We start from the raw sequence: 50,661 nt of genomic DNA, 5'->3' as shown, positions 1-50,661 counted from the left end.
TCGTTACGCACGCCTTCGAGGGTGGCACGCTGGAAGATCTCGCCTTCGGCCAGGCCCGACTGCTTCAGGCCCTTCATCAGGTCTTCGGTGCTGATCGCCTTGTTGCCTTCGATCTCGATGCTCGACAGCGACGGGCGCTCGACCACGTTGATGATCAGTACATCGCCGTCACGGTTGAGCTGGATGTCCTGGAAGAAGCCGGTCTTAAACAGCGAGCGGGTCGACTCCACCAGGCGGCGGTCGTCGGCCTGGTCGCCGACGTTCAGCGGCAGGGCGCCGAACACGCTGCCGGCGGACACCCGCTGCAGGCCATTGACGCGGATGTCGGCGATCCTGAACGGCGCGGCCTGGGCCACGGAGGCATTGAGCAGCAGGATGGAGAGCAACAGTCGCGGGTAGTTCATCGGGGGTTCCAGGCGGGCGTAGATGGAGCAGCGCGGCGGCTGCCAGGAAGCGGGCGATGAGCATACGGGCGGGCTGTGTTCGGCGCGGTTAACCGAGGGTAAAGATGTGTAAAGTTCGCCCACGCCCTGGCGTGCAGGGGCGATCATGATGGCTTTGCAGAACCTGGCACCCTACCTACCATGATTCCCGTACTGCTGGTCGACGACGACCGCGAACTCACCGAAATGCTTGCCCTGTACCTGGCCCGCGAAGGCTTCCAGGCCACCGCCGTGGCCACCGGCACCGAGGGTGAGAGCCAGGCGCTGAGTGGCCTGTTCCATATCGTGGTGCTCGATGTGATGCTCCCGGACCTCTCGGGAATCGAAGTGCTGCGGCGCATTCGCGCACGCAGCCAGGTGCCGGTGCTGCTGCTGACCGCGCGGGGCGACAACATCGACCGCATTGCCGGGCTTGAGCTGGGCGCCGACGACTACGTGCCCAAGCCCAGTTCCCCCGGTGAGCTGGTGGCGCGCCTGCGTGCCATCCTGCGCCGGGTGCAGCCGCAGGCGCTGGCCGAAAGCCAAGGGGCGGTGTCCATCGGCCGCGGCGCCCTGACCCTGTGGCCGGGCCAGCGCAAGGCGCAGTGGGGCGCCGCCCCGCTGGAGCTGACCGGCACCGAGTTCAGCCTGCTCGAAGCCCTGGCCCGCCAAGCGGGGCAACTGGTGAGCAAGCAGGACTTGTCGCTCAATGCCCTGGGCCGGCCATTGACCCGCTACGACCGGCGTATCGACGTGCACATCAGCAGCATCCGCCACAAGCTTGGCCCACGCGGCGATGGCAGCAGCTGGATCCAGAGCGTGCGGGGCATGGGCTACATGCTGATCGTCGAATGAGGCGCCAACGGCTGTTCTGGAAGCTGTTTCTGGCCTTCTGGCTGGCCAATACCCTAACCTTCCTGGTCGGTGCCGGCACCTTCATGCTCAATGAGTTGCGCGGTGACACCCCGGGCCTGCATTCGATGCTGACCACCGAGTTGAACCTGCTGCACCGCTATGGCGAACAGGCCGGGCGGCAATTTCTGCAGGTGTCGCCGCAGCCGCCGGACGTGCAGGTGGGGCTGTACGACGGCACGGGCCACTTGCTGGCCGGCCGCGCCGTGGAAACCCCGCGCTTCGAGCGTGCGCTGCTCGATGAGGGCGGCCAGGCGCTGGTGCTGCGGGCGTCGGTGCCGGCCCAGCTGGACGAAGCACCACGCCCACGCGGCATGGGGCCGCTGCTCACCGGTACGCTGATGAGCGCGCTGTTTGCCTTTCTGTGCAGCCTGTACCTGACCCGGCCATTGGCCTGGCTGCGCGAAGCCATGGGCCAGGTGGCCCAGGGCCGTTTCGACGTGCGCGTGCGGCCACGGTTGGGCAAGCGCCGCGACGAGATCGTCGAGCTGGCCGACGATTGCGACCGCATGGCCGGCCAGCTCAAGGCGCTGGTCGAGGCCCAGCAGCAACTGCTGCACGACATCTCCCACGAGCTGCGCTCGCCACTGACCCGCCTGCACGTGGCCATCGGCCTGCTGCGCCAGCAGCCAGACCGCGAGGCGATGCTGGGGCGCATCGAGCGCGAATCACGGCGCATGGACGACCTGATCGAGCAGTTGCTGACCCTGGCGCGGGTCCAGTCGCAGCAGAGCCATGCCGAGCATGGCGAGCTCGATGCGGTGGAGATACTGGCGCAAATCGTTGAGGACGCCCGCTTCGAAGCGGGCATGAAGCAGGCCGAGGTGACCCTGCACGGCGCCGGCACCTTCGTTACCCGCGGCCACGAGGAGCTGTTGTACCGCGCTTTCGAGAACGTGGTGCGCAACGCCGTGCGCTACACCGCGCCCGGCACCGAGGTGCGGGTGGAAGCCGTGCTGGCCGGTGGGGGTGAGCGGCTGCAGGTGCATATCACCGACCAGGGCCCAGGCGTGGAGCCGAGCCGCCTGCAAAGCATCTTCGAGCCCTTCGACCGCGGCGGGCAGGGCGGCGTGGATGGCTTCGGCCTGGGCCTGGCAATCGCCCGGCGGGCCATCGGTTTGCACCAGGGCGGTATCAGTGCCCAGGCGGCTGACGGTGGTGGGCTGTGGGTGAGTATCGAATTGCCACGCTTGGCGTAACGCACCGGAATGGGCAGCGCCTGCGCGAATCGCGAGCAGCGCTCGCTCCTACCAGGTATACACAGCCCCTCGTAGGAGCGAGCACAGCTCGCGATTGCCACAGGCGCCACCCCTCACATGCCATGCCCCATATCCTCCCCAATCGCCCTGCCAAGCCGTTGCGCCTGCCCGCGCAGCACCTGCATCAAGTGCAACGCAGCCTGCGACGGCGGCTCGAAGCGTGAATAGACAAAGCTGATATCGAAGGTAATCTCGTCCGCCAGCGGCACCACGGCCAGCCCGCTGTCCTGGGCGACGAACTCGTCGATCACACTGATGCCCATGCCCTGCTTGACCAGCGCCACCGCCTCGTTGGCATTGGTGAACGACAACAGCGACTCCAACTGCAACCCACGGCGCTGGATATGTTCGGCCAGCAGTTGGCCAAACGGCATGTCCGGGCGGAACAGCAGCAGGGCCTGCCCCTGCAACTGCTGCAAGCTCAGCGACGGCTGCTGGGCCAGCGGGTGCCCAGGCTGCAGCACCACCACCATGCGCCCGCGCATGAAGGCCTGGGAGTGCAGGTGGTCGTGCACCACCGGCAATGCCGCAATCGACAGGTCGACGGTTTTCGACAGGATCTGGTTGGGCATCGTGTGCATCAGCGAGGTTTGCCACTCGATCTGCAGCGAAGGCGCTTCGCGCTTGAGCTGGGCCAGGGCGATCGGGATCACCACCGTCGACAGCGAGGCGCTGCAGGATATGCGCAGCTTGCGGTGCCCGCCGCTGGCCAGCGACAACGCGCATTCGTTGACCTGCAACGCCGCCTGGTACACCCGCTCGACCTCGCGGTACAGCACCTGCGCCTCGGCGGTGGGCACCAGGCGGTTGTTGATGCGCTCGAACAACCGGTAGGTCAGACGCCCCTCGATATAGCCGATCAGCTTGCTCACCGCCGGTTGCGACACATACAGCAGCTTCGCCGCCGCGCTGATGGAGCCGGTGAGCATCACCGCGCGAAACACCTCCATGTGCCGCAACTTGAACAGCATGGCGCTGCCGTCTGCGCTTTCCTGGCTGGGGAGCATGGGTATTACCTTCGGTTATGGTCTTGGTTATCTGTGTATGAGCGCAACGGGCACGCCCGCAGTATCGTGAGCCCAGGCCCATCGCCCTGGCGGCGAACAATAACAAGATCTGCAGGCAGGCGCAGTGGCGCTTGCAAGGAACCGCGCTTGAATATCTACGACGAACCAAAGATCGACTGCCATAACCATTTGTTTGACCCTGCACACTTCCCCTACCACCCGCAGGCCCCTTATGCCCCCTCTGGCCAGGAGGTCGCTACCCTGGCGCAGTTCAACCAGGTCATGGACGCCTATGGCGTGCGCCACGCCTTGCTGGTGCAGCCCAACAGCGGCTACCACACCGACAACCGCCTGCTGCTGCAAGCCCTGGCCGGCGGCCAAGGCCGCTTCAAGGGCGTGGCGGTGGTCGAGCGGCAGATCAGCCTTGAGCAACTGGCGGCCTTGCGCGAACAGGGCGTGGTGGGCGTGGCATTCAACCCCGCGCTGTACGGCGTGAAGACCCTGCACGATGCCGGGCCGCTGTTCGGCAAGCTGGCCGAGCTTGGCATGTTCGCCCAGGTGCAGGTCTGCGAGGACCAACTGCTGGACCTGCAATGGTTGATCCAGGGCAGTTCGGCACGCCTGCTGATCGACCACTGTGGCCGCCCCGATGCCACCGCCGGCCTGCAGCAATCCGGCTTCCAGGCCCTGTTGCGCCTGGCCCGCAGTGGCGCTGCCTGCGTCAAGCTGTCCGGCATGCAGAAGTTCGCCGACGCCGAGGGCCTGTACCAGCAAAGCCATGCCTACGTGGCCGCGCTGCTCGATGCCTTTGGCCCGGATGCCTGCGTGTGGGGCTCGGATTGGCCGTTCATTCGCCAGCACGCACGGGTGGACTACGGCCCATTGTTGAAACTGGCCGAGTACCTGATGCCCGACGCCCAGGTGCGGCGCAAAGTGATGTGGGACACCCCGCGACGGCTGTTCGGTTTTGCCTGATTACCCGCATTTGCCATTCCAATAACAACAGAGCAATCGCCATGAACACAGAGCAGAACCTCGGCGTGGGGGTGTTCGACACCCCGGCGCGCGCGCAACAACGAACCCGTACCCGTTTCATGATCCTGGCGCTGATTTCCGGCGGCACCATGATCAACTACCTCGACCGCAGCGTAATGGGCATCGCCGCCCCGAGCATCAGCGCCGACCTTGGGCTGAACGCGGCGATGATGGGGCTGATCTTCTCGGCGTTCTCCTGGACGTACGCCGCCGCGCAGATTCCTGGCGGCATCCTGATCGACCGCCTTGGCACCAAACTCACCTACTGGCTGGCATTGACCTTGTGGTCGCTGTTCACCGGCCTGCAGGGCCTGGCCCAGGGCTTTCTGTCGCTGCTGGGCATGCGCTTTCTGGTGGGCATGACCGAGGCCCCATGCTTCCCCACCAACAGCCGCGTGGTAGCCACCTGGTTCCCGCAGAGCGAACGGGCCAGGGCCACGGGCATCTACACCTTCGCCGAGTACACCGGGCTGGCATTCCTCACCCCGTTGCTGTTCTGGGTGCTGCACGCCTATGGCTGGCGCTTCCTGCTGATGGCCGTGGGCCTGCTGGGCATCCTCTATGGCCTGGTGTGGTGGCGCAAATACCATGAGCCGCACCAGTCGACATCGGCCAACCAGGCCGAGCTGGACTACATCGCGGCCGGTGGCGGGGTGGTCGATGGCGGGCAGAAGGCCACGGTGTTCCGCTGGTCGCAGATCCCGGCCCTGCTCAAGCACCGCAACATGCTCGGCATCTGCCTGGGGCAGTTCGCCTGCAACTCGACCAACGTGTTCTTCCTGACCTGGTTCCCCACCTACCTGGTCACCGAGCGGCACATGCCCTGGCTCAAGGTTGGCTGGGTGGCGGTGCTGCCGTTCATTGCCGCATCGCTGGGCACCCTGGTTGGCGGCTGGCTTTCCGATGCGCTGCTGCGCCGGGGCTATTCGCTGAACGTGGCGCGCAAGCTGCCGGTGATTGCTGGCCTGCTGACCGCATCGATCATCGTGCTGGCCAACTACGTCGAGTCCGATGTGTTGGTGATTACCATCCTGTGCATCGCCTATTTCGCCCAGGGCATGTCGGCGCTGGCCTGGATGATCGTCTCCGACATCGCGCCCAAGGGGTTGCTGGGCCTGAGCGGCGGCTTGTTCAACCTGTTCGCCAATGCCGCCGGCATCGTCACGCCGCTGACCATCGGCCTGATCGTCAGCGCCACCGGTTCGTTCGTCTGGGCGTTGGCCTTCGTATCGATGATCACCGCGCTGGGTGCGCTGTGCTACCTGTTCATGGTGCGCGACCTGCGTCGCCTGCCGGATATTCCTTCTGTTGATAATGGAGCAAGACAATGAGCCAATCCCTGCAAGGGCAAACTGCAATCGTCACCGGCGGCATGCGCGGCATTGGCCTGGCCATTGCCCAGCGCCTGCACCAGGCCGGGGCCCAGGTGGTGATCTGGGACCTGGCGGTCGAGGGTTGGAACACGGCGGAAAACGGCTTTGAGCCGGTGCTGCGCCAGGCGGTCGACGTGGCCTCGCTGGCCTCGGTGCAAGCGGCCTTTGCCCAGGCGCTGGAGCAGGTTGGGCAGGTTGAGATCCTGGTCAACAATGCCGGCATCAACGGCCCGGTGGTGGCGTCCTGGGAATACCCGCCCGAGGCCTGGGACAAGGTGATCGCCATCGACCTCAACGGCGTGTTCTATTGCTGCCGCACCGCCATCCCGCACATGCGCGAGCGCGGTTATGGGCGCATCGTCAACGTCGCCTCGATGGCCGGTAAGGACGGTGTGCAGTACATCTCGGCGTACTCCGCTGCCAAGGCTGGGGTCATTGCCTTCACCAAGGCCGCGGCCAAGGAGCTGGCCCAGGATGGCGTGCTGCTCAATTGCATCGCCCCGGCCATGGTCGAAACCCCACTGATGGCCGAAATGACTCCCGAGCACATTGCCGCCAGCAAGGCCAAGATCCCCATGGGGCGCTTCCTCAAGGCCGAGGAAATCGCCCATATGGTGACCTGGATCGCCGGCCCTGAGTGCAGCTTCACCACCGGCTTCGTGTTCGACCTCAGTGGTGGGAGGGCGACCTATTGAGGGCGCTGGGCGTTGCCCACCTCACCGCGCTGGACCTGGCGCCGGTCACGCTGGTGCGTGAGGCGGCGCGGGCGGGGTTCGGCGCAGTGGGGCTGCGCTTGCACCCGGTCATGCCCGGTGCCCAGGCCTACCCGCAGCCGGTGGGAAGCCCCGCTGCCCAGGAGCTGCAACGGGTGCTGGTAGGCGAGGGGGTGCGGGTGAGCGATATCGAATTCGTGTCGCTGACCCCGCACCTGCAGGTAGCCGAGTGCGAGGCGTTGTTGGCGGCAGGCGCGGAGCTTGGCGCGGACAGCCTTACGGTTTCTGGCGATGACCACGACTTCGCCAGGCTTTCGCAGACGTTCGCCTCACTGTGCGAGCTGGCCAGCGGCTATGGCCTGCGCGTGGACCTTGAGTTCATGCGCTGGCGCGCGGTTGCGAACCTGCAACAGGCGGTGGCCGTGGTGGCGGCGGCAGGGCAAGGCAATGCCGGGGTGCTGGTGGATGCGCTGCACCTGTTTCGTTCAGGTGGCGATGCGCAGGCGATTGCCCAGGTGCCGCCAACGTACCTGCGCGCGGTGCAGTTGTGCGATGCACCGCTGCTGGCGCCGCCTGAAGGGTTGATTATCCCGGAAGCCAGGGAAGGCCGGCTGCTGCCGGGCCAGGGGGAGTTGCCGTTGGTGGCGCTGCTTGATGCGCTGCCTGCCGATGTGGCGGTGAGTGTGGAAACGCCTTCAGCGTTGCTGGCCAGTGCTGATCGCCTACCCGCAGCCTATTGGGCCGCGTCTTCGTTTCTTTGATCGCCGGGCATTATTGCAGCAACATCCTGTAGGAGATAACCCAGCCCTAACCCTGGGCTGCCGATCAAGCGCCCATCTCCAGGCCAGCGCCACCCCCGGTAGGAGCGAGCGCAGCTCGCGATGGGGCGCGCAGCGGCCCCAGGGTTTCAGTCTCGCGGCTCATAGTGCTGGGGCTGCTTTGCAGCCCATCGCGAGCTGCGCTCGCTCCTACCGGGTCCCGTGGGAGCAGGCTTGTCGAGGCGTCGAACCGCCGCGAACACCGGCAAAGCCGGTGCCATGTTCCCAGCCCTGTAGGCGCGAACGGGCCGCTAGATCACCCGGGCATCGTGCAACGCCTCCAGCGCCTGGCTGCGTAAACGCGCCAGGCGCTCGTCCGTTCGCTCCCGTGGATACCCCAACCCCACCCGCAACGCCCGGCAAACGGTGCCAGGCCGGTTGCCGATCACCAGCACGCGGTCACTCAAGTAAAGCGCCTCGTCCACATCGTGGGTCACCACCAGCAAGGCGATGCCGTGCTTGCGGGCCAGGGCCAGCAACAGGTCCTGCAACTTGAAACGGGTGAAGGCGTCCACCGCACTGAACGGCTCGTCCAGCAACAGCAACTGCGGCTGGCCATACAGGCCGCGGGCGATGGCCACGCGCTGGGCCATACCGCCGGACAACGCCTTGGGCAGTGCCTCGGCGAAGCCGCCGAGGCCAACTTCCTCGATCAGCGCGGCGACCCGTGCGCGGTCGTAGCGCCGGTCTTCGCTAAAACCGATATTGTCGGCCACGTTCAGCCAGGGCATCAGCCTGGGTTCCTGGAAAATGAAACCAACCTGCTCGGGGCAGCGCTGGAGGCGCCCGGTGAAGTGCGTGTCCAACTGCGCGACCAGGCGCAGCAGGGTGCTTTTGCCACAGCCGCTGGGGCCGAGCAGGCTGACCACCTCGCCGGGTTGCAGTTGCAGGTCGATCGGCCCCAGTACCGGTGTATCACCGAAGGCCTTGGCCTGCACCTGCAGGTCAAGCAGCGGGGCGATGGGGGGGGTGCGCAAGGGTTGGTTCATCGGTTCAGGCCTTGGTGTCGGTGCCATCGAAAGTGTCACGCCAGGCCAGCCAGCGCCGCTCCAGGGTGGCCAGCAGGCCGTCGGTGAGCTTGCCGAGCAGCGCCAGCACGATGATCGCCGCCAGCACCAGGTCGGGCCGCGACGTTTCCCGGCCGTCGCTGAGCAGGTAGCCAAGGCCGCGCGTTGCAGCGATCAGTTCGGCGGCCACGAGGAACATCCAGCTCAGGCTCAGGGCGCTGCGCAGCCCGGTGAACACGCCGGGAATGGCCGCAGGTAGCAGCACCCGGCGGGCCAGGCGCAGGGGGCCGAAGCCGTACATGCGCGCCACCTCGACCAGCTTGCGGTCGATGTTGCGGATCGCCGCCACGCCATTGAGGTACACCGGGAAGAACGCGCCAATGGCGATCAGGGTGACCTTGGAGGTTTCGCCGATGCCCAGCCACAGCAGCAACAGCGGCACCCAGGCCAGGCTCGGGATCGCCCGCAAGCTGGCGAAGGTGGGCTCCAGCCAGGCTTCGGCCTCGCGGCTCAGCCCAACCCAGGCGGCAAACAGCAGGCCGAGCAGGGCGCCGATGGCAAAGCCGGCCAGCACCCGGGTCAGGCTGGCGCCGATGTGTTTCCACAGGGCGCCATCAGCCAGTTGCAGCAAGGTCTGGAACACCTCGGTGGGCGCGGGCATCTGGTAGGCGGCGATCCAGCCCAGGCGCACCACGGCTTCCAGCAACACGATCAGCGCCAGGGGCAGGGCCAGGCCCTTGAGCCGCCGTGGCCATTGGCGCGGCCTGCGTGCCGGCAGGGCGCTGGCGGTCATTCGGCACTGGCCTTGGCGAAGGAGGGGTCGATCAATTGGTCGATCACCTGGTTGACGTCGACACCCCGCTTGACCAGCTCCTCAGACACCAGGATCGGCGCGGCGGACTTCGACGCCGCCACATCCTCGGCACTCAACTGCGGCGTGCTCAGGTCGGTGCGCGACAGCTGCAGCTTGGCCACGTCCAGCGGCAGCTTGGATTCCTCGGCCAGCAACTTGGCGAATTCATCGGGGTGGGCGATGGCCCAGTGGCGGGCCTTTTCATAGGCCTTGATGACCGTGGCGATGGTTTGCGGGTGCTGCTTGGCAAAGGTTTCAGTCACGCTGACCACGCCGTAGCTGTTGAACGCCTTGTTGCGGTACAGCAGGCGCGAGCCGGCCTGCAGTTCGCTGGCGGCCATGTGCGGGTCCAGCCCGGCCCAGGCGTCCACATCGCCTTTTTCCAGCGCCGTGCGTCCATCTGGGTGCTGCAAGTGCAACAGTTCCACGTCGTTCTTGCTCAGGCCGGCCTGCTCCAGCGCGCGCAGGGTGAACAGGTAAGGGTCGGTGCCTTTGGTGGCGGCGATTTTTTTGCCCTTGAGGTCGGCCAGGGTGTTCAGCGCCGAGCCCTTGGCCACCACCAGCGCCGTCCATTCGGCGCGGCTGTAGACGTACACCGACTTGATCGGGCTGCCGTTGGCGCGGGCCAGCACGGCCGAGAGACTGGCCGATGAGCCGAAGTCGGCGCCGCCGCTGTTGAGGTATTCCAGCGAACGGTTGCTGCCCTGGCTGAACACCCAGCTGACCTTGGATTCAGGCAAGGCCTGCTCCAGCCAGCCGAAGTGCTTGAGCACCAGGCTGACGGGTGAGTAGTAGGCGTAGTCCAGGCGCACTTCCTTGGGGGCGGTTTCGGCGTGGGCCAGCGAGGTGAAGGCCAGGGCGAGCAGGCCGGTGGTGAGTGTGGTCAGGCGCATTGCAGGGTCCAGTCGAATGAGGGGATGACCCTTCGATTGCAGGTGGCATGCCATTTCGCCAGCTTGCGCACCGTCGGTTGGCGCGAGCCCCGTGGGTGCGGGCCTTGCGGCAACGGCGCCATTACCCGGGCGTGCGTCAACCAGTGCCAAGGAGGCGGGTGGATGCTGTAGGGTTTGCGCACAGTCTGTTGGTCGGCTGTTGCCTGGCGGGCAGCAGCCGAATGGCGCACGGCACTAGGGCGGCGGCCTTGATTGTGGTATACAAGGCTCCATACCCACGCCATTTTTGCCTGGCACCTGGATGCGTTCAGGCGTGGCGGGTTTTTCCCTGCACCTGCTCCTTTTACCGTGAAACGGAGATTCGAAGATGACCGCCACCGACCGTCTGAGCCTGCTGCAGTACGAGCACCTGGGCCTGGACGATGTTGCCGCCGCCGAGTTCAAGATTGCCCTCGAAGCGCTGCGCAAACTGGCTCTGGAAGACCGCTATGAACACCCGGCGGCCTTGCACCTGGGCGATATCGCCGACAGCGAGAACCGCCAGCAACTGGCCGAAACCAAGGGCTGGGGCATTGGCTTCCTGCAGGGGCTGACCTGCGCCAAGGCACTCACGCCCGACCAACTGGAGGCCCTGCGCCAGGTCTTCCAGGGGGCGGCAGAGCGCGCCATCAAGCGGATGTGCCGGTGAGCTGAGGCTGCCCGCCGCCCGCCGCCCGCTGCCGGTTTGCCAAGGCCGGGGCCGACCTTCCAGCGTCGCGCCCCGGCCTTCGTGTTTCCGGCGCCCAGGGCCGCAGCAGATGAAAAACCTGGCGGCTGGCCGATCCTGGTCCAGACTGTTCAATGCACGCGGCTACCGCTGCCGCTGATAGCAATGGATTGTGAGGGGTGTAGATGATCGAGCGCTGTCGTTGCCGGTCCCTGCTGTCGCTCTTGCTGATGCTGCTGCCGAGCCTGGCGCTGGCGGATGAGGCGTGCCGTCAGCTGACGGCGACCGGTAACCCCGAGTACCCCCCGTACCTGTGGCGCGACCCGCAGAACCCCCAGCAGCTGATCGGCGCCAACGCCGATTTGCTCAAGCAGGTGGGCGCAGCGCTGGGCGTGGAGGTGACGGTGGTCTACGCCGGGCCCTGGTCGCGGGCCCAGGAGGAAGTGCGCACCGGCCGTATCGACCTGATGGCGGGCTACTTCATGACCCAGGAACGCCAACAGCAGATGGATTTCGTCAGCCCGCCGTTCCTGCACACCCCAAGTGTGGTCTGGGTGCGTGAGGATGCGCCCTTCGCCTACCACGGCTGGGCAGACCTCAAGGGGCACACCGGCGGCACCCTGGTGAGCAATAGCCATGGCCAACAGTTCGATGACTTCGCCAGGGCCCACCTGCGGCTCGAAGCGGTGCCAAGCGCCAAGCAGGCGTTCGAAAAACTGCTGCTCAAGCGCAATGACTATGTGATCTACGAGCAGTACCCAGGCATGGCCCTGGCGCGCACCCAGGGTTGGGAGCCGCAATTGAAGGTGCTCGACCCGCCGGTGTCCAGCGAGGGCCTGTACCTGGCGCTGTCCCATGGATCGCCGTGCAACCAGCCGGCCCTGCGCGAGCAGTTGGCGAACAAGATGAAGGAACTGGTGGCCGGCCCGCTACCGGAGCAGCTGGTGAAGAATAACCTGGAGCGCTGGAAGCAGCAGCATGCAAGCGCGCAACCTTGAGCCGCGACTGTCAGCTTGCCGCCTGTGGCTGCTCCAGCGCGCGCTTGGCTTTGCTGACATTCACCTCTCCCGGCAAGGCGACGCCGTTCTTCACCGCCAACATTTCCGCCATCACGCTGACGGCGATTTCCGCCGGGGTCTTGCTGCCGATATAGATGCCGATCGGGCCATGCAAGCGCTGCAGGGAGGCCTCGCTTTCGCCGAAGTGCACCCGTAGCCGCTCGCGGCGTAACTGGCTGTTGCGCCGTGAACCGATGACGCCGATGTAGAACGCCGGGCTGTGCAGGGCTTCGAGCAGCGCCAGGTCGTCCAGCTTGGGGTCGTGGCTCAGGCCGATCACAGCGCTGCGCACATCGGGGGCGAAGGCGCGCACGCCATCGTCCGGCATGGCAACGAGCTTCTCCACCCCCGCGACGTTCCAGGCGCCCATGTACTCGGGCCGGGGGTCGCACACCGCCACCTTGAAACCGTTGAACAGGGCCATGCTGGCCAGGTATTCGGCGAGCACGCCAGCGCCGATCAGCAACAGCCGATAACCAGGGCCCAGGGGGTTGCGCAGGTGGCTGCCGTCGAAAACGAACGGTGCGGGGGCGAGGGTGGCAGTGAGGGTTGCCTGGCCGCTGGCCAGGTGCAGTTCGCGTTGCACCAGCTTGCCAGCATCCAGCAGCGCCAGCAGCTGCACCAGGCTGGCCAGGGCCGGGGTGAATTCCAGCACCAGCTCCAGGGTGCCCCCGCAGGGCAGGCCAAAGCGGTGCGCTTCGTCGGCGCTGACGCCGTAACGCGCCAGCTGCGGCAGGCCTTGCGGCATGCCGCTGCCCTGGTAGGCAGTGGTGTAGCGGTGGATCAGGTCGTCCTCGATGCAGCCGCCGGAAACGCTGCCGATCACCCGGCCATCGCCGCGCAGGGCCATCATCGAGCCCACCGGGCGCGGTGATGAGCCCCAGGTACGGGTCACGGTGGCCAGCATGACGCGCTCTCCAGCCTGGAGCCAGTCGTGGGCGGTGCGCAGTACCAACAGGTCGATGCTTTCCATGGAAAGTCCTTGGTCACGTTTTTACCCGTGCCGACCTCTCCCTTGTAGGAGCGGGCTTGCCCCGCGAAGAGGCCAGCACAGGCGACACCACTCAACGCATGTGCAAGATGATCGGGCTGCTGCTGGCCGGGTCGGTGCGTGCCCGCAACGCGCCAACTGCCTGCGCATCCACCGCACCGCCATGGTTACCCCAAGTGCTGCGCACAAAACTCAGCACGTCGGCTATTTCCTGGTCGCTCAACTGCTCACGGAACGCTGGCATGCGGTAGGCATCCGGTATGCCCGCCGCAACGATGCGTTGCGATCCGTTGAGGGTGATGTTGACCGCCGAGGCGTGCTCAGCGGCCAGGGCCGAGGTCGCCCCCGCCAACGGCGGCATCCATTCGCGCTGGCCCTTGCCGTCCAGGCCATGGCACGAGGCGCAGCGGTTGACGTACACCTGCGCCCCGGCGCTGCCCAGGCGGGCGGTGGCGAAGGCGCTCTGGTACTGCCAGGGTGGGCCGTCGCGCTGCGGGTCGCCGGGCAGCGACTTGAGGTAACGGGCGATTGCCTTGAGGTCGTCGTCGGCCATGAACTGGGTGGAGTTGTTGAACGCCTCGGTCATCGACCCGTACACCACGGCGTGCTGGTTGCGCCCGGTCTTGAGGAAGCTGACGATGTCCGCCTCGTTCCAGCGGCCTAGGCCGGTGTTGGGGTCGCTGCGCAGGCTGGGCGCGTACCAGCCATCGAGCAAGGCGCCCGCCAGGAACGGCGCCCCGGCTTCGTCCAGGGCTTTTTCGTTGAACGCCAGGCCGCGCGGGGTATGGCAGCTGCCGCAGTGGCCCGGGCCCTGGACGATATAGGCGCCGCGGTTCCACAGTGGGTCTTGCCCGGGCTTGCTGGCGTAAGGGCTGTCGGCGGCGAACAGGCCGTTCCACAGGGCGATGGGCCAGCGCAGGTTCAGCGGCCAGGGAATGTCGCTCTTGAGGTTCGCTTGCTGCACCGGCTGCACACCTTTCATGAAAAAGGCATACAAGGCGCGCACATCGTCATCGCTGAGCTTGGCGTAGGACGGGTAGGGCATGGCCGGGTACAGCCGCCGGCCACCGGGCGCGACGCCGTGGCGTACGGCACGGTCGAAGTTGGCGAGGCTGTAGCGGCCAATGCCGGTGTCGCGGTCGGGGGTGATGTTGGTGGCATGGATCGCGCCCAGTGGCGTGGCCATTTCCAGCCCACCGGCGAACGGCTTGGCATCGGGCAGGCTGTGGCAGGCCACGCAGTCGCTCAGCCGCGCCACGTATTCGCCGCGGCTGACCAGCTCCGGGTCCAGGCGCACGTCCGGCTCCACGGAAAACGGCGTGGCCGGTTCCCGGGTGACGTACCAGGCCAGTACCCCGGCCGCGACCAGGCATGGCAGGGTCAGCCAGCCAAGGGTCCTTGCAATACGACGCTGGGTCATGGGGATATCCCTGTCAGCTGAAGGTGTGGCGGCTCATGGGCAGGCTACGCACGCGCTGGCCGGTCAGTTGCGCCACCGCATTGGCCACGGCAGGCGCCACTGCCGGCAGCGGCGGTTCGCCAATGCCGCCCATCTTCGCCCCGCTTTCGACGATGCGCACATGCACCCGGGCCATGCGCGAGGGCGGCAGAATCGGGTACAGGTCGTAATTGCGTGCGCGTGGCTTGCCGTCGATGATCACCGCCTCTTCCACCAGGGTTTGCGACAGGCCCAGGGCCACGGCGCCGTTCACCTGATGTTCGATGATCGCCGGGTTGACGATGCTGCCGGGGTCGATGGCCTCCCAGATGTCGTGCACCTTCACCTGGCCATTTTCGATCGACACCTCAGCAATGGCCGCCGCTTGCGAACCAAACGGCGAGGCCATGGCGATGCCACGGGCGCGCCGGGTGCCGTCCTCGGCGGTGAACGGCCCGCGTTTCCAGCCACCGGCCAGGTCAGCCACTGCGTGCAGCAGGTTGGTCAACCGCGCGTTGCCCTGCAGCAGGTGCAGGCGCAATTCGAAGGGGTCCTTGCCGCCTTTGTCGGCCAGCTCGTCGAGGAACGATTCATAGAAGAAGTCGTTCAGCGAGTTACCCACCGAACGCCAGTAGCCGAGCATGGCCGGGCCCTTGACGTAAATTTGCGCGGTGCGCTTGTTGGGGATGTTGTAAGCCTTGCCCGATAAACCCTCGACGGCAGTCGGGTCCACCTTGTCGCCTTGCTTGCCGGCCAGGGCCTCGGTCGGCCCTTCCGTGGCGCTTACGGCCTCGATGGCCACCGGCAGGCCGTCGGCGTCGAGCCCTGCACGGAACTTGACCACCGCCACCGGGCGCAGCACATCGCGCAGGAATTCCTCTTCACGGCTCCAGATCAGCTTCACCGGGCGGCCCACCGCCTTGGCCAGGGCGATGGCCTGGGGGTAGGGGTTGGCCGAGTCGTAGAGGAAGTGCCGGCCAAAGAAACCGCCCAGCAGGGGTGAATGCAGGGTGACCTGCTCGATGGCCAGGCCGGTGCGCTTGGCAATGTCGTCGCGGAACATGTCTGGCGCCTGGTTGGGCAGCCATACCTCCAGTGTGCCATCGGGGTTGAAGCGGGCGAGGGCGGACGGCGGCTCCAGCTGGGCGTGGTTGAGGTACTGGTTGTGGTAGCTGGCCTCGACCCGGGTCTTGGCGTTGGCCAGGGCAGTGGCGATATCGCCTTCGTTTTCCTCATCGCGCGAAGGCCCTTCAACCTTGGCCAGGTGTTCGCGCCACCCATCGCTGGAAAAGTCTGCCGGCATTGCCCTTAGCGGGGTGCCTGCTGGCGCTTCCTGCCAGTCGACCTGGATGGCCTCGACCGCGCGCTTGGCATGCCACCAGCGCTGCGCGACCACCGCCACGGCGCCGGGCAGCTGATGCACCGAGTGCACCCCCGGCATGGCCTTGACCTGGTCTTCGTTGCGCAGGCTGGCAACCGTCATGCCCAGGCGCGGGGCATGCTGAACGGCGGCATGGAGCATGCCGTCGACCTTGATGTCGATGCAGTACACGGCCCTGCCGGTGGACTTGTCGTAAGCGTCCAGGCGCCGCACCGGCTTGCCGATCCAGCGGAACTGGCTGGGGTCGCGCAGCTTGATGCTGGCCGGGTCCGGCACCGGCAGGTCCATGGCGCGGCCGGCCAGTTCGCCATAGGCCAGCGAGCGGCCCGAGGCGCCATGCAGCACCTTGCCAGGTTCGGTACTTAGTTCGGCGAGCGGCACGCCCCACTGCTCGGCGGCTGCCTGCAGCAGCATGGCCCGGGCCAGGGCGCCCAGGCGGCGCATGGTCGGGTAGCTCATGCGCACCGACATGCTGCCGCCGGTGATGCGCATGCCATTCTCCATCACCACGTAGGCTTCACCGGGCGGGGCGCTGTCGACCACGAACTGGGCCGGGTCGACGTCCAGCTCCTCGCCAACGATCTGCGCCATGGCGGTGAACGGGCCTTGGCCACCCTCCATGAATGGGCTGAGCAGGCGTACCGTGCCGTCCGGGCGTATTTCCAGGAAGGCCGGCACCTGGGTGCCGCGTTCCACCGTGGCGGTGGCGGCTGCCTGCACCCGGGACGCCCCCAGCGGCAGGCCGAAGCCCAGCACCAGGGCGCCCGCAGCGGTGCCGACCAGGAAGCGCCGGCGCGACAGGTTGACGGTTTCACCGCGCTGCAGCCTGAGCAGTTCGGCGGGGGTATCGACGGGCGTGTTCATCAGGCCTGCTCCCCTTGTGCCAGTGCGTGCACGGCGGCATGGATGGCGTTGTAGGTGCCACAGCGGCACAGGTTGACCATCGCCGCGCTGATCTGCTCGTCGCTGGGCTTGGGGGTGTGCTTGAGCAGCGCCGTGGCCGCCATCACCTGGCCAGACTGGCAATAGCCGCACTGCGCCACCTGGTGTTCCACCCAGGCCGCCACCACGCGCTTGCCGACCGCGTCGGCCTCGACCGCCTCGATGGTGGTCACATCGCGCCCGACCACGCCGGCCACCGGGGTGACGCAGGCGCGCACCACATTGCCGTCCACCAGTACCGAGCAGGCGCCGCACTGGGCCAGGCCGCAGCCATACTTGGTGCCGGTCATGCCCAGGTCGTCACGCAGTACCCACAGCAGGGGCGTGTCGGCCTCGGCGTCGACCTGGTAGGTCTTCTGGTTGATTCGAAGTTCCATGGCTCACCTGCTGATCATCGGTTGAAGGCGTTTGCTGTCTGCAGGGGAATACGTTGTTCCCCAATGCAGAAACGCTAGCACAGGGGCTTGCGCCGAAGATGAGGGCCGACCGCAGGTGCGCAGGATCAGGCAAGCAATTCGGTGGAATGCGCAAAGGGTGAGGGCGGGGAGGACTTCCAGGCGGAAAACCCGGATAATGCCGACCAATTTCGTTTTGCACGCTTAAATCACGGTAATTCCCGCATGGAAATCAAGGTCAATTTTCTCGACAACCTTCGTCTTGAAGCCAAGTTCGACGACTTCACGGTGATCGCCGACCAGCCGATCCGCTACAAGGGCGACGGTTCGGCCCCGGGCCCGTTCGACTATTTCCTGGCCTCGTCGGCCCTGTGCGCGGCGTATTTCGTCAAGCTGTACTGCCAGACCCGCGATATCCCCACCGAGAATATCCGCCTGTCGCAGAACAACATCGTCGACCCGGAGAACCGCTACAACCAGATCTTCAAGATCCAGGTCGAGCTGCCCGAGGACATCTCCGAGAAGGACCGCCAGGGCATCCTGCGCTCGATCGACCGCTGCACCGTGAAAAAGGTGGTGCAGACCGGCCCCGAGTTCATCATCGAGGAAGTCGACAACCTCGACGCCGATGCCCAGGGCTTGCTGATGCCGGTGGCCGACACCACCACCTACATTCCTGGCAAGGACCTGCCGCTGGAGCAGACCATCGCCAACATGTCGGCCATTCTCGCGGGCCTGGGCATGAAGATCGAAATCGCTTCGTGGCGCAACATCGTGCCCAACGTGTGGTCGCTGCACGTGCGCGATGCCCAGTCGCCGATGTGCTTCACCAACGGCAAGGGCGCCACTAAGGAGGCTGCGTTGGCCTCGGCGCTGGGCGAGTTCATCGAGCGGCTGAACTGCAACTTCTTCTACAACGACCAGTTCTGGGGCGAAGACATCGCCAATGCGCCGTTCGTGCACTACCCGAACGAGCAGTGGTTCAAGCCAGGCCCCAAGGATGCGCTGCCGGAAGAAATCCTCGACGAACACTGCCTGGAAATCTACAACCCCGACGGCGAACTGCGTGGCTCGCACCTGTACGACACCAACTCGGGCAACACCGCCCGCGGCATCTGCTCGCTGCCGTTCGTGCGCCAGTCGGATGAACAGGTGGTGTACTTCCCGTCCAACCTGATCGAAAACCTGTTCCTGAGCAACGGCATGAGCGCTGGCAACACCCTGGCCGAAGCCCAGGTGCAGTGCCTGTCGGAAATCTTCGAGCGGGCGGTGAAACGCGAAATTCTGGAAGGCGAACTGGCCCTGCCGGACGTGCCGCACGCGGTGTTGGCCAAGTACCCGGGCATTCTCGCCGGCATCCAGGGCCTGGAAGAGCAGGGCTTCCCGGTGCTGGTCAAGGACGCTTCGCTGGGCGGTGAATTCCCGGTGATGTGCGTGACCTTGATGAACCCGCGTACCGGCGGCGTGTTCGCCTCGTTCGGCGCCCACCCAAGCCTGGAGGTGGCGCTGGAGCGCAGCCTCACCGAACTGCTCCAGGGCCGCAGCTTCGAGGGCTTGAACGACCTGCCGCAGCCAACCTTCGAAAGCCATGCGCTGACCGAGCCGAACAACTTCGTCGAGCACTTCATCGACTCCAGTGGCGTGGTGTCGTGGCGTTTCTTCAGCGCCAAGGCCGACTTCGACTTCGTCGAGTGGGATTTCTCCGGCCATGGCGAAGACTCCAACGCCCAGGAAGCCGCTACCCTGTTCGGCATCCTCGAAGGCCTGGGCAAGGAAGTGTACATGGCCGTGTACGACAACCTTGGCGCCACTGCCTGCCGGATTCTGGTGCCGGGGTACTCGGAAATCTACCCGGTCGAGGACCTGATCTGGGACAACACCAACCGTGCCCTGGGCTTCCGTGCCGATATCCTCAACCTGCACAGCCTCGACGACCGCGCCCTGCGCGCGCTGCGCCGGCGCCTGGAAAACTGCGAGGTGGACGACTACACCACCATCACCACGTTGATTGGCGTTGAGTTCGACGACAACACGGTGTGGGGGCAGTTGACCATCCTGGAGCTCAAACTGCTGATCTGCCTGGCGCTCAAGCGCTTCGAAGACGCCAAGGAACTGGTCGAGGCGTTCCTGCAGTTCAACGACAACACCGTAGAGCGCGGCCTGTTCTACCAGGCGTTGAACGTGGCGCTGGAAGTGCAGCTGGACGATGAGCTGGAGATGCAGGACTACGAGGTGAACTTCCGTCGCATGTTCGGCAACCCACGGATGGATGCGGTGTTGGGCTCGCTTGATGGCAGCGTGCGCTTCCACGGGTTGACCCCAACCAGCATGAAGCTCGAAGGGCTGGACCGTCACCTGCGCCTGATCGAAAGCTACAAGAAGCTGCACGCAGCGCGGGCCAAGTTCGCCTGACCCGGCGCCGCTTCGCGAGCTTCGCTCGCTCCTACCAGGCTTGCACAGGCCCCTCGTAGGAGCGAGCAAAGCTCGCGATGAGGCCCACCTGAGTCACCGCGAATGCTTGCACCTGGCCAACACCACCTGGCAGGTATCCGGCGTGCCGCCCGACCGCCCGGCATAACGAATGCAGTTGCTGAGCGACTTTTGCTGCGCACTGCCCAGGCTGTCGCCCCAGGCCAGGCCGCCTTCACCCTGGGTGGGCACGGCCTTGGCGTAGCAGTTGGAGCCAGCTGCCGCATAGTTAGCCTTGCCGTGCTTGCTCGAACAGCCGGCATTGAGCACCAGGCTCAAGGCCAGCAGGGCTTGCGCTGCCCGGTAGGCGCACTGGCGGGCGTGACAGGTGTTCATGGTAGCCCTCGTTACGGTACGCGAAGTTTTTCAGGATATTTCTATCAAGCCAAGCGGTGAACTAACCGAAGGTCAAGGCGATCCCTTCTTAAGCGCACCCCGCGCATGCCTGACGGATCGGGCCTGCATGCCAGTCCGTCTGCCCCAGGTCACTGACTGATAAGGAGGCGCCGTGACCGCTACCGAGCAAACCCTCTACCGCTGCACGCCCAGCCCGCTGCATGGCATTTTGCTGGCCGGCACGGTCCCGCTGTTTCTTGGCGCCTTGCTAAGCGACATTGCCTACTTCAAAAGCTACCAGATCCAGTGGAGCAACTTCGCCGCCTGGCTGATCGCCGGTGGCTTGCTGTTCTGCGGGCTGGCGTTGCTGTTCGCCCTGGCCAACCTGGTGCGTGCCCAGCACAAGGCGGGCCGCCCAACCCTGTACTTCCTGCTGTTGCTGGTGACCTGGGTGCTGGGGCTGATCAATGCATTCGAACACGCCAAGGATGCCTGGGCGGTGATGCCAACGGGCCTGGTGCTGTCGCTGGTGGTGACCGTACTCGCCTGCGTGGCCGCCTGGTTGGGCATGAGCAACCTGCGCGCGGGAGGTAAAGCATGAAAACCGTGCATGGCATGTCGCTGTTGAGCCTGGCACTGCTGCTGGCCGCCTGTGGCGGTGATGGCGAACCCACCCAGGCGCTGGGGCCAGACCCGAAACTGCCGGCCCCCGAGCGGGGCTTGCTGCCGAGCATGAAGATCGCCAAGCCGGCCCAGTGGGGCGAGCAAAAGCCGACGGTGCCCGAGGGCTACAGCATCACCGCCATCGCCACTGGCCTGAAAATCCCGCGCCAGAGCCTGGTGCTGCCCAATGGCGATATCCTGGTGGCCGAAGGCCGTGGCGGCAATGCCGCCAAGCTCAAGCCCAAGGATGTGATCGCCAGCCAGATCAAGGCCAAGGGCAACACCCAGGTCAAAGGTGGCAACCGCCTGACCTTGCTGCGCGATGCCGATGGTGACGGTGTTTATGAAATGCAGACCGTATTCGCCGACAACCTCAATGCGCCCTACGGCCTGGCCTATGCCGACGGCAAGTTGTACGTGGCCAACCAGGATGCCCTGGTGCGTTTCGACTACCGCGACGGCCAAACCAAGGCCGATGGCCCACCGGTAACGGTCACCGACCTGCCGGGCGCGATCAACCACCATTGGACCAAGGCGCTGACCATCAGCCCCGACGGGCGTTACCTCTACGTAGGCATTGGCTCCAACAGCAATATCACCGAGCGCGGCATGGAGGCTGAAGTGGACCGTGCCATGGTTTGGCAGGTCGATGCCCAGACCGGCGCGCACCGGCCCTATGCCACCGGCTTGCGCAACCCGACCGCGCTGGCGATCCAGCCACACACCGGGCAGCTGTGGACCGTGGTCAACGAGCGGGACGAGCTGGGCCCGGATTTGGTGCCGGACTACCTGACCTCGGTGCGCGAGGGCGGCTTCTATGGCTGGCCCTATAGCTACTGGGGCCAGAACGTCGATGAGCGGGTCAAGCCACAGGCGCCGGACAAGGTAGCTGCCGCGATCAAGCCCGACTACAGCCTGGGCTCGCACGTGGCAGCGCTGGGCGTCGACTTCTCCATCGCGCAAATGGGCGAGCGTTTCGCCGAAGGTGTGTTCATCGGTGAGCATGGCAGCTGGAACCGGCCGAACCCGGTGGGCTACAAGGTGATCTTCGTGCCGTTCAGTGGCGGAAAGCCTGCGGGCGAACCGATCGACTTCGCCACCGGCTTTCGCGGCAAGGACGGCAAGACCCGCGGCCGGCCGGTGGGGGTGACGGTGGACCCGCGCGGCGCGCTCATCATTGCCGACGACCTGGCTAACACGGTGTGGCGGGTAACGCGCAACTAAGGGGCGCTGCCGCCCTGGCCGCCACCCCTGTGCAGGCGGCCAGGGCGGGCCTTGGTTGGGCCTTGCGCTTCATGACGCCAATGGATGCAACTCGCGGAACACCCGCGCTTCGGCCACCAGCCAATCGTGCACCGCCCGGGCCCCGGGCTGGCTCAGGCCTCCCGGCGGGTAGTGCACCACGTAACGCTTATGGTTGGCGATCGGCACGCCGAACGGCACGATCAGGGCGCCGCGCTCCAGCTCGTCATTGAGCAAGGTGCGCCGGGCGATGGCCACGCCGACCCCGGCAATGGCCGCCTCGATGGTCAGGTGGTTGCGGTTGAAAGTATGCCCGCGGCGCACATCCAGCCCCGTTGCGCCGATACCTTCCAGGTAGAACTCCCATTCGGCGTATTCCGAACTGCCGCGCCAGGCGGTGATGTCGTGCAACAGCGGGTAGTGCTGCAAGTCGGCTGGCCCATGCAGCGGCGGGCGCCCGCGCAGCAGGGCGGGTGAGCACACCGGGAAGATCTGCTCGTCCAGCAGCGGCGTTGAAAGCATGCCGGGGTAGCTGCCGTCGTTCAGGTCGATGGCCAGGTCGAAGTCGCCTGGGTGCAGGGCCTGGGCGCTGTCCTCGGCCACCAGGCGCAGCTCGATGTCCGGGTAGCGCTGCTGAAAGCGCGGCAGGCGCGGTGTCAGCCACTTGGCCAGGAACGAAGGGATCGAGCGCAGGCGCAGGGTGCCGCGGATTTCCCCGGCGTCCAGGCGCAGCAATTCCGCTTCGATGCTGCCATAGGCCTCGGCCACTGTCTGCGCCAGGCGCTGGCCCTCGGCACTCAGCTCCACCCCGCGCGCCCGGCGCAGGAACAGTTTGTAGCCCAGGCGCTCTTCGAGCTGGCGCATCTGTTGGCTGACGGCGCCGGGGGTGATGTGCAGCTCTTCGGCGCAGCGGGTGAACGACAAGTGCCGTGCTGCGCAGGCGAATACATGCAGCCAGACGAACATCTGGCCATTGAGTTGTCGTCTCATCGTTTAGTTTCGCTAAAGCCTTGCTTAGGAAGTTTCGTTGGTCATTGGCGGGCTAGGGCGTCAGTATCGCGCAATATCGCAGTACCGTTCAATTTCTTCAGATCAGCGTGCGACTGCTACCCGGGTCGTCACGTTCAGGCATTAGTATGGCTATCAGTGTTTTCGACCTTTTCAAAATTGGCATCGGCCCGTCCAGCTCCCATACCGTAGGCCCGATGCGGGCGGCGGCCACCTTTGCCCAGGCGCTGCGCGAGCGCGGCCTGTTGGCCCAGGTGAGCCGGGTAGAGGTGCGCCTTTATGGTTCGCTGTCGGCCACCGGGGTTGGCCACGCCACCGACCGGGCCTGCCTGCTCGGCCTGATGGGCCAGTGGCCAGACCGCATCGACCCGGCCACCATCGAGCCGCGCATTCGCCAACTGATGGAAGAGCAGTGCCTGATGCTCGATGGCAGCCAGCCATTACCCTTCCAGTACGCCCGCGACATGCTGCTGCTGGACGAAAGCCTGCCGTACCACCCCAATGCCATGTGCCTGGAAGCCTTCGGCGCGCAGGGCAGCCTGTTCAGCCAGACCTACTACTCCATTGGCGGCGGCTTCATCGTCGAACAGGCCGAGATCGACGCGCCTGAAGCCCAGGTGAATGCCGTCAGCCTGCCTTATGAATTTTCCAGCGGCGCCGAGTTGCTGGCCCTGTGCAAGGCCAACGGGCTGAGTGTGGCCCAGTTGATGATGGCCAACGAACGCGCCTGGCGCCCCGAAGCCGAAGTGCGCGAGGGGCTGCTGCGTATCTGGGCAGCCATGCGTGACTGCGTCAACAATGGCCTGCGCAATGAGGGCGTGCTGCCCGGTGGGCTCAACGTCAAGCGCCGCGCCGCACGCCTGCACCGTAGCCTGCAGGAGATCGGCAAGCCCAACGTGATCGGCTCGACCCTGAGCGCCATGGAGTGGGTGAACCTGTTCGCCCTGGCGGTGAATGAAGAAAACGCCGCCGGCGGGCGCATGGTCACCGCCCCCACCAACGGTGCGGCGGGCATCATCCCGGCGGTGCTGCACTACTACATGAAGTTCAACCCCACTGCCTGCGACGACGATGTGGTGGCGTTCCTGCTGGCCGCAGCGGCGGTTGGCATCCTGTGCAAGAAGAATGCTTCGATTTCCGGGGCCGAAGTGGGGTGCCAGGGGGAGGTGGGGTCGGCCTGCTCCATGGCCGCGGCGGGCCTGGCCGAAGTGCTGGGTGCCACCCCCGCACAGCTGGAGAACGCCGCCGAAATCGCCCTGGAACATAACCTGGGGCTGACCTGTGACCCGGTTGGCGGCCTGGTGCAGGTGCCGTGCATCGAGCGTAACGCCATTGCAGCGGTCAAAGCGATCAACGCTGTGCAGATGGCCCTGCGCGGTGATGGCGAGCATTTCATTTCGCTCGACCGGGTAATCCGCACCATGCGCGACACCGGCGCCGACATGCATGCCAACTACAAGGAAACCTCGCGCGGTGGCCTGGCGGTAGCCTTCGTCGAGTGTTGAGCGGTGCCCGCCGGCAAGGCTTGCCGGCGGGCGCTGCCGGTTATTCCCCGTGCAGCTGGCTGATTGCAGCTTTCAGGCGCTGGGCAATCTGCGGCCGGTCCTGGTGGGTGACATCAGGCGCCTTGCGCACACGGCCATGCTGGTCGAGCCAGTGCCCGCCGCTGAAGTAGCGGTAGCTGGCTGAACCGTTGCTCCAGTCGGTTTCCAACAGCCCGTGCAGGTGGAAGGTCTGGGCGATCTGGCTCAGCGGGCCGCTGGGGCTGCCGTCCAGGCTCAGCACGATCGAGGGCGCGCCCGCCGGGGCGAACTGCAGTTCGCTGTAGTCTCCCCAAACGTTGGCGTGGAAGATCTGCAGCGGGTGGGTAGCCTGCGAGGCGCGTGCCTTGCCGGAAACCTTCTTGGTCACGGTGTTGACCAGCAGGTCGAGGGTCAGGGTTGGGGCGCCGAGCAAGCCGTTGCTGACGTTCAGGCGGGTATGAAACAGTCCGATGGCCATGGTGTGCTCCTTGCCTGCTCAGGCTTTCTTGGCGGTTTTGGTGGCCGCGCTCTTGGTTGACGAAAGGGCCTGGTCGAGGCCGACGCTAGCCAGTTGCTTGAGTTGCGCAACATCGCCGCTGGCGATCAGTGCCTCCAGGGTGGCGCTGTGCAGCTCGGTTTGCAGGTCGACATTGGCCAGGGGCTGGATGCGCTGGTTGTCCAGCGTCACCGGCACGTTCTCCACGCTCACCCAACGTTGCCCGTTGTAGTACTCGTAGTTGGCCACGCCCTGTTGCCAGTTCTGGTCGAGCAGAGCGTGCAGTTTGAACAGCACCGGCGAATTGGCGTGTGGCCCGCCCTGGTTACCTTGGGCGGTAATCAGGATCTTGCCTTGGCTCGGTGGCAGAACCGTGAGGTAGCTGTAGCTGCCCCAGGTGTCCAGGTGCAGGTCCAGCGGTGGGTTGGTGGCCTGGGTGAGCAGGGCTGCGCCATTGATGCTGCGGTCGGGGGTATACACCAGCAGGTCCAGTTGCAGGCGCGGGGCGCCTGGCTGGTTGGTGCCGATCAGGTAGGCCACCGGGAACAGGCCTACCGTAGGTGCGAGCAGTGAATCAGACATGATTGCCTCCATTGCATTCGATGAATGAGAAACCGGTACACAGCTGCGATGGCGGGCGGCGAATACGAGGAAGAAGAGGGAGTCGGGCGAGGGTGTTGGTGTGCCCGGAACGCGCGGCTGTTGGCAGCCTGCTTGTGCAGCCATCCCTGGTCTGCGGTGCCACCTGCCTGGCAGCCCGCTTGATTAAAGCAGGCCCTTCAGGCAGTGATGGCATTTTTGCATTATCTCCGACAAGTGGCAGGGCAGGCCGTCACTTGGGCTTGCGCTTGAGCGCTTCGAAACTGGCGCGCATGTCCCTGGCCCAGCCGTCGAGCACGGGCTTGACGTCATCCAGGGTCAGTTGCTGCGTGTTGTTTTCCAGTGGTCTGCCGGCGCCCTTGCGTACCACCTGGGCCAGTACCTGTTGGCTACCACCGTCGAGAAATGCCGCCTCCACGCCCACGTCCACGTCCTGGTCGCGGCCACCGGTGGCGGTGTTGACGCCAGCGGCGATCAGCGCAATCGGAATCACTTCGTAGGGCTTGAGCCCTTCATTGTGGGTGGACACCGCCGTGATGGCCGGGCGCACCACAATCGTTCCAGGGCCTGGGGCCTTTGCCAGCGTCAGCACACTGCCCATTTCCCGGCGCAGGGCTTCATTGAAATAGCGGGTGATCTGCTGCAGCGTCTGCGCCGAGATGACGGCGGTTGGTTGCGGCTTGGGGTAGAACTGGCTGGGTTCGATGTACACCTGGCTGTACTGCTCGGGCTTGATCCCCGGCTCGACCCAGCGCATCACCGGCGCGCCCGACGGGCTTTTCGCCGCCTGCAGGCGGCTGTAGTCCTTGAGGAAACCCGAGTAATCCTTGGGGTCTACGCGGTTGCTGGAGCAGGCGGCCACGGCGAGCAATGCAGCGCACAACAGGGTGATGCGAGGCAATGAGTTCATGAGGGCAGGCTTCCAAGAAGGGGCGGCCTGAACAACGCTAGCAGGTGCTTGGCGCTTGGCCAGTAGGCAAAAAAAGTCGAGTTTCCTACAAGGCTACGGGGATGTGCCTGATATCTCGTTATGGCGATCCTTGGAAAACTATGCCCGTATCGGGTATGGTAAGGAAACCAATCATGAAGGTCCTCAAACGCAAGGATTTCGCGCGTTGGCAGGTTGCGCAGGGGCTTACTGACCGGGCACTGTGCCAGGCAGTGGAGGAGATGCGCAGGGGGCTGGTCGATGCCAGCCTTGGCGGTGAGTTGTATAAGAAGCGAGTGGCGCGGCAGGGTTTCGGTAAAAGGGGCGGATACAGAACATTGCTTTCAGCACGTTTGGGCAACCGTTTCGTTTTCCTCCACGGTTTCGCCAAAAGCGAAAAGGCAGACATCACGCAGGATGAGCAAAAGGCGCTGAGGTTTGCAGGCAAGGTTTTTCTGGAGTTGCCTAGCGCGGCACTCAGCCGGGCATTGGAATCAGGAATATTGTTGGAGGTCTGCTGTGAGCAGCAAGCTTGTTGAATCGTTGCGGGAGGACCTTGTTGCCCTTCATGAAGCTGGGGCTGTTGCCAAGGTGACACTGCGCGACTTTGAAATGATTTGCCCGGCACCGGTTCGGGACTTCAGTGCATTGGATATTCGCCAACTGCGTGAAACGCTGAATTTCAGCCAGCCGGTTTTCGCCCTGCACCTGCATACCAGCGCCTCCACGGTGCGTAAGTGGGAGCAAGGCGAGACGCGGCCTGCAGGCCCTGCTCTTAAATTACTTAATATCATTGCAATCAAAGGGTTGCATGCAATTCTTTAAGTAAATTTTCAGATTGTCTTTTTTATAAAAATTTGTTTTAAATCAATAAATTACTGATATTTTATAAATCTTTTTCTGGAATGGCATTCGTCGCGTCCAGATTGGTTTGCGACGAACGCCGTGCAGCGTTTGCTTACCCCAACACCTCCTTCAGCCGATACCACAGCATCCCCAAGGCCAGCAGCGGCGAGCGCAATGCCTTGCCCCCCGGGAAGGTCAGGTGGGGCACCGCGCTGAACACATCCAGCCCCTGGCTCTGGCCAAGGGCGATGCTTTCGGCCAGCAGCCGGGCGGTCCAATGGGTGACGTTCAGGCCGTGCCCGGAATAGCCCTGGGCGTAGAACACATTGGGGTGTTGGCTCAGGCGCCCGACCTGGGGGAAGCGGTTGGCGGTAATGCCGATCATGCCGCCCCACTGGTAGGCCAGCTGCACATCGGCCAGCTGCGGGAACACCTTGAGTACCTTTGGCCGCATGTAGGCGCCGATGTCCTTGGGGTCGCGCCCTGAGTAGTGGCAGGCGCCGCCGAACAACAAGCGGCGGTCCGCCGTCAGGCGGTAGTAGTCCAGGCCAACCTTCTGGTCGCACAGGGCCATGTTCTGCGGAATCAACTCAAGGGCCAGGGCTTCGGGCAGCGGTTCGGTGGCCACCACGTAGCTGCCGGCCGGTAGCACCTTGCCGCTCAGGCGAGGCTCCAGTTCATCCAGGTGGGCGTTGCACCCCAGCACCAGGCTTTGCGCCCGCACCTTGCCGCGCGCCGTGTGCACGGTCACCGTGCTGCCGTGGTCGATCCGCAGCACCGGGCTTTGCTCGAAGATGCGTGCGCCCAGCCCCTGGGCCACGCGCGCCTCGCCCTGTACTAGGTCAAGCGGGTGCAGGTGGCCCGAGCCCATGTCCACCAGCCCACCGGCGTACTGGTCGCTGGCGACGACCTGGCGTATGTGCGCAGGGGCGACCAGGCGTGTTTCGTGGCGGTAGCCCTGCGCGGCCAGTTGCTCCTGCTCCTCGCGCAGCGCGGCGAACTGCGCCGGTGTGTTGGCCAGCTCGCAGAAGCCCCAGCGCAGGTCGCAGGCGATGCCGTACTGCTCGATTCGGCGCGCCACCAGCGCCACCGATTCGATGCCGGCCTGTTGCAGGTAACGCACGCCGTCCTGGCCGACATGGCGGGCAAAGCCGCTGACGTCGTGGCCAATGCCACGGATCAGCTGGCCACCGTTGCGCCCGCTGGCGCCCCAGCCAATGCGCCGGCCTTCCAGCAGCACCACCGACAGGCCACGCTCGGCCAGTTCCAGGGCGGTGTTGACGCCGGTCAGGCCGCCCCCGACCACGCAGACGTCGGCGCTCAGTTCGCCGTCGAGGCTGGGGTAGGGCGCCGCATCGCGTGCCGTGGCGGCGTAGTAGGAGGCGGTGTGTTGGTTATCGAAAGGCATGGCGCGTTCTCGGCTCAGCGGTTGGACTTGATCTTGCTCCAGGAACGGGTCATCACCCGCATGATTTTCGGGCTCGGGGTGCTGGAGATGTACAGCTTGTCGAGCACGGCCTGGGGTGGGTAGATCTCGGGGTTGTCGACCAGCGCGGTGTTCATGTAGGCCTTGGCGTCAGGATTGGCGTTGGCGTAGCCGACGGTGGCACTGACCTTGGCGATTACCTTGGGCTCAAGCAGGTAGTTGATGAAGGCCAGGGCCTGTTCCGGGTTGCTGGCGTCCTTGGGAATGGCGAGCAGGTCGAACCACAGGTTGCTCCCTTCCTTGGGGATGCTGTAGGCGATCTTCACGCCATTGTTGGCTTCCACTGCCCGGTTGGCGGCCTGGAAAACGTCGCCCGAATAGCCGAACGCCACGCAGATATCGCCGTTGGCCAGGTCGGAGACGTATTTGGAGGAATGGAAGTAGGTGATGTAGGGGCGCAGTTCAAGCAGGCGCGCCTCGGCCTTGGCATAGTCGGCGGCCTTTTCGCTGCGCGGGTCCATGCCCAGGTAGTTGAGCATGGCCGGGAACAGCTCGTCGGGCGAGTCCATGAACGCTACACCGCATTGCTTGAGCTTCTTCAGGTTCTCCGGCTCGAACAGCACCGCCCACGAGTCGATATGGTCGACGCCAAGTGCCGCCTTGACCTTTTCGACGTTGTAGCCGATGCCGTTGGTGCCCCACAGGTAGGGCACGGCGTACTGGTTGCCGGGGTCGTTCTGTTCAAGCTGCTTGAGCAGTTTGGGGTCCAGGTGCCGCCAGTTCGGCAGCTTGCTGCGGTCCAGGGGCAGGAACGCGCCGGCCTGGGCCTGGCGGGCAAGGAAGTGGTTGGAGGGCACCACCACGTCATAGCCGGTACGCCCGGCCAGCAGCTTGCCTTCCAGGGTTTCGTTGGAGTCGAACACGTCGTACACGACCTTGATCCCACTGCTGGCCTGGAAGTCGGCCAGGGTGGTGTCACCGATGTAGTCGGTCCAGTTGTACACGCTGACCGTCGGCGCGGCCTGGGCGGCGGCGCCGAACAGCAGGGTGAATGTGGCGGAAATCAGGGCTTGCAGATGACGCATGTCGACACCTCGTTGGTCTTGTTCTTAGGGTTCGGCGTTTAGAAAGGCTGCTTTGCAGCCTTTTCGCGGGCAAGCCTGCTCCCACCGGGACAAGTGTGGGAGCGGGCTTGCCCGCGAACAGGTCAGACGCTCAGCAACAGGAATTCACGCTCCCAGGAGCTGATCACGCGCTTGAAGTTCTCGTGCTCGGCGCGCTTGACCGCCACATAGCCCTGGACGAACTGCTTGCCCAGGTAGTGCTGCACGGTTTCGCAGTCTTCCATGTGCTGCAGCGCGTCCTCGATGGTGATTGGCAGGCGCAGGTTGCGCCGCTCGTAGGCGCGGCCCTGTACCGGGGCGCTCGGCTCGATGCGCTCGACCATGCCGATGTAGCCGCACAGCAGGCTGGCGGCAATCGCCAGGTACGGGTTGGCGTCGGCGCCCGGCAGGCGGTTTTCCACGCGCATCGCCTCGGGGCTGGAGGTCGGCACGCGCAGCCCTGCGGTGCGGTTTTCCTCGCCCCACTCAACGTTCACCGGCGCCGAGGTGTCCGGCAGGAAGCGGCGGAACGAGTTGACGTTGGGGGCGAACATCGGCAGCAGCTTGGGGATGTATTTCTGCAGGCCACCGATGTGGTGCAGGAACAGCTCGCTCATGCTTCCATCGTCATTGGCAAAGACCGGCTTGCCGGTGGCGATGTCGACCACGCTCTGGTGCAGGTGCATGGCGCTGCCCGGTTCGTCGGTGATCGGCTTGGCCATGAAGGTGGCGGTGACGTTGTGCTTGAGCGCGGCCTCACGCAGGGTGCGCTTGAACACGGTGATCTGGTCGGCCAGGTCCAGCGCATCGCCGTGGCGGAAGTTGATCTCCATCTGTGCCGGGCCGTCTTCGTGGATCAGCGTGTCCAGGTCCAGGCCTTGCAGCTCGCACCAGTCGTAGACGTCTTCGAACAGTGGGTCGAATTCGTTGGCGGCGTCAATCGAGAACGACTGGCGCCCGCTTTCCGCGCGCCCCGAACGGCCCAGCGGTACTTGCAGGGGCAGGTCCGGGTCTTCACAGCGCTGGGTCAGGTAGAACTCCATCTCCGGCGCGACGATGGGCTGCCAGCCTTTGTCGGCATACAGCTTGAGCACCTTCTTCAGCACGTTGCGCGGCGACAGTTCGATGGGGTTGCCCTGTTTGTCGAAGGTGTCGTGGATCACGATTGCGGTCGGCTCGATCGCCCAGGGGATCTGGTACACCGCCGTAGGGTCGGGGCGGCAAACCATGTCGATGTCGGCGGCATCGAGCAGGCTGTAGTAGATGTCGTCGTCGACATAGTCGCCGGTAACGGTCTGCAGCAGCACGCTTTCTGGCAGGCGCATGCCGCGCTCGTGGAGGAACTTGGCGGTCGGCGCAATCTTGCCGCGGGCGATGCCGGTCAAGTCGCTGATCACGCATTCGACTTCGGTGATCCGGTGTTCTTTCAGCCAGGCGGACAGCTGATCGAAGGGGGCGTTCATACAGACCTCTTGGTTGGGTTTTTGTGTGTGAGCCAATCAGGGCGCTTCCCAGGTGACGCACTGGGGACTATCTTGGGCGCAGGCTCACGCCGCCATCTATCCACTTTCTTCGGCAATGAATGCACCAAAAGAGTGCAACTAGGACCCCGCGTGACAACGTCCAACGCCCTGCAAGTCCAGGCTTTCCATACGTGTGATGTGACTGAACAGGTGCGCGCCACCCCCGGCTGGCAGCAGCAATACCGGCAGATGTCGCCGGGGCATTTCAGCGGCCATTTGCGCAGCCTTGGGCTCGATGGCGTAGAGGTTTACGAAGAACGGCTCAATACCCGGGTCGAGCAGTTCTTCCGCGCGCCGAGCGGGTCGTTGGCATTCTGCTTCGACCAGAGTGAGAACAGCCTGTACTTGCTCAATGAGCAGAGCCGCAACATCTGGATCACCCCGGAGAACTACCAGGAAGTGGCGGTGGTGTTCGACCAGGGGTTTCTCGCCCGCCACAGCCTCGACCCGCAACGGCTCGACGGGCTGTTCATGGTGCCGCTGGGCAGTGGCCAGAACGCGCTGTTCGGCAGTTGGCTGAGCGCCACCTTGACCCGCCTTAGCCAGGCCGATTGCCCGTTGCAGGGGCAGGCGCTGGCCGAGCAGTTGCTGGAAGATTGCCTGTTCATCCTCGACAACGCCTGCCAGCGCTTGCAGGGCGGGGCGCTGGGGCGGCGCGGGGAAGAGCGGGCCATCATGCAGCGGGTCAGCGAATGGGCGGCCGACTGCCCGGAGGAGACGCTGAACCTGGTGGAGCTGGCCGAGGTGGCGGGGGTGTCGCTGCGCCAGTTGCAGCAGGCGTTCAAGGCGTTTACCGGAATGCCACCGGCGCACTGGCTGCGCCTGCGCAGGCTCAATGGCGCCCGGCGCGATTTGCTGCGCGGCGGCGAGGTGACCGTGGCCGAGGTGGCCATGCGCTGGTCGTTCTGGCATTTGGGAAGATTTTCAGAGAGTTACAGGCAATTGTTCAAGGAATTTCCCAGCGAAACCTTGCGCCGCGCAAGCGGCGCTCGCTTCTATGGAGCAAATCGTAATAGGAGGTGTTTGTAGGAGCGGGCTTGACCCGCGAAGCAGGCACCGCAGTGCATGGCACCGGCATTGCCGGTGTTCGCGGGGCAAGCCCGCTCCTACAGTCGGCCCGCCGCCGTGAGCTTGCCGGCACAGACAACCCAGCACCCGCGCCGGAAAGTTGCTATCGTGCCCGGCAGTTTCCACCCGAGGTCCCGATGTTCTACCTGCCCCTGCCCAGCGACCAGGCCGACCGCCTGGCCAGCGCGCCCAACGCCACCGATTTCTTCCCGGCCGCCAGCCTGTTGCAGGCTGCCGCGGTGCTGTTCGTGCAGAACCTGCCGCGCCAGCCCGCCAGTGCTTCGGCCGACGCCCAGGAGCGCCGGTTCGCCGAGATCGTGCGCATCGCCAATGAGGTGGAGCAGGCCGCGCCCGGGCGCTTCCAGGGGCAGGTGGCGCAGCATTTCGACCGCGAGGCGTTCGCGATGGGGTTGGGCATGCTGGGCGAGAACGAGGTTGGCCTGTTGTCGGCCGAAGTCGCCTACCAGGCCGACGAGCTACAGGACGAACAGGGCCAGTGGAATTTCCAGTTCGCTGACCGCTACCGTCAGCGTGTAACACCGTTGCACCCGGTTCACCTGCCGTCACTGGCCAGCGACCTGATGCTCAGCGACCAGCAGAACCGCCTGTTGCGCGAATTCCTTTCCGGCGTCGACGAGTCGGTGGCCGTGCAGGGTTTTGCCGGCACCGGCAAGACCTTTCTCATCCACCAGTTCGCCCGCGTACTCGACCCCCAGCGCACCCTGCTGCTGGCCCTCACCGAAGGCCAGCTGCGGGCCTTGCAGGCACGGGTCAAGGACGCTGCAGCCTATACCGCACTGACCTTTGGCCAGCTGGCTGACGAAATCCTCAACCGCGACCTCACCAGCAACGGCTGGCGCCTGCGCGACCCCTACCGCACCAAGCGCTCCTGGCGCCCACAGGAGGCGCAGGTGGTGCGCTGGCTGGGCATCCCCGACATCGGCCCGCTGGCCGCGCACGATGTAGTGGCCCTGTGCATCAAGGCCGTGCGCAGCTTTTGCCGCAGTGGCGATACCCAGCTGCAGCTGCACCACTTGCCCTGGGCGGGGCCGGGAACCACACCGCTGGACCAGGAGGTGCTGCTGGAAAAGGCCCGCCTGTACTGGCAAGAGCTGATTCGCCCTTCGGCGCGGGAGATTCAACTGCCGGTGCGCGATTACCACCGGATCAAGCTACTGTCGTTGACCGCCGAGGTGATCGACAGCCGTTACAGCCATGTCATCGTCGATGAAGCCCACGAGCTGTCCGCGCCGATGCTCGCGGTGCTCGACCGCACCCCGCAGGCGGTCATTGCCCTGGGCGACGAACTGCAGAACCTCAATGGCCTGAGCCCGCACCACGGCAGCTTCATCCGCCAGCGCTGCATCGACCACTCCCTGCGCGCCGGGCCTGCAATGGACGGCGTGCTCAACCCATTGATCCAGGCCCACCCAGCGGCGATCCAGGCGGCCTTCAGCGGCAGTGCCGAGCATTACACGCGGGTCAGCTTCTTCGACACCGTGGCAGTGCCGGAACAGCCAACCGCCTTGATCGTCGATGACGAGTGGGGCCTGTTCGGCTGGTTCCAGCGCCTGACCCACCAGGGCGTGCCGTTCGTATTGCTCCAAGGCGCGCGCAAGGACTTCGAATTGTTCGTCGAAGACTGCATCGAGCTGTACCGCTACGGCACCCGGGCGCGGCACCCGATGCTGTTCCGCTACCCAAGCTGGCAGGCGCTGGAGCAGGACAAGGGCGATGACAAGGCGTTCGTCGCGGTGGCCAGCATGCTGCGCAAGGGCTATACCCCCGAGCACTTCGCCAAGGCCAAGAGCCGCTACCGCTGGGACAAGGCGCCCAAACTGTTCCTTGGGCGGGTGCGGGATGTGCGGAACATGGAGTTTGCCCGGGTGATGGTGTCGCCGGAATTGATGGTGGCGCCGAGTTCGGCGGGCAACCGCAATGAGCGGGCGCGGATGTTGGCGGGGTTGTACACCGCGTGCTCGCGGGCGCGGCATGAATTGATCGTGCCGGGGGGGATGTTGGACTGGGTCAAGGATCAGGTTCGGGGTTAAACGTGCCGGGGCTGCCTTGCAGCCCTTCGCGGGGCAAGTCCGCTCCTACAGTTTAATGTTGCCTTGTAGGAGCGGGCTTGCCCCGCGATGGGCCGCGAAGCGGCCCCGGTACCAGATCAGTTACGGTCCAGCCACACGGTCTGCGCATTGGTGAACTCGCGCACGCCAAAGTGCGACAATTCCCGCCCAAACCCGCTCTTCTTCACACCACCGAACGCCACACGGGGGTCGGATGCGCAGTAGCCGTTGATGAACACGCCCCCGGTATCCAGCGCCGCGGTCATGCGCTCGGCCAGTGCGTAGTCGGCGGTGTAAATGGTCGAGGCCAGACCAAACTCACTGTCGTTGGCCAGCGCCACCGCATGGTCGGCGTCACGGGCGGTGATGATCGCCGCCACCGGGCCGAACAGCTCCTGCTTGAACGCGGTCATGTCCGGGGTGACGTTGGCGAACACGGTCGGTGCGTAGAAGTTGCCCACGCCCTCGACCTTGTTGCCGCCCAGCAGCAGGGTAGCGCCTTCGGCAAGGGTCGCCTGCACCTGGCCATCGAGCTCGTCACGCAGGTCGTAGCGGGCCATCGGGCCGATGTAGGTGTCGTCTTCCAGCGGGTTGCCCACCTTCAGCTTGCGCGTGGCTTCAACGAACTTCTCGGTGAACGCCTGCACCACGCTTTCTTCGATGATCAGGCGCTTGGCCGCGGCGCACACCTGGCCGGTGTTCTGGTAGCGGCCGATCACGGCGGCTTGCACGGCAGCGTCCAGGTCGGCATCGGCCAGCACGATGAACGGGTCGGAGCCGCCCAGTTCCAGCACGCATTTTTTCAGCGCAGCGCCCGCTTGGGCGCCGATGGCCATGCCGGCACGCACGCTGCCGGTCAGGGTCACGGCGGCGATACGCGGGTCGTTGATGGCGCGAGTGACGCCGTCGGGGGTAACGTTCAGCACCTCGAACACGCCCTCGGGCAGGCCGGCGTCCTTGAACAGCTCACCCAGCAGGTAGGCGCTGCCCATCACGTTCGGCGCATGCTTGAGCACGTAGGTGTTGCCCGCCAGAATGGCCGGCACTGCGCCACGCAGCACCTGCCAGATCGGGAAGTTCCACGGCATCACCGCCAGGATCGGGCCCAGCGGGCGGTACTCGATGCGGGCTTTCTCGACCTGGGTCGGTTCGGCGGCGAGCATCGCCGGGCCGTGCTCGGCATACCAGCGGCACAGGCCAACGCACTTGGCCACTTCACCGCGGGCCTGGCTGATTGGCTTGCCGATTTCCCGGCTGATCATCTGCGCGAAGGCCTCGGCCTTGGCTTCCAGGGTGCTGGCCAGGGCGAGCAGGGCTTCGCTGCGCTGACCCAGCGACACTTGGCGCCACTGGCGGTAGCCAGCCTTGGCACGTTGCAACGCCGCTTCCAGTGCGGTGTCGGTGTCGAAGGGGTAGGCGCCGATCTGTTCGCCGCTGTGCGGGTCGACGGAGATGGCGTGGGTCAGGCTGCTGATCGCACTCATGGCAGGGCACTCTCGTTGTTGTTAATCAGTGACGCCAGACTAGTGGGCTACAGCTTTATTGAAAACTGAATAATAATGAGCGAAACATTCACGTTTGGAGAATGACTGTGGACCTGGTGCAACTGGAAATCTTCAAGGCCGTGGCCGAGCAAGGCAGCATCAGCGCTGCCGCCCAGCATATCCACCGGGTGCCGTCGAACCTGACCACACGCATCAAGCAGTTGGAGGAAGACCTGGGCGTCGAGCTGTTCATTCGCGAGAAAAGCCGCCTGCGCCTGTCTCCGGCGGGCTGGAACTTCCTCGAATACACCCGGCGTATCCTCGACCTGGTGCACGAGGCCCGCTTGACCGTGGCCGGCGAGGACCCCCAGGGCACCTTCGCCCTCGGCTCGCTGGAAAGCACCGCGGCGGTGCGCATTCCGGCCCTGCTCGCGGCCTACAACCAGCGCTACCCGAAAGTCGACCTCGACCTTTCCACCGGGCCCTCCGGGACCATGCTCGAAGGCGTTTTGTCCGGGCGCCTGGTGGCGGCATTCGTCGACGGCCCGGTGCTGCACCCAACGCTTGAGGGCATGCCGGTGTTCGAAGAGGAAATGGTGGTGATCTCGCCGCTAAACCACCCGCCGGTGGCCCGCGCCCAAGACGTCAACGGCGCCAGCATCTACGCCTTCCGTGCGAACTGCTCGTACCGCCACCACTTCGAGAACTGGTTCGTCCAGGACCAGGCCGTGCCGGGCAAGATCCACGAGATGGAGTCGTACCACGGCATGCTCGCCTGCGTCAGTGCAGGTGCAGGGCTTGCCATGCTGCCGCGCAGCATGCTCGACAACATGCCCGGTTGCAGCACGGTCAGCGCCTGGCCGATGCAGGAAGATTTCCGCTACCTCAAGACCTGGCTGGTGTGGCGCCGTGGCACGGTATCGCGCAGCCTGAGCATGTTCGTGAAACTTCTCGAAGAACGGCGAGCGGCGTGAACGCCGGCGTTGGGCGGGGTCAAAACTAAGGTAAGCCATCTCCTGAAGGAGGAGCTGACCATGCGTAACCATCACTATGCCTTGGGCGCCACGCTGCTGATCGCACTGGCGCTGCCTTGGACCCTGGCCGCCGCTGCAGAAGTGGACGACCACAATGCCCCCATCGACATGCAAGCCGTGCAGTTGCAACCGCAACAGCAGAACGGCGTGCGTTACCTGGAGGGCGGCATCGGCCAGGACGAGGCCAACGCCTTGCGCCACACCAAGGGCTACAACCTGCATGTCGAACTGTCGACCGGCGCCCACGGCCAATTCGAAAGCGGCGCCGCCGTGGATATCCAGAATGCCCAAGGTAAGACGGTGCTGAACGTGCAGGATGCCGGCCCGCTGTTGTACGTGCAGTTGCCTCCAGGCAAATACAAAGTGATTGGCGATGCCAACGGCAGTACCGTCCAGCAAATGGTCACGGTGAACGGCAGTAGCCCGGCAACCGCCAGCTTGAACTGGCATTGATCGAAGCGCCCGGGCGGAGTACATGTGTACTCCGCCAGGGGCGGGCCTTATGATCGAATGGCAGGGTCAATAGCAGGCGAAAATAGCCAATCGTGGCATTCACCTTCATATTTCTGATTTACTGGACAATAATCATAGAAGTATTACTTCTTGTGACTGGGCTGGATGTGCCAGTCACGGTGATAAATCGAGAGGCACGAGCCTCCGTTTGCCTGCGTTGACCATCAGGAGAAGTCATTGATGAAAACTCGTCTCGCCGCGTCGCTGGCCGCCGCCGTGCTCGCCTTTGCCGGGGCCAACCTGGCCCAGGCTGCCCAGATTTCCGGTGCCGTTGGGGCCACCAGCCAGGGCGACATGACCTACCGTATCGGCATGTCGTTCGACTGGGACAAGAAATGGCTGGAGAGCAGTACGGGTTTCCTGAGCGGCTACTGGGATGCTGGCTACACCTACTGGGAAGGTGGCGATGCCAGCGGGGCTCATTCGCTGTCGTTCAGTCCGGTGTTCACCTATGAGTTCAGCGGTTTCACCTACACCCCGTACATCGAGGCGGGTATTGGCCTGGCGGCGTTCTCCAAGACCGAGGTGGGTGACCAGCGCTTGGGGTCGTCGGTCAACTTCGAGGACCGTATTGGCTTTGGCCTGAAACTGCCGGCTGAGCAGAAAGTAGGGATTCGCGCCATTCACTATTCCAATGCCGGCCTCAAGCAGCCGAACGATGGCATCGAGTCGTACTCGCTGTTCTATAGCAAAGGCTTCTGACGCTGGGGCTGCGCTCGCTCCTACCCACCCTGAGCGCAATCCCCTGGTAGGAGCGACCACAGGTCGCGATGGGCCGCAAAGCGGCCCCATCCCCCCCTTAGAACGTGTAGGAAACCCCAGCCTGCACCGTCCGCGGCGCACCCGGGTACACGTAGGTATTGAACGCCCCCTCGTCATACCCCTTGTTGAACAGGTTCTTCACGTCCAGGTTCAAGCGCACGTGCTCGTTGACCTTATAGAAGCTGAGCAGGTCAACCACGCTGTAGCGCTCCATGGTGTAGGTGCTCGCCGCCGTTTGCCCGGCGCGATCGTCCACATACTTCACACCCACCCCCAACCCCAGGCCCTTGGCCAGCCCGTCCTGGAACTCATAGGTGTTCAGCAGGCTGAAGCTGTTGCGCGGGATGTTTGCAAGGTGCGTACCGGTGGGCAGGGTATTGTCCTTGGTCACCTCGGCATCCACATAGGCATAGCCGCCGATCACCCGCCACTCGGGGGTCAGGTTGCCGGCGATGTTGATGTCCAGGCCACGGCTGCGCACTTCGCCGGCCGCCACGCTGTAGGTGCCGCTCGGGTCGTTCGGGTCGCGGGTCAGCACGTTTTCCTTGACGATGTGGTAGATCGCCGCGTCGATGCTCAGCTGGCGGTCCAGCGCCTCCCACTTCACGCCCAGTTCATACGACTTGCCTTTCTCCGGGTCGAAGCCGGTGCCTTGCAGGCTGGCGCCGCTGTTGGGCTTGAACGAGCGGGCGGTGTTGGCATACACGGCCACGGTGTCGGTCAGGTCGTAGACCACGCCCAGGCGCGGGGTAACGCCGTTTTCACCTTTGGTGAAGTCGCCGGCGTTGTTGAGCTTGTTGTCGTAGTCATGTTCGAAGCGCTCGAAGCGCCCCCCGGCCAGCACTTTCAGCCGCTCGGTGAGGGCCACCTGGTCCTGGACGAAGGCTGCCCAGGTCTTGAGGTTTTCCTTGTCGTGGGTGGTGGTGCGGGTCAGGGCAGGGCGCGCCTGGCCCAGTACCGGGTCGAAGATGTCGATCGGGTAGGCCGCCGCCCCTGCGGCCGAGCGCAGGATGATCGAGTTGTAGTCGTAGTCTTCGTATTCCACGCCGGTCAGCAGGGTATGGGCGAATCCGCCGGTGTCGAAGTGGCCGGTGAGGTTGAGCTGGTAGTCGCGGTCAGTCCATTCCAGCTTGCGGTAGTTGAAGTTGCGCCCCAGGGTGTGGCCATCGGCCTGCAGGCCGTTGGCTTCCACGGCATTGCCCTTGAGCGAGCCGTCCAGCCACTGCAGGCCACCGCCCAGGGCCCAGTTGTCGTTGAGCTGGTGCTCGAAGCGCAGCTGGGCCATGTCGTTGTCGTTGTGCAGCAGGTTGTCGCTGCCTTTTTCCCAGATGTTGGTGTCGCGTGAGGCCGTGCCGCGCTGGCCGGGCAGGCGGGTCAGGCCGCGGTCCAGCGGGTGATTGTTACGCATGAAGTCGCCTTCGAAGATGATCTTCGTGGCGTCGTTCACCTGCCAGCTGATCACCGGTGCAACGTCGTAGCGTTCGCTTTCAACATCGTCGCGGAAGCTGTCGCCCCCTTCACCCAGCACGTTCAGGCGGTAGGCCAGCGAGCCGTCGCTGTTGAGCGGGCCGGTGGCGTCGAGGGTGGCGCGGTGCATGCCCTGGTCGTCGAACTGGCTGCCCAGGGTTACCTTGGGCTCGCTCAGTGGCTGTTTGCTGACCACGTTGAACGTGCCACCGGGGTCGCCACGGCCGTACAGGCTGCTGGCCGGGCCGCGAATCACCTCCAGGCGCTCGACGGTATTGGCGTCGGGGGCGTTGGGGTAGCCGCGGTTGATCGGAAAGCCGTTGCGGTAGAACTCGCCGGTGGTGAAGCCGCGCACCGTGAAGGTGGTCAGGCCCTGGCCGCCGAAGTTGTTGGCACGGCCGACGCCGCCGGCATAGTCCAGGCCGTCCTGCAGGCGCGTGGCTCCGGTATCGGTGAGCACATCCTTGGGCACCACGCTGACCGACTGCGGGGTTTCGTGCAAGGCCGTGTCGGTGCGGGTGGCGCTGGCCGAACGGCTGGCCTTGTAGCCTTCCACCGGGCTGTCGGCGCGTTCGCTGTCGGCGCTGCTGGTGATGCTCAGGGCCTGGAGTTCGATCTGGGCCGGCTCGTTGAGTGAGTCGGGCTCGGCGAAAGCCAGCGGGGAAACAGCATGAAGCACACAAAGCGAAACGAATGTGCGACGCATCGACGTACGATCCTGGAGTAGGGCGCTGAAGGAGGGTGTAGGAAAACGGCGCGACACTACTACGAATCATTATCAAATGCATTCTTTTTAAGGTGTACTGGTGTACCAGATACCGGTGCCATCGGGGTCGGTATTTTCGCGGGGCAAGCCCGCTCCTACAGGGGGATGACACACTTCACGCAATTTTCACCTGGGGCTGGTATGATCGCGCCACTCTTTGGGGAGTAGCCTGCTTTCGCGCCCTGCGAACGCGCGCTGGTCAACATATTTGGCAACCTGCCATGGCCAGCGCATCCAATCGGATTGGCGAGACCAACGACCTTCCTGCAGCCAAGCCGGGCCTGCAGGTCGTCTGTCGTTGACTCGTTGCCCGGCTGGAGCTTTTTCGTTGAATCCGATTTCCATTGTCTTCCTGGCATTCGCCATGTCTACCGATGCCTTCGCCGCTGCCATCGGCAAAGGGTCGAGCCTGCACAAGCCACGCCTGGCCGAAGCCCTGCGCACGGGCCTGATCTTTGGCGTGATCGAGGCCATTACACCGGTGATCGGTTGGTTGCTGGGCCAGGCCGCCAGCCAGTATGTCGAGCGGTGGGACCACTGGATCGCCTTTACCCTGCTGTTGCTGCTAGGGGCACACATGGTGCATGCGGGCCTCAAGCCAGACGCTGAAGAGGAAGAAAAGCAGGCCCAGCATTCGTTCTGGATCCTGGCGGTAACTGCCGTGGCCACCAGCATCGATGCCCTGGCGGTAGGCATTGGCCTGGCCTTTGTCGAGGTGAATATCTGGGTAGCGGCCACCGCCATTGGCCTGGCGACCATGACCATGGTGACCCTGGGCACCATGCTTGGGCGGGCATTGGGTTCGGTGGTGGGCAAGCGGGCCGAGATCATGGGCGGCATCGTGCTGATGCTGGTGGGGGCGACCATTCTTTATGAGCACCTGACAGCCGTTTGAGCAACCCTGGCGCTTAACCGCGAACCTTGTAGGAGCGGGCTTGCCCCGCGAACACCGGCAAAGCCGGTGCCATGCACCGCGTCGCATGCTTCGCGGGGCAAGCCCGCTCCTACAGGGCCAGCTTTCAGCGCACCTGCTGCCCGGTAATGCCATCCTCCTGCCACCCACCGCCCAACGCCGCATACAGGTTCACCTCCGCCAGCAACTGCGCCAAGCGGTCATTGATCAACCCTTGTTGCGCCGTGAACAGCGACCGCTGGGCATCGAGAAAGGTCAGGCTGCTGTCGACACCAATTCGGTAGCGGTGCTCGGCCAGCCGGTAATAACGCTGGTTCGAGGCCACCAGGTCATGCTGGGCCTGCAATTGACGCTGGTAGGTGCCCCGCGCGGCCAAGCCATCGGCCACTTCCTGGAACGCGCCCTGGATGGCCTTCTCGTACTGCGCCACCTCGATATCCTTTTGCAACCTGGCATAGTCCAGGCTGGCTCGCAGGTTGCCGGCGGTAAAGATCGGCAAGCTGATCTGCGGCTGGAACAACCAGGTGCCGCTGCCCGCATCGAACAACCCGTTCAACGCGGGGCTGGTGCTGCCGGCATTGGCCGTGAGGCTGATACTCGGGAAAAACGCCGCCCGCGCGGCGCCGATATTGGCATTGGCTGCGCGTAGCTGAAGTTCCGCCTGGACGATGTCGGGGCGGCGCTGCAACAGGTCCGAGGGCAGCCCCGCCGGCAGCCCGGCGATCTGCTCATCGGCCAGGGGCAGGGCGGCCAGGTCGCTGGCCACCGGCGCCCCAACCAGCAAGGTCAACTGGTTGAGGTCCTGGGCGACCTCACGCTTGTACCGGGCCACGGCCGCACGGGTGCTGTCGACGCTGGTCTGCGCCTGGATCTGGTCCAGCGCCGATACCGTGCCGGCACGGCGCTGGCTGCTGGTCAGGCGCAAGCTGCGCGTGTCGGAGTCCAGGGTTTGCTGGGCCAGCACCAGCAACTCCTGGTCAGCGCGCCAGGTCAGGTAGGCGCTGGCCACGCTGGCCACCAGGCTCAGCCGGGTGCTGCGCTGGGCCTGCTCGCTGGCCAGGTAGGTCAGTAGCGCCTGGTCGCTCAGGCTGCGCACACGGCCGAACAGGTCCAGCTCGTAGGCGCTGACACCCAGGGTTGCCGCGTAGGTCGATGAGATTGCACCTTGGCCCGTCCCGGTCATGCCCCGCGGCAGGTACTGGCGCGAGCCCTGGGCATTGGCCGATAACGTGGGCAGCAGCTCGGCGCGCTGGATACGGTACTTGGCCCGATACCCCTCCACGTTCAATGCCGCCGTGCGCATGTCGCGGTTATTGGCCAGGGCGCTGTCAATCAGCTGGCGCAGCACCGGGTCGTGGAATACCTGCTGCCAGCTTTGCCCTGGGCTAGCTGCCAGCGCATCGCCCTGGTAGGCCGGGCCTTGCGGGAATCGTTCGGCCACCGGAGCCTCGGGGCGCTGGTAGTCAGGGGCCAGGGTGCAGCCGCACAGCAGGGCGGCACACAAGGTCAGGGCGTGTCGGGGCATGGCAGGCTCTCGTGCGGTCAAGCGCCGGCCATCCATTTCGTCAGGCCGTGGCGGCCACTGACCCCCAGCTTGGCGGTGGCGCGTTTGAGGTAGGTTTCGATGGAGCTGTTCTTCACGTTCAGTTTCTGCGCCATTTGCGGCACTGTGCCGCCGGTCAGCAGGCCCAAGCACACCTCCTGCTCGCGCACTGAGAGCCTTACCGCTTCCTGTGCCAGGCGCTGGCCGAAACGCTGGCGCAAGGCGCCGCTGTCAGGCTCTGGCCAGGCGGGGCTGGCATTGGCCAGGGTCAACTGCCCCAGCAGCTGGCCGTGGTGCTCGACCAACGGCAGCAAGGTGTCGGAAAGGCTTTTGAGTTGTGACAGTTCAGCCAGGGAGAACGCGCGCTGCGGCTCGCGATGAAAGCAGATCACCCAACGCCGGTCGCCACTGCAGGAAACCAAGTGGCATTGGTGGGGATGCTGGGCATCCTGCGGCGCCTTGAACTCGATCAGCAGCGGGTCGTCCATCTGCATGATGCGTTGCAACAGCGGGTGGCTCAGGGTGTCATGCGCAGGCCCGGGTTGCTCCTGCCCGGCGCTGCCCAGCAAGCGGATGTGGCTGGCGGCGCCTTGGTGGGTATCCAGGGTCCACTCCGTGAGGTCGAGGCGGTGGACCGGCACCTGGGCATTGACCAGGCGCAGCATCTGTTCGGCAAAACCCTGGGCGCCGGTGCTGGAGATCAGTTCGCCCAGTTGCAGGTACAGCTGCGGGTCGGGGCGGTGTGCGAGGCTGTCGGTCAGCTTCATGTCCTTTTTCCTTGGTTCAAAGCGCTACTGCGGGTGGTCTCGCGGTCGAGTCCTCCGGGGGCAAGTGGGGGTTAGCGGCTATTCAAGCCCGCTTGGGCTGGCGCGTCTGTAATGGGAAACCGGGACAAAAAATGCCACTCATCGTGGTGTGAAAGGGCAGGCGCGGGGGCAGGTTACCCCGAGGTCGGTAGCGAGAAGCCAGCAATTTGGCGTCATAAAGGTGTCTATTCATGGCATTTACTGACTGATTGGTCGCCCGGTAGGCCATTGCAGGCGGCGCGCTGTGGCAAATCGCTTACAGGTTTTTCAGCCAGCACGGCTGCGTACTCGGATTGTCCGGGTTTCGGGGGCCATACAGGCCAGGGCCGCGGTGCTTGAATCCGCGGATGCTCAAACAAGAAGGATCTGAACCCCCATGCCTGCCGCCGAACCGTTTGCCCTCACTGTTGCCCAGCGTGATATCTGGCTGGACCAGATCGGCCATGGTGACTCACCGCTGTACAACATCGGTGCCTATGTGGCGCTCGACGGCGCGGTGGATAGCCAACGGCTGCACAAGGCCGTGGCCCACCTGGCGAGCGTGCACGAAGGGCTGCGTACGGTGCTGGTGGCAGCGCCAGGGCCGGGCGGCATACCGTGCCAAACCTTTGTAGAAGGGCTGCAGGTGACACTGGATGAACACGACCTGCGCCATCACGACGAGCCCTTTGCCGCGGCCCAGGCGCTGTTGACCGCCTGCATGCAACAGCCCTTCGCACTGGAGGGCGAGGCGCTGTGGAAGGCGCAGTTGATTCGCCTGGGCGAGCGGCGTTACCTGCTGGCCTTGCAGGCCCATCACCTGGTGCTCGACGGTTGGGGGGTGGACCTGTGGTTCAAGCAGGTGGCCGACTATTATGGCCTGCTCGGCCAGGGCCTGCCGTTGCCTGAAGCAGCGCCGGGCTACCGGGCCTTCATCGAGGACGATGCCCACTACCAGGCATCCTCCCGCCATGGCCGCGACCGCGAATACTGGATGGCCAAGTACCAGCAATTGCCCGATGCCTTGCTGGCCCCCCGCGAACGGGGCGCATTGGCCGATGGCGACCCCAGTGCGGTCCTCGACCTGCCGTTCGACAGCCGCCTGCTGGCGCGCATGCGAGCATTGGCTGGCGAGCTGCAGGCTTCGGCGTTTCATGTACTGCTGGCGGCGATGCATGTGTGCTGTACGCGCACCTGGCAGCGGGATGAATGGGTGGTCGGCTTGCCGGTGCGCAACCGCGCCAATGCGCGTTTCAAGTCGACGCTGGGCCTGTTCACCCAAGTCAGCGCCTTGCGCATGGATTTTGGCCGCAGCCAGCCCTTCGCCGGGTTGGTGCGCAGTATCCGCGATGCCCTGAAGCAGGATTTTCGCCATCAACGCTTCGCCCTCAGCGAACTCAATCGCGCCTTGGGCGCCTTGCGCGAGGAACGGCCCCAGCTGTTCGAGGTGGTGGTGTCCTATGAGGAAGATGCCAACGAACTGCGCTTCGGCGATGCTTGCGGCCATACGGTGATGGTCTGCAACCGCCATGAACCGACCCCTTTGAGCCTGCACCTGCGGTGCAACCCGCACAGCGGCGCGGCCTGGCTGCACCTGGTGCACAACCTGGCCTGGTTCAGCGCCGATGAAGTCGCCGCGCTGGCCGAGCGGCTGCTGCATGTGCTGCAGCAGGGCCTGGAACAGCCAGGCCTGGGCATCGCCGATTTCGACCTGGTAACCGCCCGCGAACAGGGCCAACTGCAACAGTGGAGCCATGCGCCTGCAACGCCTGCGCCCGAACACCTTATCCATCGGCGCATCGAAGCCCAGGCCAAGGCGCGACCGGACGCGCTCGCGGCCGTGCACGAGGGGCAACGCCTGAGTTACGCCGAGCTGGACCGCCGCGCCGGCCTGCTCGCCCAGCGCCTGGCCGCCCTAGGCGCCGGCCCTGAGCAGCGCGTGGCGGTGGTGGCCCAGCGCGGGCTGGACACCCTGGTAGGCCTGCTGGCGGTGCTCAAGGCAGGTGCCGCCTACGTGCCGATCGACCCGGCGCACCCGCACGAGCGCCTGGCCTATCTGCTGGCCGACAGCGCGCCGCGCGTGGTGCTGACCCTGTCCCACCTGAGCGCCGGCCTGCCGGAGCATGGTTTGCCTCAGCTTGAGCTGGACCGCCTTGACCTTCAGGCGGCAGGCACTGCGCTGCCCGCCGTGGCACCACAGAACCTTGCCTATGTCATCTACACCTCCGGGTCCACCGGTTTGCCCAAGGGCGTGATGGTCGAGCACCGAATGCTGGCCAACCTCGTCGACTGGCACTGCAACGCCTTCGGCCTGGGCCCAGGCCGGCATCAGTCGAGCCTGGCAGGCTTCGGTTTCGATGCGATGGCCTGGGAGGTCTGGCCAACCCTGTGCAGCGGCGCAACCCTGCACCTGGCCCCGGTGCGAACGGGCGGTGAAGACCTCGATGCCCTGCTGCGCTGGTGGCGCGCGCAACCCCTGGACGTGAGTTTCCTGCCCACCCCGGTGGCCGAACATGCCTTCGCCCAGGGTGAACTGCACCCGACCCTGCGCACCCTGCTGATCGGCGGTGACCGCCTGCGGCGCCTGGCCCGTGAACGGCGCTACCGGGTGGTCAACAACTATGGGCCGACTGAAACCACCGTGGTTGCCACTTCGGGTGAAGTGCACGCAGGTGGGCCGCTGCACATCGGCGGGCCGGTGGCCAACACCCGGCTGTATGTGCTGGACGAGCAGCGCCAGTTACTGCCGGTGGGCGCCGTGGGCGAACTGTACATTGGCGGCCGGGGCGTGGCCCGTGGCTACCTGAACCGCCCGGAATTGACCGCCGAGCGCTTTGTCCAAGACCCGTTCAACCCCGAGCCAGGCGCACGCATGTACCGCAGCGGCGACCTGGTGCGCTGGCTGGCCGATGGCACCTTGGAATACCTTGGGCGCAACGATGACCAGGTGAAGATCCGCGGGGTGCGGGTGGAGCTGGCGGAAATCGAATCCGCCCTGTGCCGCCATGCGGGTGTGGCGGAGGCGTTGGTGCTGCTGCGCGACCATCAACTGCAAGCCTGGTACATCCCCGCTGCCCAGGTGACGTCCCGCGCGCTGCATGAGCACCTGCGTACCCAGCTGCCCAGTGCCTTGCTGCCCGCGGCGTTCATCCCGCTGGCAGGTTGGCCGCTCACCGCCAACGGCAAGCTCGACCGCCGCGCCTTGCCGGCGGCAGACGAAGCAGCCCAGGTGCGCCGCGAGCATGAGGCGCCACAAGGCGATATCGAGCGGCGCCTGGCTCAGCTGTGGGCCGAGTTGCTACAGGTTGAGCGGGTAGGGCGCCAGGACCATTTCTTCGAGCTGGGCGGCCACTCGTTGCTGGCCGTGCAGCTGATCGAGCGCATGCGCCAGCAAGGCTTGCAGGCCGATGTTCAGGTGCTGTTCGGCCAGTCGACCCTGGCCAGCCTGGCGGCGGCAGTGGTGGTCGGCGATGCCCAGGTGGTCCCGGCCAATGGCGTGCCGCCAGGTTGCCAGCGCATTACCCCCGGCATGCTGCGGCTCACCGAACTTGACCAGCCGACCCTCGACCGCATCGTGGCGACAGTGCCGGGTGGCGGCGCCAACGTGCAGGAAATCTATCCGCTGGCGCCGCTGCAGCAGGGGTTGCTGTACCACCATGTCTCCGATGCCCACGACCCTTACCAGCAACAGGCGCTGTTTGCCTTCCCCAGTCACGCGCGCTTGCACGCCTTCATCGGCGCCCTGCAGCAGGTGATCGACCGCCACGACATCCTGCGCACCAGCCTGGCCTGGGAGGGCTTGGCACAGCCTCAGCAGGTGGTCTGGCGCCAAGCGTCGTTGCCTGTCGAGCACTGGGCTGGTGCTGCGCCGCAGCATGACCTGGCTGTACAGTTGTGCAGTGCTTACCACCCGCAACAACGGCCACTGGACCTGCGCCGTGCGCCAATGATGGCCATGGTCGTTGCCCAAGACGCGCCGCAGGGCCGCTGGTTGGGCTTGCTGCGTTTCCACCATCTGGTCAACGATGCGGTGTCGCTGCAGGTATTGCTGGGTGAGCTCGATGCGTTGCTGCAAGGCCACGGCGAGCGGTTACCGGCACCGGTGCCATACCGCGACTACGTGGCCCTGAGCGGCAACGCCGAGCGCCAGGCTCGCCACGAGGCCTATTTCTGCGAGCAACTGGCCGGTGTCGAGCCAGCCGCGCCGGTTCCCGGCCTGGGCGGCGTCGCGGTTGACGAGCGCGACCTGCAAACCCACAGTGAAATCCTCGACCCCGCACTCGCGCAGCGGTTGCGCCGCCAGGCGCGCGACCAGGGCGTTAGCCTGGCCAGCCTGCTGCACCTGGCCTGGGCCCAGGTGTTGGGTAGCCTGACCGGCCGTGACGAGGTGGTGTTCGGCACCGTATTGCTGGGCCGGGCGATGGCGGGCAACGGCGCGGATCGCGCCCTGGGCATGTTCATCAACAGCCTGCCCTTGCGGGTGAAACTGGCGGGCGTAACCCTGGGCCAGGCCTTGGGCGAAACCCATGCCAGCCTGGCGGCCTTGCTCGGCCACGAGGATGCGCCGCTGCTGCTGGCCCAGCGCTGCAGTGGCTTGCCAGCGGGCACGCCGCTGTTCAACAGCCTGATCAACTACCGCCAGGGCGCCTTGCCCCAGGGCGAGGTGTTGCCAGGCATCCACCTGCTGCAGGCCAGCGAGGTGCTGAGCCATGGCCTGGTACTGAGCGTCGATGACCTTGGCGACACCTTGCAACTGGCCCTTCGTGCCCCGCGTGCGGTAGGCGCGCCACGGGTGTTGGGGTATTTGCTGTACACCTTGGGCCAATTCGCCGAAGACCAGGGCACCGCGCTGACCGCCATGTGCAGCGTTCCAGCCGATGAGCAGGCGCGGCTCCTGCAGGCGTTCAACCAGAGCGACGACCCCCGCAGCCCCTTGGCCAGTACCTGGCCTGCGCTGTTCGAAGCGCAAGTGCGGCGTACACCCCAAGCTATCGCCCTGCAGGCCGAAGGCGTCAGCCTCGATTATCACGCGCTCAATGCCCAGGCCAATCGCCTGGCGCACCACCTGATCAGCCTGGGCGTGCGGCCGGATGCGCGGGTGGCGGTGTGTATCGAGCGCGGCGTGACGATGCTGGTCGCGCTGCTGGCGGTGCTGAAGGCGGGCGCTGCGTATGTACCGCTCGATCCTGGTTACCCCGAGGAGCGCCTGCGTTTCATGCTGGGCGACAGTTCACCGGCCGTGGTGCTGGTGCATGGCGCTACCCGCGGCCTGTTCGACCGTGACGCCGTGCTCGATTTGGACGTTGTCACCTGGCAGGCCTGCAGCGCCGAGAACCCGCAGGTGCCGGGCCTGGGGCCAACCCAGTTGGCTTATGTGATGTACACCTCAGGCTCCACCGGTACGCCCAAGGGGGTGATGATTGAGCACCGGGGGCTGTGCAACTTGATGCACTGGGGGTCGCAGCTGTGCCCGCCAAAGCCGGGCGATGCCTTGCTGCAGCGGGCGCCTTTCAGCTTCGACGGCTCGGTATGGGAGCTGTTCTGGCCGCTCAGCGCAGGCCTGAGGCTGGTGTTGGCGCGCCCTGATGGGCACCGGGATCCGGCATACCTGGTGCGCTTGATTCAGGACCGCGAGGTCAGCATCGTGAAGTTCGTGCCAGCGCTGCTGCACGCGTTCCTGGAGGAGCCGGGTGTCGAGCGCTGCACGAGCCTGACCGATATCTTCTGTGGGGGCGGCGAGCTGACCTTGGCGCTGCTTCACGCACTGCGCCAGCGCCTGCCTGGGGTGCGGGTGCACAACGTCTACGGGCCCACTGAAGCGACGGTCGACAGTACCGCCTGGACCTTGCAGCCCCATGAGCCGCTACCGGAGCTGGCGCCGCCGATTGGTCGGCCGATTGCCAATACGCGGCTGTATGTACTTGACACCCACGACCGGCTGGTGCCGTTGGGGGCGGTGGGGCAGTTGCATATCGGCGGCGTGGGTGTGGCGCGGGGGTACCTGGGCTTGCCGGCACTGGAGGCCGAGCGCTTTATCGCCAGCCCCTTCGTCGAGGGTGACCGGTTGTACCGCACGGGTGACCTGGTGCGTTACCGGCTCGACGGTGAATTGGACTTCCTTGGGCGCAATGACTTCCAGGTCAAGCTGCGTGGCTTGCGGGTGGAGCTTGGGGAGATCGAGGCTGGGTTGTTGGCGTACCCTGGCATCGGGCAATGTGTGGTGCTGATGCGTGAGGAGCGGCTGGTTGCCTACTTCACCTGCCGTGACGGGCAGGTGGCGCCGGCGTTGGAGGTGTTGCGCAGCCACCTGTTGGCGCGGATGCCGGAGTACATGGTGCCGCAGGCGTTCGTTGCGCTGGGGGTGTTGCCGCTGAGTCCCAATGGCAAGGTTGACCGCCAGGCACTGCCGGCGCCGGGGGAGGAGGCGGTAATCAGCCGTGACTACCAGGCGCCGCGGGGGGAGCTGGAAACGGCATTGGCGGCGATCTGGACCGAGGTGCTGAAGATCGAGCAGGTGGGGCGTGAAGATAACTTCTTCGAGTTGGGGGGGCATTCCTTGCTGGCGGTGAGCCTGGTGGCGAGGATGCGGCAGGCGGGGTTGCATGTGGATGCGCGGACGTTGTTCAGCGGGCCGACGTTGGCGGAGTTGGCGGCCAATACGCGGTTGGAGGGGGTTGAGGTTGTGATCGCGCAAACGACGATACCGAGCCTGGGCAAGCGCAGGAGAATCTAGCGCGAATCCCCGGCTTTGCTCTTGCTCTTGCTCTTGCTTCTAAGTGCGCGGTAGTTCAGGCAACACAAATTGCGACCTCAGGAGGCCGAACGGAGGTCTTGCGGAGGGAGGTGACGGGCATGGATGCCCGTCAAGCGCTGGGCCCCAGGATGGGGCCT

General features: G+C 65.2%; 42 protein-coding genes. 21 read left to right on the top strand and 21 right to left on the bottom strand.

Translation table 11 applies throughout. The annotated features are described in order from the left end of the window. The coding region (locus tag F3J44_RS28140; protein ID WP_304622163.1) for a POTRA domain-containing protein at positions 1–404 on the bottom strand (404 nt) is incomplete at its 3' end. Between the two features lie 183 nt (positions 405–587). On the opposite strand from F3J44_RS28140, the gene F3J44_RS28135 reads away from it, so the two are divergent. Both F3J44_RS28135 and F3J44_RS28130 read left to right on the top strand, forming a co-directional pair. After that, positions 588–1,277, top strand: a complete 690-nt coding sequence (locus F3J44_RS28135; RefSeq protein WP_370526483.1) for a response regulator — start codon at positions 588–590, stop codon at positions 1,275–1,277. Further along, the gene (locus tag F3J44_RS28130) at positions 1,274–2,533 is read left to right on the top strand and encodes an ATP-binding protein (protein ID WP_167069778.1); all 1,260 of its coding nucleotides are present in this window, start codon (positions 1,274–1,276) and stop codon (positions 2,531–2,533) included. The genes F3J44_RS28135 and F3J44_RS28130 overlap by 4 nt, the downstream gene beginning before the upstream one ends. A gap of 113 nt (positions 2,534–2,646) precedes the next feature. On the opposite strand, the gene F3J44_RS28125 is transcribed toward F3J44_RS28130, so the two are convergent. Next, positions 2,647–3,600, bottom strand: a complete 954-nt coding sequence (locus F3J44_RS28125; RefSeq protein ID WP_167069776.1) for a LysR family transcriptional regulator — start codon at positions 3,598–3,600, stop codon at positions 2,647–2,649. A gap of 147 nt (positions 3,601–3,747) precedes the next feature. Here F3J44_RS28125 and F3J44_RS28120 point away from each other — a divergent pair, with 147 nt between their 5' ends. Genes F3J44_RS28120 through F3J44_RS28105 form a run of 4 tightly spaced genes read left to right on the top strand, consistent with a single transcriptional unit; the run spans position 3,748 to position 7,482 of the window. Beyond that, positions 3,748–4,575, top strand: coding sequence for an amidohydrolase (locus F3J44_RS28120; protein WP_167277730.1), 828 nt, complete (start codon positions 3,748–3,750; stop codon positions 4,573–4,575). A gap of 41 nt (positions 4,576–4,616) precedes the next feature. Next, positions 4,617–5,966: an MFS transporter gene (locus F3J44_RS28115; RefSeq protein WP_167069771.1), complete on the top strand. Its 1,350-nt coding sequence runs from the start codon at positions 4,617–4,619 to the stop codon at positions 5,964–5,966. Then, the gene (locus tag F3J44_RS28110) at positions 5,963–6,703 is read left to right on the top strand and encodes an SDR family NAD(P)-dependent oxidoreductase (RefSeq protein WP_167069769.1); all 741 of its coding nucleotides are present in this window, start codon (positions 5,963–5,965) and stop codon (positions 6,701–6,703) included. The genes F3J44_RS28115 and F3J44_RS28110 overlap by 4 nt, the downstream gene beginning before the upstream one ends. Then, positions 6,700–7,482: a sugar phosphate isomerase/epimerase gene (locus F3J44_RS28105; RefSeq protein WP_167069767.1), complete on the top strand. Its 783-nt coding sequence runs from the start codon at positions 6,700–6,702 to the stop codon at positions 7,480–7,482. The genes F3J44_RS28110 and F3J44_RS28105 overlap by 4 nt, the downstream gene beginning before the upstream one ends. A 308-nt stretch (positions 7,483–7,790) precedes the next feature. Here F3J44_RS28105 and F3J44_RS28100 read toward each other — a convergent pair whose 3' ends face one another. Genes F3J44_RS28100 through F3J44_RS28090 form a run of 3 tightly spaced genes read right to left on the bottom strand, consistent with a single transcriptional unit; the run spans position 7,791 to position 10,292 of the window. Next, a complete protein-coding gene (locus F3J44_RS28100; RefSeq protein ID WP_167277729.1) occupies positions 7,791–8,528 on the bottom strand; it encodes an ABC transporter ATP-binding protein in 738 nt (245 codons plus the stop codon). A 4-nt stretch (positions 8,529–8,532) separates the two neighbouring features. Continuing rightward, positions 8,533–9,339, bottom strand: a complete 807-nt coding sequence (locus F3J44_RS28095) for an ABC transporter permease (protein ID WP_167277727.1) — start codon at positions 9,337–9,339, stop codon at positions 8,533–8,535. After that, a complete protein-coding gene (locus tag F3J44_RS28090) occupies positions 9,336–10,292 on the bottom strand; it encodes an aliphatic sulfonate ABC transporter substrate-binding protein (protein ID WP_167069761.1) in 957 nt (318 codons plus the stop codon). The genes F3J44_RS28095 and F3J44_RS28090 overlap by 4 nt, the downstream gene beginning before the upstream one ends. A 367-nt stretch (positions 10,293–10,659) precedes the next feature. Here F3J44_RS28090 and F3J44_RS28085 point away from each other — a divergent pair, with 367 nt between their 5' ends. Beyond that, complete coding sequence (locus tag F3J44_RS28085; protein ID WP_167069759.1) at positions 10,660–10,980, top strand: hypothetical protein; 321 nt, start codon at positions 10,660–10,662, stop codon at positions 10,978–10,980. A gap of 203 nt (positions 10,981–11,183) precedes the next feature. Continuing rightward, positions 11,184–11,996, top strand: a complete 813-nt coding sequence (locus F3J44_RS28080; RefSeq protein WP_167277726.1) for an ABC transporter substrate-binding protein — start codon at positions 11,184–11,186, stop codon at positions 11,994–11,996. Positions 11,997–12,006: 10 nt separating this feature from the next. Here F3J44_RS28080 and F3J44_RS28075 read toward each other — a convergent pair whose 3' ends face one another. The 4 genes from F3J44_RS28075 to F3J44_RS28060 all read right to left on the bottom strand — a co-directional run bounded on the left by F3J44_RS28075 (position 12,007) and on the right by F3J44_RS28060 (position 17,185). Beyond that, the gene (locus tag F3J44_RS28075; protein WP_167277724.1) at positions 12,007–13,029 is read right to left on the bottom strand and encodes an XdhC family protein; all 1,023 of its coding nucleotides are present in this window, start codon (positions 13,027–13,029) and stop codon (positions 12,007–12,009) included. Positions 13,030–13,120: 91 nt separating this feature from the next. Next, positions 13,121–14,467, bottom strand: coding sequence for a cytochrome c (locus F3J44_RS28070; protein ID WP_167277723.1), 1,347 nt, complete (start codon positions 14,465–14,467; stop codon positions 13,121–13,123). Between the two features lie 13 nt (positions 14,468–14,480). Beyond that, positions 14,481–16,730 carry a molybdopterin cofactor-binding domain-containing protein gene (locus F3J44_RS28065; protein WP_167277721.1) on the bottom strand — a complete coding sequence of 750 codons (2,250 nt, stop codon included), beginning with the start codon at positions 16,728–16,730 and terminating at the stop codon, positions 14,481–14,483. Then, a complete protein-coding gene (locus F3J44_RS28060; protein ID WP_167069748.1) occupies positions 16,730–17,185 on the bottom strand; it encodes a (2Fe-2S)-binding protein in 456 nt (151 codons plus the stop codon). The genes F3J44_RS28065 and F3J44_RS28060 overlap by 1 nt, the downstream gene beginning before the upstream one ends. A gap of 243 nt (positions 17,186–17,428) precedes the next feature. Here F3J44_RS28060 and F3J44_RS28055 point away from each other — a divergent pair, with 243 nt between their 5' ends. Then, positions 17,429–19,615, top strand: a complete 2,187-nt coding sequence (locus F3J44_RS28055; RefSeq protein WP_167277719.1) for an OsmC domain/YcaO domain-containing protein — start codon at positions 17,429–17,431, stop codon at positions 19,613–19,615. Positions 19,616–19,708: 93 nt separating this feature from the next. On the opposite strand, the gene F3J44_RS28050 is transcribed toward F3J44_RS28055, so the two are convergent. Further along, complete coding sequence (locus F3J44_RS28050) at positions 19,709–20,008, bottom strand: hypothetical protein (protein ID WP_167277718.1); 300 nt, start codon at positions 20,006–20,008, stop codon at positions 19,709–19,711. A 172-nt stretch (positions 20,009–20,180) separates the two neighbouring features. On the opposite strand from F3J44_RS28050, the gene F3J44_RS28045 reads away from it, so the two are divergent. After that, positions 20,181–20,609 carry a DUF2231 domain-containing protein gene (locus F3J44_RS28045; RefSeq protein WP_167277716.1) on the top strand — a complete coding sequence of 143 codons (429 nt, stop codon included), beginning with the start codon at positions 20,181–20,183 and terminating at the stop codon, positions 20,607–20,609. Further along, positions 20,606–21,895, top strand: coding sequence for a sorbosone dehydrogenase family protein (locus F3J44_RS28040; protein WP_167277714.1), 1,290 nt, complete (start codon positions 20,606–20,608; stop codon positions 21,893–21,895). Before F3J44_RS28045 ends, F3J44_RS28040 begins: the two co-directional genes overlap by 4 nt. A 69-nt stretch (positions 21,896–21,964) precedes the next feature. On the opposite strand, the gene F3J44_RS28035 is transcribed toward F3J44_RS28040, so the two are convergent. Then, on the bottom strand, positions 21,965–22,903 hold the full coding sequence (locus F3J44_RS28035) for a LysR substrate-binding domain-containing protein (RefSeq protein WP_167069738.1): 939 nt from the start codon (positions 22,901–22,903) through the stop codon (positions 21,965–21,967). Between the two features lie 146 nt (positions 22,904–23,049). Here F3J44_RS28035 and F3J44_RS28030 point away from each other — a divergent pair, with 146 nt between their 5' ends. Continuing rightward, positions 23,050–24,426: an L-serine ammonia-lyase gene (locus F3J44_RS28030; RefSeq protein WP_167277712.1), complete on the top strand. Its 1,377-nt coding sequence runs from the start codon at positions 23,050–23,052 to the stop codon at positions 24,424–24,426. Positions 24,427–24,466: 40 nt separating this feature from the next. Here F3J44_RS28030 and F3J44_RS28025 read toward each other — a convergent pair whose 3' ends face one another. The 3 genes from F3J44_RS28025 to F3J44_RS28015 all read right to left on the bottom strand — a co-directional run bounded on the left by F3J44_RS28025 (position 24,467) and on the right by F3J44_RS28015 (position 26,450). Next, the gene (locus F3J44_RS28025; protein ID WP_167069733.1) at positions 24,467–24,922 is read right to left on the bottom strand and encodes a DUF1842 domain-containing protein; all 456 of its coding nucleotides are present in this window, start codon (positions 24,920–24,922) and stop codon (positions 24,467–24,469) included. 18 nt (positions 24,923–24,940) lie between these two features. Continuing rightward, entirely contained in the window at positions 24,941–25,522 is a 582-nt protein-coding gene (locus tag F3J44_RS28020) for a DUF1842 domain-containing protein (RefSeq protein ID WP_167069731.1), read from the bottom strand. 250 nt (positions 25,523–25,772) lie between these two features. Next, the gene (locus F3J44_RS28015; RefSeq protein ID WP_167069729.1) at positions 25,773–26,450 is read right to left on the bottom strand and encodes a DUF3313 domain-containing protein; all 678 of its coding nucleotides are present in this window, start codon (positions 26,448–26,450) and stop codon (positions 25,773–25,775) included. A 170-nt stretch (positions 26,451–26,620) separates the two neighbouring features. Between F3J44_RS28015 and F3J44_RS28010 the strand changes: the two genes are divergently transcribed. Both F3J44_RS28010 and F3J44_RS28005 read left to right on the top strand, forming a co-directional pair. Further along, positions 26,621–27,007, top strand: a complete 387-nt coding sequence (locus F3J44_RS28010; protein ID WP_167277734.1) for a type II toxin-antitoxin system RelE/ParE family toxin — start codon at positions 26,621–26,623, stop codon at positions 27,005–27,007. Further along, complete coding sequence (locus tag F3J44_RS28005) at positions 26,988–27,293, top strand: DNA-binding transcriptional regulator (RefSeq protein ID WP_167277711.1); 306 nt, start codon at positions 26,988–26,990, stop codon at positions 27,291–27,293. The genes F3J44_RS28010 and F3J44_RS28005 overlap by 20 nt, the downstream gene beginning before the upstream one ends. Positions 27,294–27,426: 133 nt before the next feature. On the opposite strand, the gene F3J44_RS28000 is transcribed toward F3J44_RS28005, so the two are convergent. The 3 genes from F3J44_RS28000 to F3J44_RS27990 form a co-directional block, all read right to left on the bottom strand. After that, positions 27,427–28,722, bottom strand: coding sequence for an FAD-binding oxidoreductase (locus tag F3J44_RS28000; protein ID WP_167277709.1), 1,296 nt, complete (start codon positions 28,720–28,722; stop codon positions 27,427–27,429). A 14-nt stretch (positions 28,723–28,736) separates the two neighbouring features. Further along, a complete protein-coding gene (locus F3J44_RS27995) occupies positions 28,737–29,825 on the bottom strand; it encodes a polyamine ABC transporter substrate-binding protein (RefSeq protein WP_167069723.1) in 1,089 nt (362 codons plus the stop codon). 122 nt (positions 29,826–29,947) lie between these two features. Next, a complete protein-coding gene (locus F3J44_RS27990; RefSeq protein WP_167277707.1) occupies positions 29,948–31,306 on the bottom strand; it encodes a glutamine synthetase family protein in 1,359 nt (452 codons plus the stop codon). Positions 31,307–31,456: 150 nt separating this feature from the next. Here F3J44_RS27990 and F3J44_RS30475 point away from each other — a divergent pair, with 150 nt between their 5' ends. Together F3J44_RS30475 and F3J44_RS27980 are read left to right on the top strand one after the other, a co-directional pair. Continuing rightward, on the top strand, positions 31,457–32,395 hold the full coding sequence (locus F3J44_RS30475) for a helix-turn-helix domain-containing protein (RefSeq protein ID WP_167277705.1): 939 nt from the start codon (positions 31,457–31,459) through the stop codon (positions 32,393–32,395). A gap of 8 nt (positions 32,396–32,403) precedes the next feature. Further along, entirely contained in the window at positions 32,404–34,485 is a 2,082-nt protein-coding gene (locus tag F3J44_RS27980) for an AAA family ATPase (protein WP_205300225.1), read from the top strand. A gap of 116 nt (positions 34,486–34,601) precedes the next feature. Here F3J44_RS27980 and F3J44_RS27975 read toward each other — a convergent pair whose 3' ends face one another. Continuing rightward, the gene (locus F3J44_RS27975) at positions 34,602–35,987 is read right to left on the bottom strand and encodes an aldehyde dehydrogenase family protein (protein ID WP_167277704.1); all 1,386 of its coding nucleotides are present in this window, start codon (positions 35,985–35,987) and stop codon (positions 34,602–34,604) included. A gap of 107 nt (positions 35,988–36,094) precedes the next feature. Between F3J44_RS27975 and F3J44_RS27970 the strand changes: the two genes are divergently transcribed. From F3J44_RS27970 to F3J44_RS27960, 3 genes are all read left to right on the top strand, one after another. Continuing rightward, a complete protein-coding gene (locus tag F3J44_RS27970; protein WP_167069782.1) occupies positions 36,095–36,961 on the top strand; it encodes a LysR family transcriptional regulator in 867 nt (288 codons plus the stop codon). A 60-nt stretch (positions 36,962–37,021) separates the two neighbouring features. After that, positions 37,022–37,474, top strand: coding sequence for a carboxypeptidase regulatory-like domain-containing protein (locus F3J44_RS27965; RefSeq protein WP_167069715.1), 453 nt, complete (start codon positions 37,022–37,024; stop codon positions 37,472–37,474). Positions 37,475–37,714: 240 nt separating this feature from the next. Then, positions 37,715–38,236 (top strand): acyloxyacyl hydrolase, encoded by a 522-nt coding sequence (locus tag F3J44_RS27960; protein WP_167069713.1) that lies wholly within the window; start codon positions 37,715–37,717, stop codon positions 38,234–38,236. A 97-nt stretch (positions 38,237–38,333) separates the two neighbouring features. Here the strand turns inward: F3J44_RS27960 and F3J44_RS27955 are convergent, their stop codons facing one another. Beyond that, positions 38,334–40,469: a TonB-dependent siderophore receptor gene (locus F3J44_RS27955; protein WP_167277702.1), complete on the bottom strand. Its 2,136-nt coding sequence runs from the start codon at positions 40,467–40,469 to the stop codon at positions 38,334–38,336. A gap of 388 nt (positions 40,470–40,857) precedes the next feature. Between F3J44_RS27955 and mntP the strand changes: the two genes are divergently transcribed. After that, positions 40,858–41,424: a manganese efflux pump MntP gene (mntP, locus tag F3J44_RS27950; RefSeq protein ID WP_167069709.1), complete on the top strand. Its 567-nt coding sequence runs from the start codon at positions 40,858–40,860 to the stop codon at positions 41,422–41,424. A 124-nt stretch (positions 41,425–41,548) separates the two neighbouring features. Here the strand turns inward: mntP and F3J44_RS27945 are convergent, their stop codons facing one another. Both F3J44_RS27945 and F3J44_RS27940 read right to left on the bottom strand, forming a co-directional pair. Continuing rightward, complete coding sequence (locus F3J44_RS27945; RefSeq protein WP_167277700.1) at positions 41,549–42,967, bottom strand: efflux transporter outer membrane subunit; 1,419 nt, start codon at positions 42,965–42,967, stop codon at positions 41,549–41,551. 17 nt (positions 42,968–42,984) lie between these two features. Next, entirely contained in the window at positions 42,985–43,752 is a 768-nt protein-coding gene (locus F3J44_RS27940; protein WP_167277699.1) for a helix-turn-helix transcriptional regulator, read from the bottom strand. Between the two features lie 415 nt (positions 43,753–44,167). Here F3J44_RS27940 and F3J44_RS27935 point away from each other — a divergent pair, with 415 nt between their 5' ends. Next, complete coding sequence (locus F3J44_RS27935) at positions 44,168–50,503, top strand: non-ribosomal peptide synthetase (protein WP_167277697.1); 6,336 nt, start codon at positions 44,168–44,170, stop codon at positions 50,501–50,503. The last annotated feature ends 158 nt before the right edge of the window (positions 50,504–50,661 follow it).

It is taken from the genome of Pantoea sp. Tr-811 (assembly GCF_011752535.1).
Taxonomy (GTDB): Bacteria; Pseudomonadota; Gammaproteobacteria; order Pseudomonadales; family Pseudomonadaceae; genus Aquipseudomonas.
This window is presented reverse-complemented; position numbering and strand designations above follow the sequence as displayed.

Excerpts from the sequence above, each read along its gene's own strand:
- F3J44_RS28130 (WP_167069778.1), top strand. The coding sequence starts at position 1,274 with ATGAGGCGCCAACGGCTGTTCTGGAAGCTGTTTCTGGCCTTCTGGCTG.
- F3J44_RS28125 (WP_167069776.1), bottom strand. The coding sequence starts at position 3,600 with ATGCTCCCCAGCCAGGAAAGCGCAGACGGCAGCGCCATGCTGTTCAAG.
- F3J44_RS28115 (WP_167069771.1), top strand. The coding sequence starts at position 4,617 with ATGAACACAGAGCAGAACCTCGGCGTGGGGGTGTTCGACACCCCGGCG.
- F3J44_RS28110 (WP_167069769.1), top strand. The coding sequence starts at position 5,963 with ATGAGCCAATCCCTGCAAGGGCAAACTGCAATCGTCACCGGCGGCATG.
- F3J44_RS28100 (WP_167277729.1), bottom strand. The coding sequence starts at position 8,528 with ATGAACCAACCCTTGCGCACCCCCCCCATCGCCCCGCTGCTTGACCTG.
- F3J44_RS28095 (WP_167277727.1), bottom strand. The coding sequence starts at position 9,339 with ATGACCGCCAGCGCCCTGCCGGCACGCAGGCCGCGCCAATGGCCACGG.
- F3J44_RS28090 (WP_167069761.1), bottom strand. The coding sequence starts at position 10,292 with ATGCGCCTGACCACACTCACCACCGGCCTGCTCGCCCTGGCCTTCACC.
- F3J44_RS28085 (WP_167069759.1), top strand. The coding sequence starts at position 10,660 with ATGACCGCCACCGACCGTCTGAGCCTGCTGCAGTACGAGCACCTGGGC.
- F3J44_RS28080 (WP_167277726.1), top strand. The coding sequence starts at position 11,184 with ATGATCGAGCGCTGTCGTTGCCGGTCCCTGCTGTCGCTCTTGCTGATG.
- F3J44_RS28075 (WP_167277724.1), bottom strand. The coding sequence starts at position 13,029 with ATGGAAAGCATCGACCTGTTGGTACTGCGCACCGCCCACGACTGGCTC.
- F3J44_RS28070 (WP_167277723.1), bottom strand. The coding sequence starts at position 14,467 with ATGACCCAGCGTCGTATTGCAAGGACCCTTGGCTGGCTGACCCTGCCA.
- F3J44_RS28065 (WP_167277721.1), bottom strand. The coding sequence starts at position 16,730 with ATGAACACGCCCGTCGATACCCCCGCCGAACTGCTCAGGCTGCAGCGC.
- F3J44_RS28060 (WP_167069748.1), bottom strand. The coding sequence starts at position 17,185 with ATGGAACTTCGAATCAACCAGAAGACCTACCAGGTCGACGCCGAGGCC.
- F3J44_RS28055 (WP_167277719.1), top strand. The coding sequence starts at position 17,429 with ATGGAAATCAAGGTCAATTTTCTCGACAACCTTCGTCTTGAAGCCAAG.
- F3J44_RS28050 (WP_167277718.1), bottom strand. The coding sequence starts at position 20,008 with ATGAACACCTGTCACGCCCGCCAGTGCGCCTACCGGGCAGCGCAAGCC.
- F3J44_RS28040 (WP_167277714.1), top strand. The coding sequence starts at position 20,606 with ATGAAAACCGTGCATGGCATGTCGCTGTTGAGCCTGGCACTGCTGCTG.
- F3J44_RS28035 (WP_167069738.1), bottom strand. The coding sequence starts at position 22,903 with ATGAGACGACAACTCAATGGCCAGATGTTCGTCTGGCTGCATGTATTC.
- F3J44_RS28030 (WP_167277712.1), top strand. The coding sequence starts at position 23,050 with ATGGCTATCAGTGTTTTCGACCTTTTCAAAATTGGCATCGGCCCGTCC.
- F3J44_RS28025 (WP_167069733.1), bottom strand. The coding sequence starts at position 24,922 with ATGGCCATCGGACTGTTTCATACCCGCCTGAACGTCAGCAACGGCTTG.
- F3J44_RS28020 (WP_167069731.1), bottom strand. The coding sequence starts at position 25,522 with ATGTCTGATTCACTGCTCGCACCTACGGTAGGCCTGTTCCCGGTGGCC.
- F3J44_RS28015 (WP_167069729.1), bottom strand. The coding sequence starts at position 26,450 with ATGAACTCATTGCCTCGCATCACCCTGTTGTGCGCTGCATTGCTCGCC.
- F3J44_RS28000 (WP_167277709.1), bottom strand. The coding sequence starts at position 28,722 with ATGCCTTTCGATAACCAACACACCGCCTCCTACTACGCCGCCACGGCA.
- F3J44_RS27995 (WP_167069723.1), bottom strand. The coding sequence starts at position 29,825 with ATGCGTCATCTGCAAGCCCTGATTTCCGCCACATTCACCCTGCTGTTC.
- F3J44_RS27990 (WP_167277707.1), bottom strand. The coding sequence starts at position 31,306 with ATGAACGCCCCCTTCGATCAGCTGTCCGCCTGGCTGAAAGAACACCGG.
- F3J44_RS27975 (WP_167277704.1), bottom strand. The coding sequence starts at position 35,987 with ATGAGTGCGATCAGCAGCCTGACCCACGCCATCTCCGTCGACCCGCAC.
- F3J44_RS27965 (WP_167069715.1), top strand. The coding sequence starts at position 37,022 with ATGCGTAACCATCACTATGCCTTGGGCGCCACGCTGCTGATCGCACTG.
- F3J44_RS27960 (WP_167069713.1), top strand. The coding sequence starts at position 37,715 with ATGAAAACTCGTCTCGCCGCGTCGCTGGCCGCCGCCGTGCTCGCCTTT.
- F3J44_RS27955 (WP_167277702.1), bottom strand. The coding sequence starts at position 40,469 with ATGCGTCGCACATTCGTTTCGCTTTGTGTGCTTCATGCTGTTTCCCCG.
- F3J44_RS27945 (WP_167277700.1), bottom strand. The coding sequence starts at position 42,967 with ATGCCCCGACACGCCCTGACCTTGTGTGCCGCCCTGCTGTGCGGCTGC.
- F3J44_RS27940 (WP_167277699.1), bottom strand. The coding sequence starts at position 43,752 with ATGAAGCTGACCGACAGCCTCGCACACCGCCCCGACCCGCAGCTGTAC.
- F3J44_RS27935 (WP_167277697.1), top strand. The coding sequence starts at position 44,168 with ATGCCTGCCGCCGAACCGTTTGCCCTCACTGTTGCCCAGCGTGATATC.